At 70.7% G+C, this 57,671-nt stretch carries 41 protein-coding genes (1 of these 41 running past the window's edge); 27 read left to right on the plus strand and 14 right to left on the minus strand.

Annotated elements, in window-relative coordinates; translation table 11 throughout:
* Positions 1–121: 121 nt before the first annotated feature.
* On the minus strand, positions 122–1,174 hold the full coding sequence (locus D7X32_RS09885; RefSeq protein WP_120602274.1) for a tetratricopeptide repeat protein: 1,053 nt from the start codon (positions 1,172–1,174) through the stop codon (positions 122–124).
* A gap of 210 nt (positions 1,175–1,384) precedes the next feature.
* Between D7X32_RS09885 and xth the strand changes: the two genes are divergently transcribed.
* From xth to sitI6, 6 genes are all read left to right on the plus strand, one after another.
* Complete coding sequence (gene xth, locus D7X32_RS09890; protein WP_120602275.1) at positions 1,385–2,155, plus strand: exodeoxyribonuclease III; 771 nt, start codon at positions 1,385–1,387, stop codon at positions 2,153–2,155.
* A 14-nt stretch (positions 2,156–2,169) separates the two neighbouring features.
* On the plus strand, positions 2,170–3,342 hold the full coding sequence (locus tag D7X32_RS09895) for a threonine synthase (RefSeq protein ID WP_120602276.1): 1,173 nt from the start codon (positions 2,170–2,172) through the stop codon (positions 3,340–3,342).
* Between the two features lie 160 nt (positions 3,343–3,502).
* Positions 3,503–3,757 (plus strand): hypothetical protein, encoded by a 255-nt coding sequence (locus tag D7X32_RS09900; RefSeq protein WP_120602277.1) that lies wholly within the window; start codon positions 3,503–3,505, stop codon positions 3,755–3,757.
* 1 nt (position 3,758) lies between these two features.
* Positions 3,759–4,031: a hypothetical protein gene (locus D7X32_RS09905; RefSeq protein WP_147450095.1), complete on the plus strand. Its 273-nt coding sequence runs from the start codon at positions 3,759–3,761 to the stop codon at positions 4,029–4,031.
* A 25-nt stretch (positions 4,032–4,056) separates the two neighbouring features.
* Complete coding sequence (sitA6, locus tag D7X32_RS09910) at positions 4,057–4,704, plus strand: SitA6 family polymorphic toxin lipoprotein (protein ID WP_120602279.1); 648 nt, start codon at positions 4,057–4,059, stop codon at positions 4,702–4,704.
* 30 nt (positions 4,705–4,734) lie between these two features.
* The gene (gene sitI6 / locus D7X32_RS09915; protein ID WP_279635572.1) at positions 4,735–5,430 is read left to right on the plus strand and encodes a SitI6 family double-CXXCG motif immunity protein; all 696 of its coding nucleotides are present in this window, start codon (positions 4,735–4,737) and stop codon (positions 5,428–5,430) included.
* Between the two features lies 1 nt (position 5,431).
* Here the strand turns inward: sitI6 and D7X32_RS09920 are convergent, their stop codons facing one another.
* Positions 5,432–7,822, minus strand: a complete 2,391-nt coding sequence (locus D7X32_RS09920; protein WP_120602306.1) for a glycoside hydrolase family 31 protein — start codon at positions 7,820–7,822, stop codon at positions 5,432–5,434.
* A gap of 74 nt (positions 7,823–7,896) precedes the next feature.
* On the opposite strand from D7X32_RS09920, the gene D7X32_RS09925 reads away from it, so the two are divergent.
* From D7X32_RS09925 to D7X32_RS09945, 5 genes are all read left to right on the plus strand, one after another.
* Positions 7,897–8,088: a hypothetical protein gene (locus tag D7X32_RS09925; RefSeq protein ID WP_120602307.1), complete on the plus strand. Its 192-nt coding sequence runs from the start codon at positions 7,897–7,899 to the stop codon at positions 8,086–8,088.
* Between the two features lie 93 nt (positions 8,089–8,181).
* On the plus strand, positions 8,182–8,685 hold the full coding sequence (locus tag D7X32_RS09930; RefSeq protein ID WP_120602281.1) for a hypothetical protein: 504 nt from the start codon (positions 8,182–8,184) through the stop codon (positions 8,683–8,685).
* A gap of 129 nt (positions 8,686–8,814) precedes the next feature.
* On the plus strand, positions 8,815–10,458 hold the full coding sequence (locus tag D7X32_RS09935; protein WP_120602282.1) for a GMC oxidoreductase: 1,644 nt from the start codon (positions 8,815–8,817) through the stop codon (positions 10,456–10,458).
* A 351-nt stretch (positions 10,459–10,809) separates the two neighbouring features.
* On the plus strand, positions 10,810–12,252 hold the full coding sequence (locus D7X32_RS09940) for a sensor histidine kinase (RefSeq protein ID WP_120602308.1): 1,443 nt from the start codon (positions 10,810–10,812) through the stop codon (positions 12,250–12,252).
* 64 nt (positions 12,253–12,316) lie between these two features.
* Positions 12,317–12,988 carry a DUF2378 family protein gene (locus tag D7X32_RS09945; protein WP_120602283.1) on the plus strand — a complete coding sequence of 224 codons (672 nt, stop codon included), beginning with the start codon at positions 12,317–12,319 and terminating at the stop codon, positions 12,986–12,988.
* A gap of 46 nt (positions 12,989–13,034) precedes the next feature.
* Here the strand turns inward: D7X32_RS09945 and D7X32_RS09950 are convergent, their stop codons facing one another.
* Positions 13,035–13,676: a hypothetical protein gene (locus tag D7X32_RS09950; protein ID WP_147450096.1), complete on the minus strand. Its 642-nt coding sequence runs from the start codon at positions 13,674–13,676 to the stop codon at positions 13,035–13,037.
* 220 nt (positions 13,677–13,896) lie between these two features.
* Between D7X32_RS09950 and dgt the strand changes: the two genes are divergently transcribed.
* A complete protein-coding gene (gene dgt / locus D7X32_RS09955) occupies positions 13,897–15,351 on the plus strand; it encodes a dGTP triphosphohydrolase (protein ID WP_120602309.1) in 1,455 nt (484 codons plus the stop codon).
* 76 nt (positions 15,352–15,427) lie between these two features.
* Positions 15,428–16,102 carry an SOS response-associated peptidase gene (locus D7X32_RS09960; RefSeq protein WP_120602285.1) on the plus strand — a complete coding sequence of 225 codons (675 nt, stop codon included), beginning with the start codon at positions 15,428–15,430 and terminating at the stop codon, positions 16,100–16,102.
* Between the two features lie 10 nt (positions 16,103–16,112).
* On the opposite strand, the gene D7X32_RS09965 is transcribed toward D7X32_RS09960, so the two are convergent.
* Positions 16,113–16,511, minus strand: a complete 399-nt coding sequence (locus D7X32_RS09965; RefSeq protein ID WP_120602286.1) for a response regulator — start codon at positions 16,509–16,511, stop codon at positions 16,113–16,115.
* Between the two features lie 200 nt (positions 16,512–16,711).
* Here D7X32_RS09965 and D7X32_RS09970 point away from each other — a divergent pair, with 200 nt between their 5' ends.
* Positions 16,712–17,911 carry a hypothetical protein gene (locus tag D7X32_RS09970; protein WP_120602287.1) on the plus strand — a complete coding sequence of 400 codons (1,200 nt, stop codon included), beginning with the start codon at positions 16,712–16,714 and terminating at the stop codon, positions 17,909–17,911.
* A gap of 117 nt (positions 17,912–18,028) precedes the next feature.
* Entirely contained in the window at positions 18,029–20,764 is a 2,736-nt protein-coding gene (locus tag D7X32_RS09975; protein ID WP_120602288.1) for a PAS domain-containing hybrid sensor histidine kinase/response regulator, read from the plus strand.
* On the opposite strand, the gene D7X32_RS09980 is transcribed toward D7X32_RS09975, so the two are convergent.
* The 10 genes from D7X32_RS09980 to D7X32_RS10020 form a co-directional block, all read right to left on the minus strand.
* Positions 20,761–22,278, minus strand: a complete 1,518-nt coding sequence (locus D7X32_RS09980) for an Hsp70 family protein (RefSeq protein ID WP_120602289.1) — start codon at positions 22,276–22,278, stop codon at positions 20,761–20,763. The genes D7X32_RS09975 and D7X32_RS09980 overlap by 4 nt on opposite strands.
* A 70-nt stretch (positions 22,279–22,348) precedes the next feature.
* Positions 22,349–22,975 carry a DUF47 domain-containing protein gene (locus D7X32_RS09985; protein ID WP_120602290.1) on the minus strand — a complete coding sequence of 209 codons (627 nt, stop codon included), beginning with the start codon at positions 22,973–22,975 and terminating at the stop codon, positions 22,349–22,351.
* Between the two features lie 31 nt (positions 22,976–23,006).
* On the minus strand, positions 23,007–23,675 hold the full coding sequence (locus D7X32_RS09990; RefSeq protein ID WP_120602291.1) for a DUF4956 domain-containing protein: 669 nt from the start codon (positions 23,673–23,675) through the stop codon (positions 23,007–23,009).
* Positions 23,662–25,344, minus strand: coding sequence for a dTMP kinase (tmk, locus tag D7X32_RS09995; RefSeq protein WP_120602292.1), 1,683 nt, complete (start codon positions 25,342–25,344; stop codon positions 23,662–23,664). The genes D7X32_RS09990 and tmk overlap by 14 nt, the downstream gene beginning before the upstream one ends.
* Entirely contained in the window at positions 25,344–26,525 is a 1,182-nt protein-coding gene (locus D7X32_RS10000) for a porin (protein WP_158625652.1), read from the minus strand. The genes tmk and D7X32_RS10000 overlap by 1 nt, the downstream gene beginning before the upstream one ends.
* A 61-nt stretch (positions 26,526–26,586) precedes the next feature.
* A complete protein-coding gene (locus tag D7X32_RS10005; RefSeq protein ID WP_120602294.1) occupies positions 26,587–27,354 on the minus strand; it encodes a VTC domain-containing protein in 768 nt (255 codons plus the stop codon).
* Entirely contained in the window at positions 27,351–28,955 is a 1,605-nt protein-coding gene (locus tag D7X32_RS10010) for a CotH kinase family protein (protein ID WP_120602295.1), read from the minus strand. Before D7X32_RS10010 ends, D7X32_RS10005 begins: the two co-directional genes overlap by 4 nt.
* 168 nt (positions 28,956–29,123) lie before the next feature.
* Positions 29,124–29,504 (minus strand): GIY-YIG nuclease family protein, encoded by a 381-nt coding sequence (locus D7X32_RS46200; protein WP_208752377.1) that lies wholly within the window; start codon positions 29,502–29,504, stop codon positions 29,124–29,126.
* The gene (locus D7X32_RS46205; protein ID WP_171449418.1) at positions 29,494–30,063 is read right to left on the minus strand and encodes a hypothetical protein; all 570 of its coding nucleotides are present in this window, start codon (positions 30,061–30,063) and stop codon (positions 29,494–29,496) included. Before D7X32_RS46205 ends, D7X32_RS46200 begins: the two co-directional genes overlap by 11 nt.
* Before the next feature lie 197 nt (positions 30,064–30,260).
* Positions 30,261–31,721 carry a sigma-54-dependent transcriptional regulator gene (locus D7X32_RS10020; protein ID WP_120602310.1) on the minus strand — a complete coding sequence of 487 codons (1,461 nt, stop codon included), beginning with the start codon at positions 31,719–31,721 and terminating at the stop codon, positions 30,261–30,263.
* Positions 31,722–31,897: 176 nt separating this feature from the next.
* On the opposite strand from D7X32_RS10020, the gene D7X32_RS10025 reads away from it, so the two are divergent.
* From D7X32_RS10025 to D7X32_RS10075, 12 genes are all read left to right on the plus strand, one after another.
* Positions 31,898–32,647, plus strand: coding sequence for an OmpA family protein (locus D7X32_RS10025; protein ID WP_120602296.1), 750 nt, complete (start codon positions 31,898–31,900; stop codon positions 32,645–32,647).
* 23 nt (positions 32,648–32,670) lie between these two features.
* Positions 32,671–33,105, plus strand: a complete 435-nt coding sequence (locus D7X32_RS10030; RefSeq protein WP_120602297.1) for a chemotaxis protein CheW — start codon at positions 32,671–32,673, stop codon at positions 33,103–33,105.
* A 5-nt stretch (positions 33,106–33,110) separates the two neighbouring features.
* Positions 33,111–33,479 (plus strand): protein CrdC, encoded by a 369-nt coding sequence (locus D7X32_RS10035; RefSeq protein ID WP_120602298.1) that lies wholly within the window; start codon positions 33,111–33,113, stop codon positions 33,477–33,479.
* Positions 33,476–35,317, plus strand: coding sequence for a methyl-accepting chemotaxis protein (locus D7X32_RS10040; protein WP_120602299.1), 1,842 nt, complete (start codon positions 33,476–33,478; stop codon positions 35,315–35,317). Before D7X32_RS10035 ends, D7X32_RS10040 begins: the two co-directional genes overlap by 4 nt.
* 1 nt (position 35,318) lies before the next feature.
* The gene (locus D7X32_RS10045; RefSeq protein WP_120602300.1) at positions 35,319–37,142 is read left to right on the plus strand and encodes a methyl-accepting chemotaxis protein; all 1,824 of its coding nucleotides are present in this window, start codon (positions 35,319–35,321) and stop codon (positions 37,140–37,142) included.
* The gene (locus D7X32_RS10050) at positions 37,139–39,700 is read left to right on the plus strand and encodes a hybrid sensor histidine kinase/response regulator (protein WP_120602301.1); all 2,562 of its coding nucleotides are present in this window, start codon (positions 37,139–37,141) and stop codon (positions 39,698–39,700) included. Before D7X32_RS10045 ends, D7X32_RS10050 begins: the two co-directional genes overlap by 4 nt.
* A 69-nt stretch (positions 39,701–39,769) precedes the next feature.
* Positions 39,770–40,828: a chemotaxis-specific protein-glutamate methyltransferase CheB gene (gene cheB / locus D7X32_RS10055; protein WP_120602302.1), complete on the plus strand. Its 1,059-nt coding sequence runs from the start codon at positions 39,770–39,772 to the stop codon at positions 40,826–40,828.
* A gap of 10 nt (positions 40,829–40,838) precedes the next feature.
* Positions 40,839–42,086 carry a CheR family methyltransferase gene (locus tag D7X32_RS10060; RefSeq protein WP_120602303.1) on the plus strand — a complete coding sequence of 416 codons (1,248 nt, stop codon included), beginning with the start codon at positions 40,839–40,841 and terminating at the stop codon, positions 42,084–42,086.
* 106 nt (positions 42,087–42,192) lie between these two features.
* Positions 42,193–43,062 carry a tetratricopeptide repeat protein gene (locus D7X32_RS10065; RefSeq protein ID WP_120602304.1) on the plus strand — a complete coding sequence of 290 codons (870 nt, stop codon included), beginning with the start codon at positions 42,193–42,195 and terminating at the stop codon, positions 43,060–43,062.
* Positions 43,059–43,193 carry a hypothetical protein gene (locus D7X32_RS47500; protein ID WP_279635571.1) on the plus strand — a complete coding sequence of 45 codons (135 nt, stop codon included), beginning with the start codon at positions 43,059–43,061 and terminating at the stop codon, positions 43,191–43,193. The genes D7X32_RS10065 and D7X32_RS47500 overlap by 4 nt, the downstream gene beginning before the upstream one ends.
* 66 nt (positions 43,194–43,259) lie before the next feature.
* Positions 43,260–44,210 carry a bifunctional UDP-sugar hydrolase/5'-nucleotidase gene (locus tag D7X32_RS10070; RefSeq protein ID WP_208752379.1) on the plus strand — a complete coding sequence of 317 codons (951 nt, stop codon included), beginning with the start codon at positions 43,260–43,262 and terminating at the stop codon, positions 44,208–44,210.
* Between the two features lie 320 nt (positions 44,211–44,530).
* Positions 44,531–57,671, plus strand: the 5' portion of a protein-coding gene (locus tag D7X32_RS10075; protein ID WP_120602305.1) for a non-ribosomal peptide synthetase. The gene runs 13,064 nt beyond the window's last position; only the first 13,141 of its 26,205 coding nucleotides appear in the window; its start codon is at positions 44,531–44,533; its stop codon lies off the right edge, out of view.

The following is a 57,671-nucleotide window of genomic DNA, read 5'->3' on the forward strand; positions in this document are numbered from 1 at the left end:
GGCCGGAGTCATGACGCTCGTCAAGGCGGGGAGAAGGACTGAAGGTTAGACCGGGGGGCGGGCGGGGTGAACCCGCCCGGGCCATCCCCCCGGGAACGGCGGTGGTTCCTGGCCGCCCGCCCTACGGCGCGACGGGCGGGAGCGGCTCTGGCAGGGCAGGACCCGCCAGGTCGGCCCGGGCCACGCGGCCCACCCGCTCCGCGTTGACGCGGGCCTGCACGTAGCGGGGCGACAGCCGGGTGGCGGCGGCGTAGGCGGCGCGGGCCTCCTCCAGCCGGCCCAGGCGCTCGCAGGCGACGCCCAGGTTGTTCTGCACGTAGGCCACGTGGGGCAGCAGGCCCGCGGCCTGGGTGAGGACCTCCACGGCGCGGGCGTTGTCGTTGGCGCGCAGGTAGGCGAAGCCCAGGTTGTTGAGCGCGTGGCCGTGCTCGGGGTCCAGGTGCACCGCCTGCTGGAAGCGCAGGATGGCGGAGGCCAGCTCATTGGCGCCCAGGTGCGCGCGGCCGAGCACCTGGTACACCTCCGGGTCCTCCGGGTCGCGCAGGAGCGCCTCTTCCCCCACGGGGACGGCCTCCGCGAAGCGGCCCTCCGCCACCAGGAGCCGCGCCTGCTGCACCAGCGCCCCGGCCTCACGGGACTCCGCCTGGCCCAGCCGGGCGTACGCGTCGATGGCGAGCTTCGTGTCTCCGGCCAGCCGGGCCGTGCGAGCAAGCTGCGCCAGGGCGTCCGTGGCACCCGGGTCGTCGTGCAGCGCGCGCCGCAGCTCCGTCACGGCACCGGACAGGTCACCCAGGTCGCGCAGCCCCAGCGCGCGGGCCACATGGTCCACCCGGCGGGCGTGCGTGTGCGGCAGCGCCAGGGCGTCACCGGGGACAGGGGCCTCCGCCGGAGCGGCCTCGTCCATGAGGCGCGGGGCGGCCATCAGCGAGAGCTCGTGGCCCGGGGCCTCCAGCGGGAGGGTGGGAGCGGCGGCGACAGGGGCCGGGGCGGCGCGGGCCTCCACGGCGTGGGTGAGCCAGGGCTTGAGCAGGCGGGGCAGGGGGACGTCCTCCCAGGCGGCGAGCCCGAGGGCGGCGAGCGCCGCGGGGACGAGGGCCTTGCGAAGCGCGGGCGGCACGGTGAAGCGCCGGAAGGAGGCGGGGTGGCGGGACCGGGTGCGCGTCTTCGGGTTCATGGCAATCCCCTCGGGGCTGCTCTCAAGGACAGCGGCGGGCGCCGGGAGCGGCGGCCCGGGACCGCGGTGGTGGCGGCCCGGGACCTCCTATTGCGACCGGTGTGCCAAGGGACTTCCCCTGGGGAGGGGCCCGGGGTGTGTCCCTGGGGCCACAGGCGGGAGGGGAAAAGCGTGGCAGGGGCGTGGGCCGCGTGCGACGGTCCGCGCCGCATGCGAATCGCGACCTGGAACGTGAACTCGGTGAGGGCCCGGCAGCAGCGGTTGGTCAACTGGCTGAAGAGCGCCCAACCCGACGTGCTGTGCCTGCAGGAGCTCAAGTGCACCGACGCGGACTTCCCCTTCGACGCGGTGAAGGAGGCGGGCTACTTCGCCGCGGTGCACGGGCAGAAGACGTACAACGGCGTGGCCATCCTGGCGAAGACGGAGCCCACGGACGTGGTGCGCGGCCTGTCGGACGGGGTGGATGACACGCACGCGCGCTTCATCTCCGCGACGGTGAATGGCATCCGCGTGGTGAGCGCATACGCACCCAACGGGCAACAGGTGGACTCGCCCGCGTACGTCTACAAGCTGGAGTGGTACCGGCGCCTGAGGAACTACCTGGACACGCGCCACAAGCCGGACGACCTGGTGGTGATGGGCGGGGACTGGAACATCGCGCCGGATCCCATCGACGTGTACGACGTGGCGCAGTGGGAAGGGCAGACGCTGTTCACCCTGCGCGAGCGGGACGCGCTCCAGCAGGTGTGCGCCTTTGGCCTGACGGACGCGTTCCGCAAGCTGCACCCGGACGTGCAGAAGTTCTCCTGGTGGGACTACCGGATGCTGATGTTCCCCAAGAACAAGGGCGTGCGCATCGACCACCTGTTCCTCACGGCGCCGCTGGTGCCCCGGCTCACGGCGTGTGACGTGGACCGCGAGGAGCGCAAGGGGCAGCAGCCGTCGGACCACGCGCCGGTGTGGCTGGAGTTGAAGGACTGAGTAGAGTCGGAGGCATGTCCGTCCTCCGACTTGAATGCACGAAGTGTGACCAGACGTTCGCGCCGGGCAGGGTGTGGAACCTGTGCACGGCGTGTCAGGCGCCGTTGTTCGCGTGCTACGACCTGGAGCGCGCGGCGCACACGTTGCGCAAGGAAGCGCTGCCCGGCCGTGAGCGTTCCATGTGGCGCTACCACGAGGTGCTGCCGGTGGACGACCCGGCGCACCGCCTGACGTTGGGTGAAGGCTTCACGCCGCTGCTCCCCGCGCCCCGGCTGGGCTCGTGGCTGGGATTGAAGCAGGTCCTGGTGAAGGACGAGAGCGGCAACCCCACGGGCTCCTTCAAGGCGCGAGGCCTGGCCGCCGCGGTGTCCATGGCGAAGGCCTTGGGCGCGAAGGCGGTGTGTCTGCCTTCCGCGGGGAACGCGGGCAGCGCGCTGGCGGCGTACGCGGCGCGGGGCGGGCTGGAGGCGCACGTCTTCGTGCCGAAGGACATCGCGGCGCTGTTCCTGATGGAGACGCGGGCGTACGGCGCGCACGTGGAGACGGTGGAGGGGCTCATCTCCGACGCGGGCCGGGTGTGCGCGGGGCTGGCGAAGGAGCACGGCTGGTACGAGTGCGCCACGCTGAAGGAGCCCTACCGCGTCGAGGGCAAGAAGACGATGGGCTACGAGCTGGCGGAGCAGCTCGGGTGGACGCTGCCGGACGTCATCCTCTACCCGACGGGCGGGGGCACGGGGCTCATCGGGATGTGGAAGGCCTTCGAGGAGATGGAGGCGATGGGGCTCATCGGCGCGAAGCGGCCGCGCATGGTGGCGGTGCAGGCGGAGGGCTGCGCGCCCATCGTGAAGGCGCACGCGGAGGGCAAGCCGGACGCGCCCATGTGGCAGGGCGCGACGACGCACGCGCACGGTCTGCGGGTGCCCAAGGCGCTGGGGGACTTCCTCATCCTGCGCGCGGTGAAGGACAGCCACGGCACGGCGGTGTCGGTGACGGAGGAGGAGATCGTCCAGGGCACGAAGGACATCGCCGCGGCGGAGGGCCTGTTCGTGGCGCCGGAGGGCGGCGCGTGCGTGGCGGCGCTCAAGAAGCTGCACGCCGCCGGGGACGTGAAGCCGGAGGAGACGGTGGTCGTGTTCAACACCGGTACGGGCTTCAAGTACGTGGAGAACATGGCGCCCTTGTGGTGAGCGAAGGGTTCCTGGATGGCTGGGATTCAAGAATGAGAATCCAAGAACCTGGTTGGCGCGATGCAAAAGAGGTCATGTGTCGCAAGGCGTTGGCGCGGTGTGTTGGATGAAATCAAGATGTCTTGCTTGTCTTTGTGAGGGCGATTCGTACGATGAGTGAATGCACTTCGTTCAGATCGAAATGGGCAACGAGCGGTTGGCCGAGAACGTGAAGTACACGGTGTTGGACAACAAGCTGGCCCGGTTTGTGACCATCGTGGGCAGCACCCGGAGCTTCACCGTCGAAAATGGCATCAAGGACACGAAGGCCTTCGTGGTGACCTTCCAGACGGAGCAGTTGGAGGAGATCAAGACGATGATGACGGACCCGACGATGAGGGTCGCGACGATGGTGGCCTGGGAAATGTCGGCCTGAGATGAGCAGACCCCTGGGGCCGCCGCCGCGTCCGCCCGGAATGCCGCCCCCGCCGGAGGTTCCGGAGGTCGAACCGGTGGGGTCGGCGCACATGAAGCCGGACGGCACGCTGGAGCTCCGGATGTCCGCGCGCGGTCCCGGGGCCATCGCGGGAGAGGCGCTGTTCATCCTCAAGCCAGATAATCCCCGCTACGCCGGGGTGCTTGAGCACCTGGGCCCGATGGAGCCCGGTGGCTACGCGCGGGTGATGCCGTTTCCTCCGGGCGTGTTCTGACGGGGCGTTGATATGAAGGCGTGCGATGCGAGCGCGCGCCTTCCTGCTGTTATCGGCACTCCTCGGTGGGTGCGCATCCGCCCCCTTGCCCGCGCTGGAGGACTGGGGCGCGGCGGAGGACGACGCCTGCAAGGGTGACGACCGGTGCGTGGCGCTGGTCTGCGCGGATGACCTCTGCGGGCTCTATCGCTGCGAGGACACCGGTGTGTTGCTGGCCCGGGGAGGCATCCGGCCTCCCGTGTCGTCGGCGGCGCCCGGTTCAGGTCCCCGGCGCAACTGGGGCAGTGCCCAGTCCCTGCCGGGTGACCGCGACGCCATCTTCGTCATCCGCTGGTACAACCATCCCGCGCCAGCTCCGCCACCCGATGGTAGGAAGCCTTCAGGCTCTGGATGGGTTCGTCATCACCTCTACCCGCAGGATCCGAACCTCGCGATCTTCTTCAGGCGGCAAGGAGGTATCAACGTGCATGACTTCACGATGATCATCCCCCGCGCGGAGCACGTGCGGCTGCATGGCGTGGGAGGACGGGGCGGCCGCTGGAATCAGGCGTGGCGCGACTTCGCTCGCAACAACACCAGGGCCACCCCAAAGGAAATCCAGGACCAGCTGGCTCGGATGATCGTTGACTTCAACATCATGGGTCCCATTGTTCCGTACTACCAACTTCGCTAGGCGTCGGGAGGATCCGTGAGGTTCTTTGAAGTGAATCCTGCGGAAGGCCCGCGTTTCACTGGCTACATCAACGGCGTGCACAGATGGGGTCTGCCGGGGGGCCTCTGTCCCGTCTGTCATGCCAGTCCGGGCGGGTTGGGAGAGGCGTATCCCTCCGTGGATCTCTCAGGCTGGGCGCATCGGCAGGAACTTGTGGAGGCCAGACAAGTACCGCTCGAAGAGTATGAGCGATTGCGTGATCAGGTCCGGTCCCAGGTTCCCTTTGACGCCCCCTTATTCCCAGGTGCCGAGTTCGGGCCCCTCACCGGGAAGGCTTCCGGCAAGTGGGGAGCGATGCATCTTCCAGAACCCTGGACCCTGGTGATGCAGCGTGACGCGCTGGAGTGCATGCGTGGAGCGGGCATCGCGCTTCGTGCCAGCAAGATGGACTTGCGGTTCCTGGGCCGGACGGAAGTGGAGTTGCTGGAGATCGAGGTGCATCCCCGGGGCCGCGTCCACGACAGTTGTTTCCCTGGCGGACGGGAACGCCCCTGCGAACGGTGTGGACGTCAGGGAGGCAGCTTTCCGGACGCGCCCATCCTGGACAGCCGTACCTTGCCCAAGGACCAGAACCTGTTCCGGCTGACGGACTACACGACCATCATTATCGCCACGGAGCGCTTCGTGGACGCCGTGAACCGCTTCGAGTTCGAAGGCGTCGTGTTCAAGGAAATCCCCGTCCTCTGACCTACGGCCTCACGTCCAGCCGCGTCCAATCCGCGGCGACCTGGAGCTCCAGCACGCCGTTCTCGAAACGGTGTGCACGGACTCCCGTCACCTGTCGCACCGCTTTCAATCCATACACGCGGATCGTCTCCTCTGTCCGGACCCGAGAGAGCGTTCCCGTCTCGCTCCGCTCCAATCGCAGCACTCCATCTGTCACCCCGCCACGCAGCACCGTGAGCCGTGACTCGCCGTAGCCGTCGCCCGCGTCCTCGTAGAGCCGGCCGTGCACCTCCGTCGCCGCGTGCACGTGCCACTCCAGGTGCTGCCAGTTCGCGTCCGTGGTGTGCATCGCGGGCTGTGTCAGCGCCACCGCGCCTCCCGCGCGCAGCCACACCGGCACCGTGTCCAGCGGCCCTTCCGCGATGACGTGCTGCCCACCCTCGCTCACGGCTCCCGTTCGCTCCAGCCCGGGCCACTCCATCCACGAACCCGCCGGCAGATACGCCAGACGTTTCGTCTGTCCGGGCCGCACCACCGGCGCCACCAGCAAGTCCCTCCCGAACAGGAACTGATCGAACGCACCCACCGCCTCCGAATCCCCAGGCGCCTCCATCACCAGGGGCCTGAGCGGCGCGAGCCCCGTCTCCGACGCCTCGTGCATCAGCGTGTACAACGTGGGCAGGAGCCGGTACCGCCGCTCCAGCGCCGCGCGCGCCAGCGTCAGGTACGGCTCCCCATACCTCCACGGCTCCTGCGGCGCCGTGCCCTTGCCCGCGTGGTTGCGCATCAGCGGGTAGAACGTGCCCGTCTGCATCCAGCGCACCAGCAGCTCCCCATTCGCCCGGCCAATGAAGCCCGGGATGTCCACCCCCGTGAATGCCACCGCCGCCAGGCCCAATCCCATCAACATGGGCAGCGATGTCTCCAATTGCGTCCAGTGGCTGGAGTTGTCCCCCGTCCACACCGCCGAGTACCGCTGGATGCCCGCGAACCCCGCCCGCGTCAGCAGGAACGGCCGGGCCTCCGGGCGCAGCTCGCGCAGGGACTCGAACGCGCCCTTCGCCATGCCCAGCGCGTAGACGTTGTGCACCTCCAGGTGCCGCTTGTCTCCGTGGCGCGCGTCGTAGGGCAGCGTGTTGCCCTCCACCCTGCCCACGCCCTCCGAACGCTCGCTCGACAGCGTGAGGATGCCCACGTCCGGCTGCACCGCGAAGCATGACGGCTCGTTCATGTCATTCCAGAACCCCGCCATGCCCAACGCCACGAAGTCGCGGTGCAGGCCTCCCCACCAGCGCTGCACCTCCGGCCGCGTCAGGTCCGGGAACACCGCGGGCCGGGGCCACACCTCGCCCACCAGCACGCCGCCCCGGTCGTAGCGCACCAGGTAGTCGCGCGCCTTCGCCTCCTCGTACACGCTCCAGCCCGCCTCCAGCTTCAAGGCCGGGTCGATGATGGGCACCAGCCGCACACCCTGCGCCGCCGCCTCGCGCACCAGGCCCGCCGGATCCGGGTAGCGCGCCCCGTCCCAGGTCCAGACCTTGTACCCATCCATGTAATCAATATCCAAATACACGCAGTCCAGAGGCAGGCCCCGCTGCCGGTAACCCTGGATGACGCCCCGGATGTCCTCCGCGTTCTCGTAGCCCCAGCGGCTCTGCTGCGCGCCCAGGCTCCACAGCGGGGGCAGGGGCGGCCGCCCCGTCAACGCCGCGTACCGTCGCACCACGTCCGCCGGTCCCGGCCCCGCGAACAGGTAGCAGTCCAGCTCCGGCCCCCACGACTCCCACGTCACCCGCGACGCGTCCGCGAGCGCCACGTCCACCTCCGAGCGCCAGGACTCGTCCAGGAAGAACCCCCACGCCACGCCCTCGCGCAGGCCCACGAAGAACGGGATGGATTGGTAGAGCGGATCCGTGTCCGGGTGGTGCGGCACCACGTCCGTGTTCCAGAACGTGAAGTGCATGCCGCGCTTGTCCAGCGGCCCCACCTTCTCGCCGAACCCCAGGTAGCGCTCCCCCGGCTGTGCCCGCAGCGCCAGCCGCGCCCGGTGACGGCTCATCGGATACGCGGCCTGCACCTCTCCGGACACGTCCACGCAGCGCGCCAGCTCCCGCCCCTGCGCGTCCCGGAAGCGCCAGGTCCCCGACTCCGCGTCCACCTCCAGGGACACGCCCTCCGCCGTCACGCGCACGAGGTTGCCCTCGCGCTCCACCGTCAATGCGTGGCCTCCTTCCGCGACGACGGACCAGGAACGCTTGCCGGGCAGCTCGGGATGGAGGAAGCCGATCTCCGACGACACCGGCGCGTGCCGCAGCCGAAGCACTCCGGGCAGCGGACACGACACCTCCAGGACGGCATGCCGGCCGGACAGGCGCAGCCGGTAGGGTTCGACGTGGGCGTCAGCGACGTGCATGCCTCGCAATCTAGGGAGCGCGCGCGGCCCGCACCCGCCTTTCCTTCCGGGCCCGTGCGATGCTGTCCACCGCCATGACGCCGCCCCCTGATCCGCTGCCATTCCCGGACAGCCTCTGCCACCGCTGCGCCGCGCCGCCGCGCTACGTCCAGACGCGGACCTCCACCTTCATCATGTGTCCGCTCCTGCCCCAGAAGTACGCGCCCCAGCCCGTGCGCGCGTGCTCCCTGTTCCGTCCCCTTGAGCCCGGCGCCGCGCCCGCGTAGCCCCCACCCGGGTCCAAAGGCGAGCAGGCAGCGGGGCAGGAAAGCCATTCCCCGAAAGGCATCCGTACCTTTGCCTCACGCAAAGGAGCCTTCATGGCCACCCGACGGAAGACCCCCGCTGCTCCCCGGCGCAGGCACGCCGCCGCCACACCCGCGAAGCGCGCGGCCCGCAAGAGCCACGCGTCCGCCAGTGGCAGCGGCCGGTATACGAACCCCACCCTGCGCGAGCGCCTCAAGCAGCGCATCCTCCAGAGCGACAAGGGCGGCCGCGCGGGCCAGTGGAGCGCGCGCAAGGCCCAGCTCCTCGCCACGGAGTACAAGAAGGCCGGTGGCTGCTACCGGGGTTCCCGCGGCACCGCGCAGCGCCACCTGTCCGCCTGGACGAAGGAGGAGTGGGGCACCCAGGAGGGCGGCACCCGCGCCCGGCATGGCCGGACCACCGCGCGCTATCTTCCCAAGGAGGCCTGGGCCCACCTGAGCCCCGCTCAGAAGAGGGCCACCGAGCGCCGCAAGCGGGCAGGCTCCCGGGAGGGACGTCAGTTCGTCGCCAACACGCCCGCCGCACGCCGGGCGAGGAAGCAGGCCTCGAAGCGCTAGCCCGCGCTTCCAGGCCCTCCGTTCCGGAAGCGTGCGACAGCTCCCGCGAGGACGGCCCGCGCTCGTGGCATAGAGTGTGGACCTCCTGAACCCGGGAGCGCACACGCCCCCGGAGACGGGGAGGACTTCATGGACTGCGACTGGCTCATCATCGGCTCGGGGTTTGGCGGCAGCGTCAGCGCGTTGCGGCTCGTCGAGAAGGGCTATCGCGTGGTGATGCTGGAGAAGGGCCGGCGCCTCCAGGGCCAGGACTTCCCCAAGTCCAACTGGAACCTGAAGCGCTGGCTGTGGATGCCGCGGCTGGGGTGGCGCGGCCTCTTCAAGATGACCTTCTTCCGCCACGTCACCGTGCTGTCCGGCGTCGGCGTGGGCGGCGGCTCGCTCGTCTACGCGAACACGCTGCCCATCCCGAAGGACGACTTCTTCGACGCCTCCTCCTGGGGCCACCTGGCGCCGTGGAAGGAGGAGCTCGCGCCGCACTACGTGACCGCGCGCCGCATGCTGGGCGCCACCGTCAACCCGCTCAACACCTTCCCCGACCAGGTGCTCAAGGAAGTGGGACAGGACCTGGGCCGCCCCGACTTCCAGCCCACCACCGTGGCCGTCTACTTCGGCGAGCCCGGCGTCACCGTGAAGGACCCCTACTTCAACGGCGAGGGCCCGGACCGCACCGGATGCAACGCGTGCGGCGGCTGCATGCTGGGCTGCCGCAACAACGCCAAGAACACGCTCGACAAGAACTACCTCTACTTCGCGGAGAAGCGCGGCCTCACGCTCCACGCGGACACGGAGGTGACGTGGGTGCGCCCCCTGCCGGGGGGCGACGGCTACGAGGTGACGGCGAAGCAGGGCACCGGCTTCTTCAAGAAGACGCGCCGCTTCACCGCGAAGCACGTCATCTTCGCGGGTGGCGTGCTGGGCACCCTGGACCTGCTGCTCAAGCTCAAGGACGCCAAGGACGGACTGCCGGACCTCTCCGAGCGCGTGGGCGACGGTGTGCGCACCAACTCCGAGGCCCTCATCGGCATCGTCAGTGGCGGCAAGCAGAAGGACCGCGACCTGTCCCGGGGCATCGCCATCGGGTCCATCCTCCACACCGACGAACACTCGCACCTGGAGCCCGTGCGCTACCCGGAGGGCTCCGGCTTCTTCCGCCTGCTCATGGCCCCCCACGTCCCCGGCGCCACCGCGTGGACGCGCGTGGCCCGGTTGGTGGGGCTGCTCGTTCGCAGGCCCCTGCGCTTCCTCCAGGCGTGGTTCGTCCCGGACTTCGCGCGCCGCACGATGATCCTCCTGTACATGCGCACCATGGAGGGCCACCTGCGCATGCGCCGGGGCCGCGCGCTCACCACCGGCTTCCGCTCCGGCCTCACCACCGGCCTGCAAGAGGGTCCCGCGCCCACCGCGAACATGCCGGAGGCCTTCGACCTGGCGAAGCGCGTGTCCGACAAGCTGGATGGCTACCCCATGACCATGGTCAGCGAAACGCTCATGGGCATCCCCACCACCGCGCACATCCTGGGCGGCGCGTGCATGGGAGACTCTCCAAAGACAGGCGCCATCGACGCGCGCCACCGCTTGTATGGCTATGAGGGGCTGTATGTGGTGGATGGCGCGGCCATTTCCGCCAACCCGGGCGTCAATCCCTCTCTCACCATCACCGCGCTCGCGGAGCGCGCCATGACCTTCATCCCCGCCGCGCGCGAGCTGCCCCGGGGCGACACCGACGCGACGCTGGAAACACCTTCGCGCCCCCACGCCGCCGCGTCCTGAAAGTGCCCCGCGGGGCGTGTACGCGGCCGCCCCCTGTGCCCCCTTGGGACCTGGGGACAGCGCCCATTGGCCAGACGTGAGCGCGCGCCTCGTACTCCGGTCCCGGATGCGGCCGGTTCCGTGGACGCGGGGATAACCAGGATGTCAATGTTGGCTGCGAATGCACGGGATGGCGTCACCCTGGCGCTGTCTCACACCGTCGGCGTGGGTGGGAGCCGGCAGTGTTCAAGCGCAGGCACTCCTTGTGCCCTCGGGCAGCATGGTTGGCTCATGGAGTTCCGTGTAGTTCATATTTTACAGGGTTAATCGCTTCCGCCACCATTCCGGTCGGGTGAAGAGATGACTTCGTTCATGTCAGCCTTTTCCTTTCATGCTCCGGTGAATGTTTCTCAAGGTCTGGAAGGACGGGCGGCGGCGCTTCTGGCATTGCAGTTGCGCGAATCGCGCAAGCGGGTGGATGGCCTTTTCACCTGGCTGATGCTGGGGCAGTGGGCGGCCGCGGTGCTGGTGGCGGTGTTCGTGTCTCCCTATGGCTGGGAAGGCAAGGTGCGCGCGCTGCACCTGCACGTGCAGACGGCGGTGCTCCTGGGGGCGGCGCTGAGCGTGTTCCCGGTGATGCTCACGCGCCTGCATCCGGGGGAGGCGCTGACGCGCCACGTGGTCGCGGTGAGCCAGATGCTCTGGTCCGCGCTGCTCATCCACCTGACGGGCGGCCGCATCGAGACGCACTTCCACATCTTCGGCTCGCTGGCGGTGTTGTCATTCTACCGCGACCCGAAGGTGCTGCTCACCGCCAGCCTGGCCATCGTCGTGGACCACTGCATGCGGGGCGCGCTGTGGCCGGAGTCCGTCTACGGCCAGCTGCATCCGGAGTGGTGGCGCTTCCTGGAGCATGCCTTCTGGGTGGCCGTCATCGACGCGGTGCTGCTCGTCGCCTGCCGGGACGCGCTGCGCGACCTGGGGGAGCGGGCCGGGCGCCAGGCCCTGACGGAGGCCGCCATCGAAGAGGAGCTGGCGCTGCGGGCGGGACAACTCGACGCCGCCGTGCGCGAGGTGCACGCCTTCCGCGACCATGCGGAGCGGATGGAGCGGCTGGCGTCGCTGGGACAGCTCACCGCCAGCGTCAGCCACGAGCTGCGCAACCCGCTGGCCGCCGCGCGCACCGCGCATGCGTTCGTCCTGCGCCGCCTGCGCAAGGCGGAGGCCTATCCCACCGACCCGCGCATCCCGCGCTTCCTGGACATCATCGACCGGGAGCTGCAGGCGTGTTCGGTCATCATCTCCGACCTCCTGGACTACGCGAAGGGCCGGCCTCCGCGCCGCACGCCGTGTCCGCTCAAGCCACTGGTGGAGGAAGCCATCAGCGTGGTTCCCCGCCGCGAGGGCGTGCGCGTGAACAACCAGGTGCCGGATGGGCTGCCGGTGCCGCACCTGGACCGCGAACAGTTCCGCCAGGTGCTGGTCAACCTCATCCAGAACGCGGTGGAGGCCATCCCGCCGGAGCGTTCCGGGACGGTCTGCGTGCACGCCGACGCGAGGGGCGACGGCGGCTGGAGCCTGCGCGTGACGGACGACGGGCCGGGCATCCCCGCGCCGCTCCTGGAGCGCATCTTCGAACCCATGTTCACCACCAAGCTGCGCGGCACCGGGCTGGGGCTCGCCATCGTGAAGAGCCTGGTGCAGGGACACGGCGCGCGCATCCAGGCGGAGAGCGACTTCGGCCACGGCTCGCGCTTCACAGTCCTCTTCCCGGACGCGTCTATTCAGGCGGCCGGGGCCGCGGCGCATCCCTGAAACAGCAATCGCAGGTTGGCGAATCGCAAGTGGGGCGTGGGCCCACGCGAACACGGAGGTAGGCATGCAGGCACAGGCGAAGCCGTATCCGGAGGCGGGCTCGGTGGAGGCGGACTGGGCGGTACGGCGCATGGCGGCGACGGAGCTGGACACCGCCCGGGGCATGTTCTTCCTGGGGGTGCTGGAGACGGTGCGCACCGGCGTGGGCGAGGAGGCGGTGGCCACGTGCCGGTCTGTCACCGACGAGCGCCGCTTCGTGGGCTTCTTCAACTATCCGGTGGCCAGCTTCCTCAAGCTGGCGCAGGTGGCGGCGCGGTTGCTGTCGCCCCGGTGGGGCGGGTTCGACGAGGCGTTGCGGCAGATGGGCATGCAGGCCACGCGCAGCTTCCTGGAGTCCGCGGTGGGCCGCACCTTCCTGCTCCTGGCCGCGGGCGACCCGCGCAAGCTCGTGACGAACCTGCCGTCCGGCTACCAGATGGCGGTGAGCTACGGGGAGCGCACCGTCGACTGGAAGGCAGAGGGGGACGCGCTGTTCGTCATGCGGCGCGACTTCATGCCGGCGGCGTATCACGAGGGGGTGCTGCGCGAGGTGCTCACCATGGTGGGGGCCCGGAACCCACGCGTCCAGGGCCGCAAACTGGGGCTCCTGGACACCGAGTACCACATCACCTGGGAGGTGCCCGTCGTGCTGCCCGCGGGACCTCCCAAGGAGTCCCGCTGGAGGGTGTTCCAGTAGGGCGCGCGGGGACCGGGAGTTGGGGCCCGGTCCCCGTGAGGTCGGGTCAGAACGCCACGCCTGTCTGGATGAGCGGCGTCAAGCTGAAGCCGCCGTTGCCCGGCACGCCGGTGACGAAGAAGGGCAGGTCCAATTCCACGAACCACTTCAGGCCTTCGTTGATCGGGAAGCCCTTGTTGATGATGGGGACGAGGCCCAGGTTGAACGGGATGCCGGAGCCCACCTCCACGGCGGTGCGCAGGCCGCCGGAGAAGGGGCCAAAGTCATACACGACGCCCGGGTCCACGACGATGCTGGTGCTGGCGCTCGCGGGCGTGCCGTCGTTCTCGAAGGTCCAGCGCGTGAAGCCGATGAACTCGAAGTCGATGGACCACTTCTCGTTGAGCTTCACCGTCACGCCCGGCGCGATGCCCACGTTGAGGAAGTCCGCGAAGATGCCGGTGGTGCCCTCGTCGGTGAAGCTCACCAGCGGCACCACGAGCCCCCAGTGGCCACCCACGCGGGGCCAGGACGGCGCCTCGCCGGAGCCGCCCGTGCCGGCCTCCGCCTTCGACTCGTGATGGTGGCCGTGGTTCCGGCCGTGATGGCTGTCGAGCAGCTGGACCCCGGGGTGTTCCTCCGGATCCGTTTCCGCGCCCGTGTCCGCGTTCGCCCCCCGCGGGGCGACGGCCACGAGCAGCGCGGCCATTCCACCCAGCCCGACCTTCCCCCTCCACCCCTTGCGGCCCACCATGGCGCTGGCTCCCTGTGTGTCGTGAGAGGGGAGGGTGGGAAGCCCCGAGGGCCCCGCCAACCCTGATGGGACCCGGGGGCTGGCGCGCGTGTGTTTCCGGATGGCGCGGGAACTTGCGCCCCCGGTGCGCGGGAGCACGATGCCGGGGCCCCCCTCGCACCGTGAGGTCTTCCGCGTGAGCCGCAGTGACAGTCTGGAACGGACGGAGCGCTGGCGGCGGCTGCTGTCGGACACCCGCGTCGGCTCGGGACCGCGCGCCGCGCGCCAAGAAGAGGCCGGGGCGGAGGCCACGCACCGGCAGCTCGACGAGCGCAATGACTACTCGCGCGACTACGACCGCATCGTGTTCTCCAGCGAGTTCCGCTGCCTGCACGACAAGACGCAGGTGTTCCCCCTGTCGACGAGCGACTACACGCGCACGCGCCTCACGCACAGCATCGAGGCGTCGTGCGTGGGCCGTTCGCTGGGGCACCAGGCCGGACTGGGTTTGAAGGCGCAGGGCGTGGAGCTGGACCCTTCGCACCTGGGCACCATCGTGGCGGCGGCGTGCCTGGCGCATGACATTGGCAATCCGCCGTTCGGCCATTCGGGCGAGGCGGCCATCCAGCACTGGGTGAGCCAGCGGCTCGCGCCACCGGGGGAGGGGCGCAAGAGCCCGTTCGCGACGGAGGCCGAGTGGCGCGACCTGCGCGACTTCGAGGGCAACGCGCAGGGCTTCCGCATCCTCAACCGGCTCCAGTCGCGCGAGCGCCGGGGCGGGCTGCGCTACACCGCCGCGACGCTGGGCGCGATGAGCAAGTACCCGCGCCCGTCCGTGCTGCCCGGCTCGCGGGCGAAGACGAAGGGCGTCGTGTCGGAGAAGAAGTTCGGTTACTTCCAGGACGACGTCGACCTGGCGCTGGAGGCCTACCGCGCCACGGACCTGCGGGAGCGCGAACCCGGCGTGTTCAGCCGCCACCCGCTGGCCTTCCTCGTCGAGGCGGCGGACGACATCTGCTACGCGGTCATCGACCTGGAGGACTCCGCGAAGCTGGGGCTCGTGCCCATGGAGCGCGCGTGCGAGCTGCTGGAGTCAGTGCTGCCGGAGCCTTCGGTCCGCAAGCCGCCCCGGCACCTGGAGACGCGGATGGCGCAGGCGCGGGCGAAGGCCATCGGGAAGCTCATCCCCCAGTGCGTGGAGGCCTTCGTGGAGCACGCGCTGGATCTGGAGGCGGGGCGCACGGAGACGTCGCTCACCGCGCTCAAGCCCGACGTGCGCGCCCGGCTGGAGGAGATCACCGACTTCACGCGCGAGCACGGCTACTGGAGCGAGCGCGTGCTCCAGATTGAGAGCGCGGGCTTCAAGACGCTGGGCGGCCTGCTGGACATGTTCGCCCTCTCCGTGGTGGCGGAGGCCCCCAACGCGGAGGAGAAGAAGCTGCGGCAGCTGCTGCCGCTGGAGTGCTTCCAGCGCCCGGAGTTCGCGGCGGCGGATGAAGCGGCGCAGAAGCCGCCCCGGCGGGACGAGGCCATCCAGCGGCTCACGCCGTACCAGCGGCTGCTGTGCGTGACGGACTACATCACCGGACTGTCGGACAGCCGCGCGGTGGAGCTCTACCAGCGCCTGTCCGGCATCCAGCTGCCCACGTAGCCCTCCACGTCCGGCCCCCCACCAGCCGGGCGCCTGGAACGTGCGAGCCCGGCCGCCGGGCGCTACGCTTCCGCCCATGTGTGGCCGAGTCACCGTCCGGACCTCTCCCGCGCAGCTCGTCGCCGAGCTGGAGCTCGCGGGCGCGCGCGCGACGCTGGAGCGCGAGCGTTTCAACCTCTGTCCCACGCAGTTGTTGCCCGTGGTGCCCAACGACGGCGCGCGGCTCCTGGACGTGTTCCGCTGGGGGCTCATCCCGTCCTGGGCGAAGGACGCGTCCATTGGCAACAAGCTCATCAACGCGCGCGGGGAGACGGTGGCGGAGAAGCCCAGCTTCCGTTCGGCGTTGAAGCGCAGGCGGTGCCTGGTGGTGGTGGACGGCTGGTATGAGTGGAAGCAGTCCACGAAGCCCAAGACGCCGTACTTCTTCCACCACCGCGACGGGAAGCCGCTGGCGCTGGCGGGGCTCTGGGAGGAGTGGACGGCGCCGGACACCGGCGAGGTGCTGCGCACCTGCACCATCATCACCACGGGCCCCAACGCGCTGATGGCGCCCATCCACGACCGGATGCCCGTCATCCTGTCGCCGGAAGCCCAGGCCGTGTGGCTGCGCCCGGAGCCGCAGGAGGCTTCCGTCCTCCTTCCGCTGCTCGTCCCCGCGCCGGAAGCGCCGCTGGACGTCTACGAAGTGGCGCGCGGGGTGAATTCGCCCGCCAACGACAGCCCGGAGTGCGTGGCCCGCGTCGCGGCCTGATCCAGGCCTGCTATCCCGCGGTGGAGTTCTCCTCCTCTCCTGGAGGCGGGCAGTAGGGCGCGACCGCCTCCTTGAACAGCTCCAGGTGCAGGGGCTTGTGGAGTGTCCCGACGACGCCGGCCATCTTGTCCGTCTGGAAGCTGGCGGTGAGCACGAAGACGGGCAGCCCGCACAGCGTCGCATCGTCGTTCATCCGGCGAAGGAAGCCGTGGCCGTCCATCACCGGCATCATCAAATCCAGCAGGACGATGCAGGGCTTGCGGCAAGAGGCCAGGGCCACGAGCCCCTCCTCTCCATTCGTCGCCGTCAGGACGGAGTAGCCTTCGAGCTCGAGGTACCGGGCCATCACTTCCAGCTCCGGCTCGTCATCGATGATGAGAATCAGGGGCGGGGTCGTCGCGTCGGGCACGGCTCTCTCTTCCGTGTGTTCAAAGGAAAGCTAGGTCGCCCGAACGCCGCGCTGCCCAGGGTTCCATTGATTCCGGGCAGGCGGTTCCCACTCCGGACAATGGGACAGGGGGTTGGCTGGCCGTCTGCCCTGAAACAGTGGCGCGGCGGCCGTGGACACTTCCTGGGTCCTCCCCAAAAAGCCCCCTAGGATTCGCCGTCATGACGTCCTCCGACAGGGCCGTGCCGGGCAGGGGCAGGCGCATCGCCGCGGCCTCCGTCGCGGGGCTCGTCGTGCTGGCAGGATCCTGCCTGCTCGGAGCGGAGGCGTGGTTCCAGCGGAAGATCGAAGGTCCGCTGCGTCTCCACTCCGAGGCGCTCACCGCGAACGTGGAGGCCTACTGCGCGCAGGAGGCCGCGCTGGGCACCGACCCCTGGTTCCACGAAGGCCGGACGGAAGGGGACGCGGGCCTGCTGCTCAACGCGTGGCTGCCCTGGTCGCGCGACCTGAAGCAGGCGCCTCCCGAGGGCTCGCCGCTCGTCCTTCCCGAAGCGCTGCGCGACGAGGCCCTGGACCTGACGCAGGGCCGTTGGCTCACCGCGAACCTCGACGTGTCCCGCCTGGACTTCGACTGGATGGTCCGGCTGCTGGCGTATGACCGGTGGGACCTGTTCAACGGCAGCCCCCTCAGCCAGGAGGGACGTTTCAACTGGGTCGCCGGTGAAATCCCCGACCTCTTCCTGCTCCAGCGCTGGGCGAAGTTCCGCATGCTCCACGGCATGCGGACGGGCCACCCGGTGGAGGCCGCGCAGCAGGTGCGCCACCTGGCGTGGCTGAGCCTGCGCACGGACTCGCTCGCGGGCGGCTCCCTCGCCGTCAACCTGCTCGACATCGAGCGGCTGGCCCATGACGCCATGGCTTCGCCCCCGGCGGACTGGACGCCCATGCCCGCCGGGCAGACGGCCCGGATGAACACCCTCCTGCTTTCAGGGCGGCTCTTCTCCACCCTCGCCGCGCCCCCGGAAGTCGCCCGCCAGGCCCGCCAGTGCGCCACGGCGGCGTTCCGGTGCATCGCACTGACGGAAGGGGCCTTCCTGGCACGGATGGTGGAACCCTTCGCGAACCCGCCCTTCGAGGATGCCTACGCCGCGCTCGACCAGGACCTGGCGCGGTCTGATTGTCCCACCGTCGCCGCGCATGAAGTCCGGACTCGCGGTGTCACCTTGCTGGACCCGGAGTCAGGAATGCTCACCGCGACCCCTCGGGGGGCATGGCTCACCTGGGTCCCCGGCCGGTGGCTGCGCTCGCGCATCGCCACGATGGTCGTCGCCATCTCCCGAGGAGACCTTCCACCGCTGGCTGAAAACAAAATGAAACATCCCGACCGCCTCCGCGGCCAGGCAGGCACTCCAACCCCCTGAATCGCCGTTCCCGAAGCGCCGGAAAAAGGCCTGCGCCTGCCCACCTCCACGGTTTTCCGTGGATGACATGGAACTGGCGCCTCGACTGACCTACAGTTCTTGAACGGAGGGGGAAGTTTGCCCGAACTGCCACCCAGCGCGTATCCGGCCTTGTTCGAGCACACGCGAGATGGCGTGCTCGTCCTGGACCCGACCCTGCGGGTCGTGGCCGTGAACCGCGCCGCGGAGGCGCTGCTGGGGCCCCGTGGCCTGGTGGTAGGGCAGGGCGTGGATCGCGTGCTGCCGGGCTGGACGCCTCCCCAGGTTTCTTCGCCGGACGGCGCCCCCCATGAGACGGATTGCCATGTGGGCCCGGTGCACCCGGTGCGGGTGCTGGCGGTGCCGCAGGACGGCGGCTGGATGCTGATGCTCCGGGGCATGGACGCGGCGCAGGCGGCCGAGTCCATCCTCCGGCAGCAGAAGGAGTTCTTCGAGGCGGTGGTGAGCCACAGCCCGGTGGCCATCGTCACCATCAGCCGCGACTTCGAGGTGCTGACCTGGAACCCCGCCGCGGAGCGGCTCTTCGGCTACACGCCGCAGGAGGCGCTGGGGCGCAACATCCTCAAGCTCGTGGCCAACGTGGACGACATCCGTCCGGAGGCCGAGGAGACGTCGCGCGAGGTGCTGCGCAAGGACCGCGTGCACGTCGTCACCAAGCGCGTGCGCAAGGACGGCACGGTGGTGGACGTGGAGCTGCGCGCGCTGCCGGTGACGGTGGCCGGCCAGTCCATGGGCTTCATCGCCATCTACCACGACGTCACCGACCTCCAGCGGGCGCGCCAGTCCGCCGAGGACGCCAACCAGGCCAAGAGCCTGTTCCTGGCCACCGTGAGCCATGAAATCCGCACGCCGATGAACGCCATCATCGGCATGGCGGGGCTGCTCATGGACACGGCGCTCACGCCCGAGCAGCGCGACTTCGCGTCCACCATCCGCCAGAGCGGGGACGCGCTGTTGGGGCTGCTCAACGACATGCTGGACTTCTCCAAGATCGAAGCCGGCCGGGTCGAACTGGAGCAGCAGCCCTTCAACCTGCGCCAGTGCGTGGAGTCCGTGCTGGACCTGCTCGCCATGCGCGCGAGCGAGAAGTCCCTGGACCTGGGCTACCACGTCACCGACGAGACGCCCGTCACCGTGGTGGGCGACGGCGCGCGCCTGCGGCAGGTGCTGCTCAACCTGGTGGGCAACGCGGTGAAGTTCACCGAGCGCGGCGGGGTGTCCATCTCCGTGGACACGCCCCGTCAGCCGCTGGCGCCGGGCGGCCTCTTCGAGCTGCACTTCGCGGTGCAGGACACCGGCCTGGGCATCACCGAGGCCGCGCGCGGCGGCCTGTTCCAGCCCTTCAACCAGCTGGATGAATCCGTGTCACGGCGCTACGGCGGCACGGGCCTGGGGCTCGCCATCAGCAAGCGGCTGGTGGAGGCGATGGGCGGGCGGCTGTGGATGGAGAGCGAGGGGGTCCCAGGCAAGGGCGCCACGTTCCACTTCACGTTCCAGGCGCGCGAGGCCCCGCGCAGCGCGGACGCCCTGCGCCCGGACGCGCTCAAGCTGCACGGCCGGCGCGTGCTGGTGGTGGATGACAACGCCATCAACCGCAAGCTGCTGGGCCGCCAGCTGGCCGCGTGGGGGATGGCCATCGTGGAGGTGGGCTCCGGCGCGGAGGCGCTGTCGAAGCTGGAGTCAGGGGCCCGCTTCGACCTGGCCATCCTGGACCACCGCATGCCGCTGATGGACGGCCCCACGCTGGCGGCGCACATCCGCCAGCAGCGCGACGCGCGCGAGCTGCCCCTGCTGTTGCTCACGTCGTATGATCAGCGCGACGCGCAGCCGCCCGGCCTGTTCACCGCGGTGCTGCCGCGGCCGGTGAAGGCGTCGCAGCTGCACGACGCGCTGATGACGTGCCTGGCCCAGGACCTCATCTCCGCGCGGCCCCTGCCCGTCGCGCCCGCGCCCGCCACGCGCGAGCGCTCCGTGTTCAACTCGCGCCCCGGCGAACAGATGCCGCTGCGCATCCTGCTGGTGGAGGACAACCCCACCAACCAGAAGCTGGCGCTGCTGGTGCTGGACCGGCTGGGCTACCCGGCGGACACCGCGAACAACGGCCGCGAGGGTCTCAATCTCCTGGCCCGCAAGCGCTACGACGTCGTGCTGATGGACGTCCAGATGCCGGAGCTGGACGGCCTGGAGACGACGCGCCAGCTGCGCAAGGACCTTCCCCTCAGTGATCAGCCGTGGGTCATCGCCATGACGGCCAACGCGATGACGGCGGACCGGCGTGAATGCCTGGACGCGGGCATGGATGACTTCCTCAGCAAGCCCATCCGCGTGGAGGAGCTCATCTCCGCGCTGCGCCGCTCCTGGGAGCGCCTGCCGCGCGAATCCGGCGCGGCCCCCATCCGCGCGCCGGAGGCTCCCCGCATGGGCGCCCCGCGCATCCGGGGGCTGGAGGCGGGCGCGCTGGACCGGCTGTGGCAGTCATTGGACGGACAGGTGGAGCGGATGCTCCCGGAGCTCGTCGACACCGCGCTGGAGAGCATGCCCCGGCTGATGGACGACGCGCGGGGGGCGCTCGCGCGCGGCGAATTGGAGAACCTGGCCAGGGCCGCGCACACGCTCAAGTCCAACGCGGCCTACTTCGGGGCGGCCACCCTGGAGTCGCTGTGCTGGGACATCGAGCAGCGCGCGGACGCCCGGGTGATGGAGGGGCTGGAGCCGCTCGTCGCCCACTGCCAGGAGGCGCTGGACGAAAGCCGCCGGCTCCTGGAGCAGCTCAAGGGCACCGTGGCGTCCGGACCGCGGCCTGACGCCTTCTAGGCGCGTTGGGGCGCGTTCGGGTCGCTGATGGTGAGCGGCTGACGGCGTCCGTCCTTCGCGACGAGGCTGGCGGTGAGGGCGAAGTCCGGCCCCATGCGCAGCTCCAGCGTGGTGGGGCCCGGGTGGGCCACGCGCCAGTCCGGTTCAATGCGCACGGTGCCCAAGAGCTCGCGCTCCACGGTGGTGCGGTCCAGCGCTTCGAAGAGCGCCACCGGCACGGGGCCGGGCCAGGGCGGCAGTTCCAGGTCCACGCTGCGCGTGCCGGGCACGGGCGTGTTGGCGGGGAGCACCTCGTGCTGGCCGCCGCCGGGCACCATGGCGCCAATGGGCATGGGCACCACGTCCGACAGGCCGCTGATGCCGCGCGCCAGGTTGCGCCCCAGGATGGCCGCGCCCACGGCCACGCCCAACTCCGGGTGCACCTCCTTGTCCGACGACAGCTTCTTGAAGTGGGCCAGGCGCTTGCGGATGGCGGGCATGCGCGTCTGGCCGCCCACCATCACCAGCTCGTCGATGGCGTCCGGCTTCATGCCCGCCTTCTCCAGCACGTCGTCGCACGCGGCGGCGGTGCGCTCGATGAGCTGGAACACCATGGCCTCCATCCGCTCGCGGGTGAGCGTGACGTTGAAGTCCACGAAGGCGCCGTCCTTCTGGGTGATGCAGGGGATGCGCAGCGGGACGGACGTGCCGCTGGAGAGCGCCATCTTCGCGGACTCGGCGGCGAACACCAGGCGCTGCATCACGACCTTGTTGCCGCGCAGGTCGATGCCGTGCTGCTTCTGGAAGTCGTCCACCAGCGCTTCGACGATGGCCTCGTCGAAGTTGGCGCCGCCCAGGAACGCGTCGCCGCCGGTGGCCAGCACCTTCACCACGCGGTTCTGCACGGACATGAGCGTGACGTCGAAGGTGCCGCCGCCCAGGTCGAACACCATCACCGTCTGCTCGGGGTTGCGCAGGTTGGCGTAGTAGAGCGCCGCGGCGGTGGGCTCGTTGACGATGGCGCGCACGCGCAGCCCCGCCTTCTCCGCGGCGTGGCGGATGGCCTCGCGCTGGCGGATGGTGGCGTGCGCGGGCACGGTGAGCACGCACTCCTCGAACCGGGCCCCGGCCGCGTGCGTGGCCAGCGTGTTGAGGTGCTTGAGGATGAAGTGCGCCACGTCGATGAGCGGCGTCACCTTGCCGTACACCTCCACGGCGGTGTAGCCATCCGGGCCCTCCACCAATTCGAAGGCGAAGCGGTTGCGGTGGCGCGCCACGTATTCGGACTGGAAGCGGCGGCCCAGGAAGCGCTTGGCGCCGAAGATGGTGTGGCGCGGGTCGTCGATGATCTGCCGCCGCGCCGCGGGGCCGACGATGGCCTTGTCGCCCGCGTGGAACCACGCGATGGAGGGCAGCGTGAGGCTCTTCTCCGCGATGGGCACCACGCGCAGCTTGTTCGCCTTGTCGAAAAAGGCCGCCGCGGTGTTGGTGGTCCCGAAGTCGATGCCGAGGATGGGGGCGGCGCTCGTGCTCATGAGAGGCCCCATCCTCGCACGACCCGCGCGTCAGGGCACCCGGTGGGGGGTGGACTCCGGGACAGTGCCTCTAGGAGTGCTCCAGGACGACCCCCTCCACCACCTGGACCACGTCCACGCACCGGTCGAGGGCCGTCTCCAGCAGGTCGTAGACCCCCTTCCACTTCATGACCGTGAGTGGGGGCAGGTCGCCGCGGAAGAGGCGGCCCAGGCCCGTGCCCAGCACCGTGTCTGCCTGGCCTCGCAGCCTCCGGAGCGCTTCACACCCCGTGAGGATGCGCTCGGGCTGCTTGATGGCGCGCAGGCACGTCACCACGTCGCGGACCTGTTCGGCGCACAGCATCAGCAGCCGCGCCAGCTCCGTGGCCTCCGGCAGGCACTCCGGCAGCTCGTACGCGTGCAGTCGCGAGCCAGCGGCGTGCGCGAGGTCCAGCACCCCGTCGATGCGGGACACGAGCGCGTGGATGTGGATGCGCTCGAAGGGGGTGATGAACTCGCGGTGGAGCCGGGTGAAGGCGGCCTTCGCCACCGCGTCGCCCCGGTGCTCCACGGCCTGGAGCGCCCGGACCCGGTCGCCCACGTCCCGGTAGTCGCTGAAGAGCGCGTGCAACAGGCGCGTGCCCTCCAGCGTGGTGGTGCACTGCGCGTCGAAGTCGTCGAAGAAGCCGTCCGACCTTGGCATCAGTCGCTGCAACATGGGGGCTCCAGGCGCGGTGGGGGGAGGGGGCCTACTCGGGGTCGATGGAGGCTCCGCGCACGCCGGGCAGCGCGCCGCGCAGCTTCTCCAGGAGGAGGAAGGTGTCGGTGTGCTCCGGCACTGGCAGCTCCACCACGGCGGTGCCGCCCGGGGTGGCGTGGGCCTGCTCCAGGGTGAGCACGCGCGAATCGGGGTGCAGCAGGCGCAAGGGAGGCAGGGCGGCGCCCAGGTCCTCCACGTCCAGGGAGAGCTTCAGCCGCTGCGGGTGGCGCTGGAGGGTGGAGTCCAGCGCGAGCAGCACGGCCCCGAAGAACAGCGTGGCGCACACGGCGATGGGGAATGCGCCCAGGCCGCAGGCCATGCCCACGCCAATCATCACGAACATCACCGCCGCGTCGCGTGAGTCCTTGATGCCGGAGCGGAAGCGGATGAAGCCGCCCAGGCCCACCAGTCCGAAGGCGCGCGACATGCTGTCGCCAATCACCGTGGACATCACCGCCCCCGCGATGGCGATGAGCAGCTGGGTGTGCATGGTCTCCTGCGCCATCACCGGCGCGCGCGGCATCCACCGCCGCCACGGCCGGAAGGCCAGCAGCGAGCCCAGCACCAGCGCGAAACCCAGCCGCTCCAGCACCTCCAGGAGCGGCAGCCCGTGCACGGACGCCTGCGCGCCCGCGTTGAAGACATCATGCGACGCCATGGCGAGGCTCCTCTTCCAGCTGCGAGGCCGTCCGCGCCGCCTGGCGCAGGAGGGCGAAGTCGTGGGGGTGACGTTCCAACAGCTCCAGCGTGAGGGCCTGGCCTCGCGCCGTCGCGGCGAGGAGGCCCAGGCTCTTCACGGTGGCGGAGGGCCAGGTGTCCGCGAGCACCGTGCGCAGCCTCCACGCGGCGGGCACGTCCATGCCGGTGAGCGAGTCCAGCACCTCCTCGCACGCCACGCCGAACGTCTCGCGCAGCTTCCACGCGGCGGGCACGTCCAGCCCGGTGAGCGAGCCGATGACCGCCTTGGGCGCGCGCGCCGCGTGCTGTTCGCGAAGGGCCCAGGCGCGGGGGCTGTCCAGGCCCTCCAACGAGCGCAGCACGGCGTCCGGTGCCACGGCCATCGCGCGCTCGCGCCACTCCCACGCCCGCTCGCTGTCCACGCCCCGCAGCGAGCGGCACAGCGCCCGGGCCACGCCCTCGTCCGCGAAGGCCGCGTCGCCGCCGCGCGAGGACAGCCACCGCCAGCGCTCGTCCCAGGCCCGCGCGCTGTCCAGGCCGGAGAGCGACACCATCACCGGCTCCGGCGCGGTACGTGACAGCCGGTCGCGCATGAGCCAGGCGCGCTCGGAATCCAAACCCGTGAGCGACGCGGCCACGGCCTCCGGGGCCCGTGCCTCCCACCGCTCGCGCAGGTGCCAGGCTTCCGGCGTGTCGCTGGCGTCGTCGGTGAGGGACGCGAGCACGTGCTCGGGCGCGGCGGCCTCCAACCGGTGGCGCCATTCCCACGCCGCGGGGTGGGTGAGGCCAGCGAGCCCATGGGCGATGAGCTCCGGGCATCGCTCCGCCAGCAGCGCGCGGCGCGCCTCGACGTCCTGTCCCTCCATGCCCGCGAGGAACCACGCGGCGAGGCCCGGCTCGTCCACGGTCCAGCCATCCAGCCGGGCCAGGAACCGGCCGCGCGCCTCCGGCAGCGAGCGCACCGGGACGGTGGGGCGCGTCAGGCCCGCGTGGAAGAGGGGCGCTTCACCGCGGCGCGCGCGCAGCACGTCCTCCACCAGCCGCGTCACCTGCTCGTCCAGGGGCACGTCGGTGTTCTCGATGATGCTCCAGCGCTCCGGGCTCGCGACGGCCAGGGAGCGGTAGCCGGCGCGCAGGCGGGCCTGGAGGCCGGTGCCGGTGAGCCCCTTGCGCGACGGCGTGGAGCGGTCCTTCGCCAGCAGCTTGGACGCGCGGCGGCGGGCGCGGGCGATGGCGGGATCCACGTCGATGAGGAAGACGCGGTCCGGGTGCAGTCCGCGCTGGCAGGTATCCAGCACGGGCCGCACCTCCGCTTCCGGCAGGCCCCGGCCGAAGCGGGCCAGCACCTCCGCGGTGTAGAGGAAGCGGTCGGCGATGACGACGTCGTGCTCCGCCAGCGCCGGCCGCGTCACCTCCTCCAGGAGCTGCGCCTCGCGCGCCGCGTACAGCAGCAGCTCCGCCACGGGGGTGAGCGCCAGGTGCAGCGGGTCGCGCGTGAAGCGCCGCAGCCCCTCCGACACGGGCGAGGCCAGCCGGCCGTCCTCGCGCACGTGGCGCACGGTGAGCCCGGCCCGGCGCAGCTCGCGCGCCACCCGGTTGGACAGCGTCGTCTTGCCCGACCCGTCGATTCCCTCGAACACGATGAACATCAGAAGGCGACCTCCATCTGCAGCAGCACGGCCTTGCGTGAAGCCAGGTTGTCCTCCAGGGACGTGACGACGGCGGGCACGGCGTCACCGGCCTTCCGCACCTCCGCCTGGGCCTGGAGGCGCCAGTGGCGGAACTGGCCGACGTTCAGGCCCAGCGCGCCCTCCCACACCAGGTCCTGGTGGAGCGTGCGGTCCGGATCCAACGCGGACAGCATCACGAAGGGCTCCACGAACAGCGCGCCCCGTGTCCCTCCGCCAATGCGCCAGCCGGTCAGCGCCCGCGCGGTGAGGAAGGGGCCCTCCAGGCCGGTGAGCAGCTCGGTGCGGCCCACCAGCACCTCGCCCCAGGTGCGCAGCGCGCCGCGCCCGATGGGCAGCTCGTGCTGGACGTCCAGTCCCGCCGTCCAGCCGGTGTGCGAGCCGCCGTCGATGGCGCCCGCGGGCTGGAGGAGCGCGGAGGCGCCCAGCTCCACGGTGCCCAGCGTGAGCGTGCCCCGGAAGGCAGGCACCACGCCCAGCCCCTTGGACAGGTCCACCTTGCCGGTGTCGTTGCCCGTCTGCCACACGCCCGCGCGCAGCTTCAGGTCCACCGCGCAGTCCTTGCACTTCCACTCCAGCTGGGCGCCGGGCCTGCGGCCGGTGAGCACCAGCGCGTCGCGCAGCACGTCCCGCAGGAGGCCCCGGCGCGCGAGCGGCAGCGACCGGGAGGATTCCAGCTCGATGAGTGACAGGGGGACCTTGAACTGGCCCGCGCGAATGGCGAAGCCACGGGGCAGGTCCAGCCAGACGTAGGCGTCCTTGAGGCCGTCCTGCACGTCGAACTCGACCACCGCCTTGATCTTCTTCTTGAAGCGGTAGGTGGCCTCCAGGCGCGTCGCCGGCAATGACAGCCGTCCGGACCAGACCTTGTCCGGACGCGAGTCCACCGTCTCCCGCACCGACAGCCGGCCTCCCACCTCGATGACGCCTGAGCCCGCGGGGAGCCGCACGGTGGGCGGTGGAAGGTCCGCTCCCGTGTCGTCGTCCGGCGGAGGCGGCTCGGCCACGGGGGTGGAAGGCGGCTCCGGCAGGGACTGCGCGGAGGGCGGAGGCGCGTCCGCGGGAGGGGCGGTGTCCGCTTGCCGCGCGTTCGCGGACGCGCAGAGCAGCAGTAAGGTCAGCAGCAGCCCGCGTGCGGGCATGGCACGGCCAGAAGGGGGGCGGAGTCTGGGTGGCACGGGAGGGGGATTCCTTAGGGGGGATTCACTTCGTGGGACGCGCGCCGTCCAGGAGCGCGTGCATGCCCTGCTCGAACTTCGAGGCGGCCGTCTCATGGGACGACAGCCCCCACAGCGCTTGCTCCAGCCAGGAGGGAGTGTCGCGCTTCCACTTCACCTCCACGACGGTCGCGGGCGGCGCCCGGCCCACGAGCCGCGTGGGGGCCGCGACCGCCGCGGCAGCGGGCGTGTCCGGTGGCTGCGCGAACACCAGCCCTTCATCCAGCGTGATGCGCACGTCGCAAGACACCGTGGCCAGCGTGGTCCGCCGGTACCACGCGGTGAGCCAGGGCCGCACCGGCATGAGGCTCGCCTGTCGCAGGAGCCGCGCGGCGGCGCCCTCCAGCGGCAGGGGCTGGCCCGTGAGGATCGCCCGGGCCTCCGGTTCGGTGAGGGACAGCCGGACCTTGGTGCGCCGCTCGCCGTGGTTGCGCTTCAGCTCCAGGAAGCGCGTCCCCGTCAGCACCGGCGCCTCCGCGAGGTGGGCCGCGCCCGCGTACTCCCGCAGGCGCAGCCGCTCCGCCTGGCCCGAATGACACGTGCCCAGGAAATCCAGGCCCTCGGTGTCCAGGTAGGTCGTGCGCGTGTAGGCCACGGGAAGGCCCGGGTCGTAGAGGTGGCGGGACGTCCAACCCTGGATGGCGCTCAGGAAGGCCGCCAGCGCGTCACGCGACGGTTGGAAGCGCCGCTCCCGGTCCTGCTCCGCGCAAGGCGCGGGCCTGTCCTCGTCCTGCACCCGGGCCGTCGCGCTCATGGGCTCGTACCGAAGGCCGCGTGCACCTCGGCCTGTCGCTTCGTCGCGAAGTCCACCAGGCCGTTGGCGCCGGTGAGCGCCTCCTGGAACGCCTGCGGGCTGCTCAGGAACGTGAAGCCCGCCTGCTCCGCGTTCTCACCCACCACCCACGGGGTGACGAGCGCGTGCTCCTCGCGGAAGCGCGCCTCCAGGGGACCGGGGGCGAGCAGGCCGTCCACGGCCTCCAGCGCGTACTTCTCGTAGACGGGCCGGTAGGTGGGGTCGTCCATCAGGTAGCGGATGAGCGGCCAGGTCGCGTCCACCGACTCCTGCGAGAGCGACGTGGCGCGCATGCCGTCCTGGAACGACCGGTCATGGTCCCACGTCACCCAGTGCAGCCGGCCGTTCTCCCCCGGATGCGAATACAGGAGGTAGTTGTGGGCCATGCCCCCGTACGCATCCCAGTTCTCGATGACGGTGTTGTAGGCCAGCCACTTGAGGAAGCCGTCCACGTCCAGCGTCGCCTCCAGCCGCGAGCGCCACGCGACGGAGTCCGCGCGGTCCGAATTGAGCGCGGTGATGAGCGCCTGCACGCTGCCCCAGCCCGCCGCCTCCGCCGCCTTGTTGTCCGGCTCGAAGGAGGCCTCGTCGAAGGTCTGGAGCCGCGCGCCGGTGCCGTCCGCCTCGTAGATCGGACCGCTGTCGTCGCCGAAGGAGCGCTCGAGCAGCGGATCCCCCGGATCCTCCGCCAGCGTGTAGAGGCCCCAGTACTGGGGGCCGTCGCCGTGGTCCAGGTAGACGGCCGCGAAGGCGGTGTAGCTGGCCGGGACGCCCGCCTCGCGGAACAGGTCCGTGGCCACCTTGTTGCGGACGAGCGACGCGTCCGCCACCGCGTTGGACAGCGACAGCTTGCCGAAGCCGTAGAAGTGCTGGCCCTCGATTTCAGGGTGCGCATCCTCGAACTTGTCGAAGTTGAAGCGCAGCGGCATCTTGCCCACGCCGCTCCGCCACGCCTGGGACAGCGACGAGTTGCCCTTGTAGCGAAGCCCCACGTGGTTCCATGACTTGCCCTCGAACTTCACCGTCGCGGGCACGTACACCGGCGTGTTGGGGAGGAGGTCGCCCGCGCCACCGCCGCCCGGATCCAGCCCGCCGCCGTCGGGACGTCCGCCGGGGCCTCCACCGCCCATCGTCGGCAGGCACGCGAGCGCGCCGCCCATGGGGGACGTGGCGCAGGTGCTGGTGAAGGTGGTTCCGTTGAAGGTGACGGTGCAGGCCTCACCGGCCGCCTTGCCCACGCACGCGGCCTCGAACTCCGCGGGGAATCCCCCGCCACCCCCCAGGCCACCGTCCGGAGGCCCACCGGGTCCGACGCCTCCACCCGCGCCGAACTCGCCGAGCATGGATGTCATGTCGTCCTGCATCGTCGTCCAGTCCTCGGATGTGACGACGATGTCCAGGCGCTGCACCTTTCCCTTGGGAAAGACGACGTCGTAGGCCGGTGGAGCGTTCTTCCCGTGCGAGGCGTCGGTCCAGGTGTCGGGGCGGTCGCTGCCACAGGCGCCAAGGACGAACGCCAACAACGCGAAGGCGCCGGACAGGCGCGGACGAGGCAAGGCCATGGGTATCCCTTTTCGGGTGCGGGGGTTCACGGCCACGGCGGAGCGGGGTCTCCGCCGTGGCACTGCGATTGCGGACCTTGAAGGGCGGACGTGACTTCTTCGTTACACGGACGTGACGGATTGTTTCCGGATTCGTCACTGGACGCTTCGCGCGAGGCGCGAAAGGCCTCAGGGGCCGGGCGGTGGATTGTAGCCGGCGTCGCCGTAGGGCTTCAGGCGCTCCAGCCACATCTCCTCCAGCACCTTCAACTCCTCCAGGGGCGGAGGGCCGCCGGGCTCCTCACGGGGTGGCAGCTTGTCCAGCACCTCGAAGGAGAAGGATGCCTCGCCGTAGCGCTCCCAGTCCGCCTGCAATTCGGGGACGCGGTGCATGCGCTGGGCGAACTCGAACCGGATGCGGTTGAACATCGCGGTCAGGTTGAGGGCGTGGTGCACGAAGAGCTTGCCGTTGGCGTGGCAGCGGATGGCGTAGATGCCCATGGGCACCTCCGCTTCCTTGTACGCGCGCTTGCGTTCGGCGCGGGACGCGCGCGAGTCGTCACCGGACATGGTGGCCTCCGTAGCCCAGCGCGACGAGCTTCGCTTCCAGCCGCTCCTTCGCGGCCACGTCGCGGGGGCGCACCCAGTCGCGGCCCATGCGTTCCCAGTCCGCGTCCCTCGGGTCGGCTCCCAGCGCCTGGACGAAGTCGGCCTCGCAGACGAAGCACTGGTCGCGGAAGGGGAAGAGGAAGCCGCCCTGCGCCTCCAGCGACTGCGCGGCCTCCGCGTAGGTGGAGAACCACCGGTTGAGGAACACGGCCTGGACCTTCTGGAAGAAGGCGCGCGGGTCCAGCTTTCGCGCACCGCCCTCCAGGGCCTGCTTCAGGTCCGCCCAGGTGGCGTGGCCGGCCTCCCGCGCGATGACGGCGAGCCCGTGTTTGTGTTGCACGGTGTCCCGGCGCGCGAGCACCTCGCCCAGGGGCAGGGCCGCGAAGAAGGGCAGGGCGCGCATCCGCTCCGCGGCGCGCGTGGCGCGGGCGGCGTCGGACGAGTCCAGGTCCTTGATGAGCAGGGACGCGCGGACCTTGTATTCATGAAGTGTGACGGGGAGGGTGCTGCCGGTTCCCATGACGAATCCTCCGGTGCTGGCCCTCACCCGTTGGGGGACCGTGGAAGGACTGCATCGGGAGTCTGGCGACAGCGGGTGAAGCGAGGGTGACGTCGTCTTTCCGGGCGGCGGGCACCCCTCGGCACCCGTGGACGCAATAGACCAGACGCCTCGCGCGGGCGTCAACGCGGCCGGAGGCGTGCGGCCAGGAGGGCGCCCTATGACTCGGCCTGTCCGCGGCGCAGGCCCAGGGCCTTCATCTTCTTGTAGAAGTGCCCCCGCTCCAGGTCGAGGATCCGCGCCGCTTCCGTCACGTTGTCATGCGTGTGGGCGAGCACCCGCTGGATGATCTCCCGCTCCGCGTCCTCCACCTGCTCGCGGAAGGTCTGATCCACGCGCGGCTTCCAGCCACCAGGATTCGCGGTGGCGGGCTCGGCGGCGGGCGCGGCCTGCGCGGGCGCCGCGAGGGGCGGAGCATCGCCGCCCACGGTGGGTTCGGGCATGGGGGGCAGGGGACGGCCCCGGGGCAGCAGCTCCAGCGCGTCCGTGCGTGAGACGACCGGGCCCTCGCAGAGGATGGCCAGCCGCTCCACCAGGTTGCGCAGCTCGCGCACGTTGCCCGGGTAGTCATACGCGCTCATCACCGCGAGCGCGTCCGGCGACAGGGCCAGCGGCCGCCGCCCGTTCTTCGCGCACGCCTCGCGCAGGAAGGTGTCGATGAGGTCCGGCAGGTCCTCGCGGCGCTCGCGCAGCGGCGGGGAATGAATCTGCACGACGTTGATCCGGTAGTAGAGGTCCTCGCGGAAGCGCCCCGCGGCGATCTCCTTCTCCAGGTTCTTGTTCGTCGCGGCGATGACGCGCACGTCCACCTTGAGCGTCTCCGCCCCGCCCACGCGCTCCAGCTCTCCCTCCTGGAGCACGCGCAGGAGCTTCGACTGCATCGCGGCCGGCATGTCGCCAATCTCGTCCAGGAAGAGGGTGCCCTCGTGCGCCAGCTCGAACTTGCCGCGCCGCACGCTCACCGCGCCGGTGAAGGCGCCCTTCTCATGGCCGAACAGCTCGCTCTCGATGAGGTCGTGCGGCACCGCGGCGCAGTTGAGCTTCACGAACGGCCCGCCCTTGCGCTTGGAGTTCTGGTGCAGCGCCCGCGCGATGAGCTCCTTGCCGGTGCCGTTCTCACCCGTGATGAGAACGCGCCCCTCGCTGGGCGCCGCGCGCTGGATGAGGCTGAAGATGCGCTGCATGGCGGGCCCGCCGCCCACCATGTCGAAGCGGCCCAGCTGCGCGCGCAGCTCCTCCAGCTCCTCCATCGCAGCCTGGTGCTTGAGCGCGTTCCGCAGCGCCACCAGCAGCCGGTCCCGCGCGAGGGGCTTCTCCAGGAAGTCGCGCGCCCCCAGCTGCGTCGCCTTCACCGCCGTGTCGATGGTGCCGTGGCCCGACATCATGATGACGGGCAGGTCCGGCTTGAGGGCCGTGAGCTTGGCCAGCACCGTGAGGCCGTCCATGTCCGGCATCTTCACGTCCATCAACACCGCGTCCACCGGCCGCGCGCTCACCACGTCCAGCGCCACCTGCCCGCTGCTGGCCAGCTCCGTGCGGTAGCCCGCCAGCTGCAGCGACTGGCTCAGGGTGAGGAGGATGTTCTTCTCGTCATCGACGATGAGGACGGCGGCGGGCATGGGCAAACCGCTCACACTCTCACGGAAATAATCGGGGCTTCAAGGGTCTCGTGTTGCCCGGAAGGCTGGGGAAAAGACAAATCTTTTGACTCTCCCCTGTGGGTCCGACTACACGCGACAGCCTTGGCCCGCCCCCTGTGGGCCTCTCTTTTCCCGTGGTTGCTGTCGGAGGAATGATGCGTCGGATTTCGCTTTGGGCCGGGTTGGCCCTCGCCGTGGCCGTGATGACCGGGTGCCCGCCCACCTACCCCAAGTGCAACAACGACGAGCAGTGCCAGGAGAAGGGCGAGGTCTGCGTCCAGGGCCAGTGCCAGGAGTGCGCGACGGACGCGAACTGCCGTGAAGGCTTCACCTGCCAGGCCAACAAGTGCGCGCCCAAGCCGCCCGAGTGCACCACGGACGCGGCCTGTGGCACCGGCCGCATCTGCGAGGCCGGCAAGTGCGCCGAGGCCCAGTGCAAGGACGACTCCGCGTGCAACGGTGGCAAGTGCCAGGCCGGCCGCTGCCAGGCCCCCAAGGACACCTGCACCGCCAGCACCGACTGCGGTGAGGGCCAGGAGTGCCAGTCCGGCAAGTGCGTGACGTCGGACGCCTCCTCGCGCTGCGACTACTCGCCGGTGCGCTTCGGCTTCAACGAGTCCACCCTGGACTCCAGCGCGCAGTCGCGCCTGGGTGACCTGGCCGCCTGCATCAAGGCCAGCCAGGGCAAGATCACCCTGGGCGGCCACGCGGACGAGCGCGGCACGGAGGAGTACAACCTCCAGCTGTCCAACCGCCGCGCCGCGGCCGTGAAGCGCTACCTGGTCGACCTGGGCGTGCCGGGCAACCGGCTGTCCACGGTGGGCTATGGTGAGACCCGCCCGGTGTCCAGCGCGGCCACCGAGGAAGGCTGGTCGGAGAACCGCCGCGTGGAGTTCCAGCGCTAGTTCTGGGGTAGGCTCTGGGGCGCATGGCCGCCCTAGAGTCGGAAACACGCCAGTCCTATCTCGTCTTCGCGTGTGGAAGCAGTTGGTACGCGGTGCCCGCGGAAGCCGCGGCGGAGGTCGTCACCTTCCCCGAGCTGACGCGGGTACCGGGTTCCCCGCCCCACCTGTTGGGTGTGTTCGCGCACCGGGGTGAAGTCATCCCCGTCGTGGACATGAGCCTGCTGGTGGGCGGGGTTACCGCCGGGTCCCGCCGCGCCGTCCTGGTGCGGCTGTCCCGCGGCACCCTGGCCCTCACCGCCAGCAGCGTCGCCGGCGTGTCCGCCCTCATGGGCGCGCTGGAGCCGCTGGGCCCCTCTGGAGTGCACGTCCACCTGCGCGGCCCCGTGAAGAGCGGCTCGCGCGACGTGGCCGTCATCGACCCGGAAGGCCTCTTCGACCACCTCAGCCAGGGCGGCTAGCCCGCATGCTTCCCGCAGGCCGGGTCGAGGGGACGCTCCTGTGCCACGTGGGGCCGCACCGCATCGCCTTCGAGGCGGGCGAGGTGGCCTCCATCGCCGCGCCGGACGCGGGCGCCGTGTCCGCCCACCGGGCCTTCCAGGACTCCGGGGGCTTCCAGCGCGTGCTCGTGACGGCCGCCGGGGAGACGGTGGGCGTGGACGGGCTGGAGATCGACTCGGAGGTGCTGTCGGTGCTGCCGCCCTCGCCGGTGGTGGCGGGCGCTTCCGGGGGCAGCCTGCGCGGCTTCGTCATCACCCGCGGGGTGCTCTGGCCGCTGCTGCGCCTGGACGGCTTCCAGCGCTACCTGCGCGGGCTGGACGGGGAGGGCGCATGACGCCGCCGCCGGAGCTTCGCTCCCTGGGCCGCTGGACGACGCGGCCGCGCATCACGGGCAGCTGCCTGGGCGTGGGGCTCGCGTTCCTCCACATCCACCTGTCGCACACGCTGCCGGAGGCGGGGCGCACGCCGCTGTCGGGGCTGATGTTCTGCGCGCTCGCGCTGTTCATCAGCGTGGGGTACGCGCGCGACACGCGGGCCCTGCGCACGCTGTTCGCGCTGGGCGAAGGCCGGCTGCCCGTCACGTCGGAGCACCTGCTGGTGGCGGTCCAGGAGGTGGCGGCCATCCCCGGCCGGAGCTTCTGGTTCGTGATGCAGGGCTGGCTGGGCGGCACGCTGACGGTGGCGCTGACCTTCCCCCTGCTGGCGCACGTGCCGTGGACGGAGTCCCTGCGCGTGACGGTGCTGGGGCTGTCCATCGGCCCCTTGAGCGCGATGCTCGTCTACCTGATGGTGGTGCGCCGCGCCCGGGCCACGCTGGAGCAGCTGGTGTCGCGGGGCCCGTCGCCGCTGGAGGTGCTGGCCGCGCTGCCGCCCCGGCGCATGCACATCCGCCGCCGGCTGGTGGTGTTCACCGCCATCGCGGTCCTGAGCCCGTCGCTCTTCATCCTGGACGTGGCCTTCACGCGCACGGTGACGGTGGTGGACGCGTGGGGCCAGGCCAAGACGCCCGCCGAACGCACGGAGGTGATGGCGCGGGCGCGCAACGGCGGGGGCCCGCCGCTGGGGCTCGTCGCGGGGCTCGTCACGCTGCTCATCCTGGGCACCGCGGCGCTCGCGGGCACGGCGCTGTCGGAGCCCCTGCGCGCCATCACCGAGGACGCGACGCGCATCGCGCGCGGGGAGGTGCGGCCCCCACGCGTCATCCACGCCGAGGACGAGGTGTGGGCCACCTCCGCGGCCTTCACCCAGATGCAGGTGCAGCTGGTGCAGGCCCTGTCGCAGCTCAAGCGGGCGGGCATTCAAATCTCCTCCACCACGGAGCAGCTGGTGGCCACCAGCACGGAGCAGGAGGTGGGCGCGGACGAGCAGGCCGGGGCGCTCAACGCCACCAGCGCCACCACGGAGGAGCTGGCCCGGTCCGCGCAGCAGATCGCCGACAACGCGGAGTCCGTGTCCACCATCGCGGAGACGACCTTCGGCGCGGCGCAGTCCGGCCAGCGCGGCGCCACCGCCTTCCTGGGCGCCATGCAGCGCATGAAGGAGGACAACGAGGCCATCGCGGACGCGGTGGTGCGCCTCAACAAGCGCGTGCAGCAGATTGGCAAGGTGGTGGAGTTCATCAACGAGATCGCCGACAAGTCCGACCTGCTGGCGCTCAACGCGGAGCTGGAGGGCACCAAGGCGGGCGAGGTGGGGCGGGGCTTCTCGCTGGTGGCGGCGGAGATGCGAAGGCTGGCGGAGAACGTCATCCGCTCCACGAAGGAGATTGAAGGCCTCATCGGGGAGATCCGCGACGCGACCAACGGCGCGGTGATGGCCACGGAAGCGGGCCTGAAGACGACGGAGCTGGGCACGCTGCTGGCGGCGCAGGTGGACGACAGCCTGGGGCTCATCCTGGAGCTGGCGCGGCAGACGTCGCACGCGGTGCGCAGCATCTCGCTGGCGACGCTGCAGCAGCAGACGGGCACGGATCAGCTCGCGGCGGCCATGGGGGACATCCTGCGCGTCACCGAGCAGAACGCCGCGGCCACCAAGCAGATGGTGGCGGCCAACGCGGACCTGTCCGCCCTGGCGGCGGACCTGCAGCACGTGGTGCAGCGCTTCCACGTCGAGCCCCCCGGCGGCGAACCCACCGGTACCCCCGGTTCGCCCCCTGCGTCGGGAGGTGGGTGACATGGCCCTCCCTTCGCGCGAGGCCCCCCGGCGGGCCGCCTTCAGCCGGCAGTTGATGGCGCCCATCCCGCTGGCGAACCTGGTGGGCTCCACGCTGGGGCTGCACTTCGCGTCGCTCGTGGTGGGCGACAAGCTGGTGCAGCGGCTGGGCATGCTCGTGGTGCTGGTGGTGGGCGTGAGCGCGCTGCACATGCTCCTGGGCGTGGGCGTGTCCCTGCGCCGCTTCCCCCGGCTGCGGGCCCTGGAGCGCGGGGAGCTGTCTCCCACGCCCGAGCACCTGGCGCTGGTGGTGGGCGAGGTGGCGCGCGCGCCGGGCGAGGCGTTCTTCGGCTCACTGGCGTTGTGGGGGCTGACCACGGGCGTGGTGGCGACGGCGCTCTGGTCGTGGATGGGGCTGGAGGGAAACATCACCCTGCGGGTCGCGTGGCTGGGGGCGCTGTTCGGCCCGCTCACGTCGCTGCTCGTGTATGGGCTCGTCACGCTGAGGGCGCGGCGCGGCGTGCTGTGGGTGGCTGAGCAGGGGCTGACGCATGCGCAGGTCATCGCCGCGCTGCCCCGGCGCTCGCGCATCCGCGCGCGGCTGGTGGCCTTCACCGCCATCTGCGTGCTGACGCCCGCGGTGATGTGCGCGCAGGTCGTGACGGCGCTGACGGACCGGGTCTTCTCCCAGCTGGAGAGAAACAGCCTGGACGCGCAGGGCGCGCTGGTGGACGCGCTTCGGCTGGACGCGTTCACGGCCAGCGTGCTCCTGGGCGCGGTGGTGTTCGGCCTGGCGCTCGCCACGGCGTATCTGGGCGGGACGTTGCTGGGGCGGCCCATGCGGGAGTTGTCCGGCGAGGCGCGCCGCATCGCCGCGGGCGACCTGGCCAGCCCCCGGCTGGTGCCCGCGGAGGACGAGGTGTGGGCGGTGTCCGCGGCCTTCACCACGATGCGCACGCACCTGGCGGACGTGCTCTCGGAGTTGCAGCGCGCGGGCTCGCAGATTTCGGCCACCACGGAGGAGATCCTCAGCACCTCCGGGCGCTACGAGGCGGGCGCCGCGGAGCAGGCCAGCAGCCTGGATGAGACGAGCGCCACCACGGAGGAGCTGGCGCGCTCGGCGAAGCAGATCGCGGACAACGCGAGCTCGGTGGCGGAGATCGCCCAGCGCACGCTGGCGGCGGCCCAGGGCGGGCAGCGCAGCGCGGAGTCCTTCCTGGGGGCCATGTCGCGCATGCGGCAGGACAACCAGGCCATTGGTTCGGCGGTGGCGCGGCTCAACAAGCGCGTGCAGCAGATTGGGAAGATCGTCGAGTTCATCAACGGCGTCGCGGACAAGTCCGACCTGCTGGCGCTCAACGCGGAGCTGGAGGGCACCAAGGCGGGCGAGGTGGGGCGGGGCTTCTCGCTGGTGGCGGCGGAGATGCGCCGGCTGGCGGAGAACGTGCTGGAGTCCACGAAGGAGATTGAAGGGCTCATCGAAGAGGTGCGCGAGGCCTCCGCCGCGGCGGTGACGGTGACGGGCGGCGGGGTGCGCGCGGTGGAGACGGGGACGGGGCTCGCGGAGCAGGTGTCCGAATCGCTCCGGCAGATCGTCAGCCTGGCGGGGCAGACGTCGGACGCGGTGCGGATCATCTCCCGGTCCACGCAGCAGCAGCAGGCGGGCACGGATCAGCTCGCGGACACGATGGCGGACATCCTGCGCATCACCCAGCAGAGCCTCAACGCGACGAAGCAGGTGGGCGCGGCGAACGGGGACCTGTTGGGACTGGCGCAGGACCTGCGCGGCGTGGTGGAGCGCTTCCAGATCCACCAGGCGACCTTGCGCAAGGGGGGCGGCGGGTGAACCCCAGCGAACGGCTCCTCAAGCAGTTCCGCGACCTGGTCACGGTCCGTCTGGAGCGCATCAACCGCTCCCTGATGGAGCTGGAGTCCGGGGGCAACCTGGAGGCCGGGCAGCGGGTGCTGCGCGAGCTGCACGGGCTCAAGGGCGAGGCCCGGATGATGGGCTTCAGCGAGATCAACACGCTCGCGCACGAAATGGAGGAGCTGGTCCGGTGCGCGGAGCCGCAGCGCTACCGCCTGTCGCCGGAGTCGACCGACGCGCTGCTCGCCACGGCGGACACGGTGCTCGCGCTGTCGGGCGCGCTCCAGGCGGGAGAGCCGCTGCTGGCGGTGGAGACGCTGGTGGCGACGCTGCAGCAGCGGGGCGTCGTGGAGTCCGCGCGTCCGGGTGGAGCCTCCCGCCCGGAGGAGGGCGGCCGGGCCGCGAAGGGGGAGGGGGCGTCGCATCTCATCGTGACGGACCGCCGTGAGCCGTCGGGGGCCGTGGTCGTCCCCGCGCGCTGGGGCACGCCCGTATCGCGCCAGGACGCGCCTGCTGGCGCCGCATCCCCGGGAACCGCCGCATCGCAGTTCCTCGCCACGGCCCTCCGCTCGGAGCCGGCCGGGAGTTCGGCGGGAACTCACGGAGACGGCGCCGCACCGGGCTCGCACGGTTCGCACCTGGGAGGTCCGGCCACCGGAGGCTCGGGCCATTCACACCTCGTCGCGCCGGTGCCGGGAAGCCCGGCGGGTTCGCCCCTCGCCCATTCCACGGCGTCCCCGGGTCCGCTGCCCGGCACGCGGATGGTCGACACCTCGCGCGCGCGCCCTTCCTCCAGCCCCGCGCAGAAGCCCGGCACCGGTGCGGTGCGCACCGGCGATGTCCGCATGGACACGGCCGTGCGCATCGGCGTGGCCAGCCTGGACATGCTCACCAGCGCGGTCACCAACCTGGGGCAGGTGGCCCGCCGCCGCGAGCTGGCCACCGCGCGCCGCCTGGAGCTCGTGCGCGAATTGAGCGAACTGGCCCGCGCCGCGGAGGACCTGGGCCCCGCGGGCGTGGCGCTCGCCGAACGGCTGGGCCGCGCCAAGGAGGTGGCCGCCACCCTGCACCGCGAGGCCAAGCTGCTCGCCAACGCGGAGCTGCGCGACCTGGATCAGGTGTCGGAGGAGATCCAGGGCCTGCGCATGCTGCCCCTCTCCGTCCTCTTCGAGCCCTACCCCCGCATGGTCCGCGACCTCGCGCGGGAGCTGGGCAAGGAGGTGGAGCTGGTCGTGGACGGTGAGGACACCCGCGCGGACCGCTCCGTCGTGGAGGCCCTGCGCGAACCCCTCATGCACCTGGTCCGCAACGCGCTGGACCACGGCCTGGAGACGCGCGTGGACCGCGTCGCCTCCGGCAAGCACCCCCGGGGCTGTCTCACCCTGCGCGCCGCCCGCGAGGGCAGCCGGATCATCCTGCGCGTGGAGGACGACGGCGCCGGCATGGACCCCGCGCTCCTGCGGCGCGTGGCCGTGCGCCGGGGCATGCTGGACGAACCCGCCGCCAACGCCCTGTCCGACGCCGCCGCGCGCGACCTCGTCTTCCTGCCCGGCTTCACCTCGCGCGAAGTGGTCACCGACCTGTCAGGTCGGGGCGTGGGGCTGGATGCCGTGCGTACGTCCCTCCAGGCCCTGGGCGGCGACGTGGGCGTGGAGTCCGCGCCCGGCTGGGGCACCATCTTCACCCTGCGCGTCCCGGTGTCCCTCACCGTGGCGCCCCTGCTCTTCGTCCAGGTGTTCGACGAGACGCTCGCCTTGAGCGCCGTCCACGTCTCCCGCGCCCTCAAGGTGGACGCCTCGGAGGTGGGAGAGGTCGCCGGCCGTCCCACCCTGCGGATGGAGGGCCGCGTGCTGCCCTTCGCCTCGCTGGCGTCGCTGCTGGGACATGCCCCCGAGCGCCCGGCCCGGGAGGGCGAGCTGGTCCTGGTGGTGAAGGGCCAGGGCATGGAGGCCGCACTGGCGGTGGATCGGGTGCTGGAGGAGCGCGTCCAGGCCATCCTCCCGTTGAAGGGCATCCTCGCGCGCTTCACGCACCTCACCGGGGCGACGTCGCTCGCGGACGGGCGGCTGGCCATGGTGCTGTCCGCGGCCGCGCTGGCGGCGGGCGTGCACGGCACCGTGCCCCTGAAGCTCGCCCGTCCCCCGGTGCGAGCGCCCGCGCCGCGCCGCCGCCGCATCCTCGTGGTGGACGACTCGCCCCTCACCCGCGAGCTGGTGGCCAACCTGCTGGAGGCGGTGGGGTACGACACCCTCCGGGCGGCGGATGGCCCCTCGGCGCTGGAGCAGCTGGGGGAGGAGGGCCCCCCGGTGGAGCTGGTGGTCACCGACCTGGAGATGCCGGAGATGGACGGCGTGGAGCTCACCCGGCGTCTGAAGGCCGACCCGGGCCGGGGCCGCCTGCCCGTCGTCATCCTCACCACCCGGGGAGGGGAGGCGGACCGGGCGCGTGGGCTGGCGGCCGGAGCGGACGGCTACATCACCAAGGGCGACCTCGTCCGGCAGGACCTGGTGGACGTCGTAGGGCGTCTGCTGGGCTGAAGTCGCTTGAGGCCCGGGGGCCCCTCGCATTGCTATACTCCCGCGGCGCGTACGGGGTATTGAACGGTCATGGGCAAGAAAGTGTCGGTGCTGGTGGTGGATGACTCGGTCATCTGCCGCCAGCTCATCAGCGCCGCGTTGAGCGACGACCCGGACATCCAGGTCGTTGGCACCGCCGCGAACGGCCAGGAGGCCGTTGCCCTCACGAAGGAGCTGCGTCCCCACGTCATCACCATGGACGTGGACATGCCCGTCATGGACGGGCTCACGGCCGTGGAGCACATCATGGCCGAGGTCCCCACGCCCATCCTGGTGCTGACGGGAGATCCGCGCTCGCAGGCCCCCGCGCTGACGTACCGCGCGCTGGAGCTGGGCGCGCTGGCGCTGCAGATCAAGCCCTCCATCGACGCGGGGCCGGAGGCGTGGAACCTCACCAAGGAGGTGAAGCTCATCTCCTCCGTGCGCGTCATCCGTCACGTGCGAGGCCAGAAGCGCGGCCCGCCGGGGACGCCCCACGTTCCGGTCGCGGTGCTGCCCGCGGCCTCCATGGGCATCGTCGCGGTGGCCGCCAGCACGGGCGGCCCGCAGGTGCTCTACCGGATGCTGTCGGAGCTGCCGGCGGACTTCCCGGCGCCCATCGTCATCGTCCAGCACATCAACGCCGCCTTCTCCGAGTCGCTGGCCAGCTGGCTCGCCAACGCGAGCAAGCTGAAGGTCCGGCTCGCGGTGGACGGCGACACGCTGGCGCCGGGGCTGGTGCTGGTGGCGCCGCCGGATCAGCACATGGTCGTGCCCGTGAGAGGCCGCGTGACGCTCAAGGCCGGCGTGGAACGCGACGGGCACATGCCCAGCGGCACCGTGCTGCTGGAGAGCGTGTCGAAGGCCTATGGCCGGCGCGCGGTGGGCGTGGTGCTCACCGGCATGGGCGCGGACGGGGCGGACGGGCTCCTGGCCATCAAGCAGGGCGGTGGCCTGGCGCTGGCGCAGAACGAGGAGTCCTGCGTGGTGTTCGGCATGCCGGGCGCGGCGGTGGAGCGCAAGGCGGTGGATCACCTCATCCACGGCGATGACGTCGCCGCCACCCTGGCGCGGCTGGCGCGCGGAGAGTCGTTGGCCCTCAGCCGCTGACCGTCGAGCGATGACGTCCTCCTCCGAGCGCTGGGCTCCCGTCCACGCCTGGCTCCAGGCGCACACGGGCATGGCGCTCAGCGGAGCCCAGCGGCGGCGGCTGGACGCACGGCTGGAGGCGTTGGGACACGGTGGAAGCCCGGCGCAGCTGGCGGTGCACCTGCGCACCCCGGCGGGCGCGGCGGACCTGGCCCGGCTGGTGGACGCGGTGGCGGTGCACACGTCGGAGGTGTTCCGGGACGAGGTGCAGCTCACCGCCTTCCGCGAGCACGTGCTGTCGCCGCGGATCCAGCGCTCGAAGACGCCGCTGCGAGTGTGGAGCGCGGGCTGCGCGGCGGGCGAGGAGGTCGCCACGCTGCTCCTGCTCATGGCGCAGGAGGGAGCCGACCCCGCCAGCCGCGTGCTGGGCACGGACATCTCCGAACAGGTGCTCACCCGGGCGCGCGAGCTGAGCTTCCCGGCGGATGCGCTCCGGCGCGTGCCGGAGGGGCCGCGCGCGCGCTACTTCGCGCCGAAGGGCCGGCGGCACGCGTTGGTGGAGTCGCTGCGCGCGCAGGCGGAGTTCCGGCGCCACAACCTGATGGATGCGCCCTACCCGGAGGCCTTCGGGGGCGGCGGGTTCGACGTCATCTTCTGCCGCAACGTCCTCATCTACTTCACCCCGGACGCCTTCCAGCGCACGGTGCGCAGCCTGGGTGAAAGGCTCGCGCCCGGTGGGGTGCTGGTGCTGTCCGCCGCGGAGCCCCTGCTCCAGGTGCCTCCGGAGCTGCGGCTCCTGCCCAGCGAGCACGCGTTCTTCTACGTGCGCGAGGACGCCGCGCCCGTGGAGACGCCCCGGCCGAAGCGGGACTCCGGCCGGTTCCCGAGCATCGCCGGGCCCGCCGCGCCGAAGCCGGACGCGCCGGCCTCGAAGCCGGATGCGCCCGCACCCCCGGACGAGGCCTCGATGGCGGAGGCGGACTGGCTCTTCTCGTGCGTGCTCGACGGGGCCTCCACGGGGGTTCCGGACGAGAAGTCGGAGCACGACCTGCGCCGGTGCCTGGACCTGGATCCGGACCATGTCGCCGCCCGCTACCTGCTGGGGCTGCTGCTGGAGCAGTGCGGCCAGCCCGGCGCGGCCCTGGAGGCGTACCGCCGGGCCCTGCGGGCGGTGGATTCGGGGCGGGCGCGGCCAGTGCCCTTCTTCCTCAACCTGGCCCGGCTCCGGGTGGCCTGCGCCCGGGCCGTGGAGCGGCTGGCGCCAGAGGGGCCGCGCTGAGGGCAGGGGGTGGGCCGCCCGCCCGGCCTGCGTGCGGTCCGGAGGGGGGCGGGCAGTGGAAACAGAAGCGGCGCGCGGGGCGCTTTGGACCTAGGATGCGCGGCCCATGCGCAGGCTCGTGCTCTTCGCCCTGTTGACCGCCGCCGTTCCCGGCTGTTTCTACCCCGCCGACCGCGGCCGTGCCCTTGAAGCCAAGGTGGACCGGCTGGGCGCGGACAACGCCCGGATGGCCACGGAGCTGAAGGAGGCGCGCGACCAGCTCGCCGCCACCCAGCCGAAGATCGACGAGAAGGTCGCCCAGGTGACCCAGGCCCTGCAGAGCCTGGACACCGCCGCGCGCCGCAAGGACGCGGACATCGGCGTGCAGTTCCAGAAGACGGTGGAGGACCTGGCGCAGCTGCGCGGCCAGGTGGAGACGTACCTCTACAAGATTGGCGAGCTGGAGGCCGCGCTCGGCAAGAGCACGGAAGAAACGAACCAGCGGCTCCTGGCGCTCCAGGGCACGGAGGCGGTGAAGGAGGCCGAGGCCAAGAAGAAGGCCGAGGAGCTCCAGCGCCCCACGGACAAGAAGGAGTTCCTGGCGCTCGCGCAGGAGAAGGCGAAGGCCGGCGACACGCTGGTCGCGCGCCAGCTCTACAACGAGTTCGTGAAGAAGTGGGCCAAGGACGCGCTCGTGGGCGAGGCGCACTTCGGCCTGGGCGAGACCTACTTCACCGAGTCCAAGTGCCGCGAGGCCCTCTTCGAGTACGGCAAGGTGGTGCAGGACTTCGCGAAGACGGCGTCCGCGCCGGACGCGTACCTGCGCTCCTCCGAGTGCTTCCAGAAGCTGAAGATGAAGGAGGAGTCGAAGCTGGCGCTGGAGGAGCTGGTGAAGAGCTACCCCAAGTCTGACGCGGCCAAGACGGCGAAGACGAAGCTGGTGGAGCTGGACAAGAAGCCCGCGCCCGCCCCGGCCCCGAAGAAGGCGAAGAAGTGAGCCCCCGCGCGCCCCGGCTCGCCGCGCTGGCGCTGCTGCTGCTCCTGCCGATGGTGGCGGGGGCCGCGCCGAAGAAGCTCGTGCTGCTCTTCACCGGAGACAATGGGGGCGAAATCGCCCCCTGTGGTTGACGACACAACCCGTCTGGCGGTCTGGCCAGACGAAAGACGGTCCTGACGCAGGAGCGCGCCAAGGGCGTGCCGGTGCTCGCACTGGACGCTGGCAACGCGCTCTTCAAGACCCTGGCGGACGGCCAGGATCCGGCGGCGAAGCCTCGCGCGGAGCTGCTCCTGGAGCAGCTGGACGCGCAGGGCTACGCGGCGATGGCCGTGGGCCAGCGCGACCTCGTGCTGGGCGTGGACTTCCTGAAGAAGAAGACCAAGGGCACGAAGCTGAAGCTCGTGTCCGCGAACCTCGTGGACGCGAAGGGGCAGCCGCTCTTTCCCGCCTCGGTGGTGACGACAGTGGGCGGGCTGAAGGTGGGCATCGTCGGCGTGTCCCCGGCGTCGGCGGACCCCAAGGCCCCGGCTGGGAGCTCGGACGGCACGGCCTTCCTGCCCGAGGGCGTCCGGGGCCTGCCGGTGGCGCCCGCGGTGACCGCGGAGGTGAAGCGCCTGCGCCAGAAGGAGCAGGTGCAGCTGGTGGTGTTGCTCGCGGCGGTGCCCTACGTGGAGGCCGTGAAGCTGGCCCAGGGCGCCGAGGGTGTGGACTTCGTGGTGCAGTCGCACGACGGCCGGGGCGTGGGCATGGCGCAGCGCCAGGGCGTGTCCACGCTGGTGCCCCCCGGGGAGCGGGGCCGCCAGGTCGCGAAGCTGGAGGTGTCCGTGGACGGCACGGGCCCCTTCGCCGACCTGTCCGAGGCGAACCGCGCCCGGGAGAGCCAGCGCATGGTGGAGGCGAACATCGCGCGCGTGCAGGAGCGCCTGAAGGCGGAGAAGAACGAGGACACGCGCCGCTCGCTCCAGGAGACGCTCGCCTCCTTCGAATCCCGGCGTGATGCCCTGGCCCGCACGGCGGAGGCGCAGGGCCCGGCGACAGGGCGCACCTACCTGCTGACGTACCTGCAGCTGGGCACGGACGTGGCGTCGGATGCCGCCGTGCAGAAGCAGGTGGAGCGCGTCGAGCCGCCCGGCTCCGCGGGTCACTGAGCGACCGTGCGCGGAGCCAACCCCATCCATCCTGGGATGGGGGCTGAAACGCCTGTTTCATTCGCCCTGTCGCGGGATGTGCCACGCCTGTTCCAGCCCTGCTGGAGAGCAGGCAGGCCCGGCGGCATGGAACGCATGGCAGGTCGCTGTTCGACCGAATAATGTGATCCGCAGGTTTCTGGCCTCCCCCACGCCGCTCGGATGACGAGTGGCAGGCCGCGCGTGATCGACAACTGCTGACACTGACCCGAGGGCCGTGCGTCCGGAGTTCCGGGCGTCCTTCCAGGGCCGTGTCGCGTCCAGAGTGCGGAGTCAATCCGATGAGCAGCAGCAGTGATCTGTCGAAGCGAATCGCGAGCCTCTCCCCGGAGAAGCGCGCGGAGCTGCTGAAGAAGATGGCCGCGCAGAAGCAGGCGGCGGGGACTCCGGCGCGGGGGGCGTTCCCGCTGAGGGACCGGTCGCGGCCGGCGGAGCTGTCGTTCGCGCAGCAGCGGCTGTGGATTCTCGATCAGCTTGAGTCCGGTAGCGCGCTCTACAACGTGCCTGTCGCGGTCCGGTTGGAGGGCGTGCTGGACGTGGGGGTGCTGGAGCGCGCGCTGCGCGAAGTGGTGCGCCGTCACGAGTCACTGCGCACGACGTTCCACGCGGACGAAGCGGGGCCGGTGCAGCGCATCTCCGACGTGCCGGTGCTGGAGCTGGAGCACGCCGACGTCACGGCGGTGTCCGCCGGCGCGCGCGAGGCGGAGGCCTGGCGTCAGGTGGAATCCGGGGCGCAGCGGCCGTTCGACCTGGCCCGTGGTCCGCTGATGCGGGCGCTGCTGGTGAAGCTGGGGGAGACGGATCACCTGTTGATGGTGGTGCTGCACCACATCGTGTCGGACGGGTGGTCGCTGGGCGTGCTGGTGCGCGAAGTGGCGGTGCTCTACGGGGTGTTCGCGCAGGGGCAGCCGTCGCCGCTGCCGGAGCTGGCCATCCAGTACGCGGACTACGCGGTATGGCAGCGCGACGTCCTGCGGGGATCGATGCTGGACAAGCAGCTGGGGTACTGGCGCGAACAGCTGCGCGGCGCGCCGCCCGCGTTGGAGCTGATGACGGACAAGCCCCGGCCGGCGGTGAGTGCCTTCCGGGGAGCACGCAAGCCAGTCCAGTGGCCCCGGGCGCTGACGGAGTCGCTGAAGACGCTGGGGCAGCAGGAGGGCGCCACGCTCTTCACGGTGCTGCTCGCGGGCTGGCAGGCGGTGCTCGCGCGCTACGCGGGGCAGGACGACGTGAGCGTGGGCACGCCGATGGCGGGCCGGACGCGCTCGGAGCTGGAGGGGCTCATCGGCGTGTTCGTGAACACGCTGGTGATGCGCGCCCGGTTCGCGCCGGGGATGACGTTCCGGGCGTTGCTGCGCCAGGTGCGTGAAGCGCAGGTGGGCGCGACGGATCACCAGGACCTGCCCTTCGAGCAGCTCGTGGAGGCCGTGCAGCCCGTGCGTGACCTGGGGCGCAGTCCGTTGTTCCAGGTGATGTTCGTGCTGCAGAACGCGCCGCGCGGCCCGATGGCGCTCCAGGCGTTGAAGCTCCAGCCGCTGGAGCTGGAGACGCGCACGGCGAAGTTCGACCTGCTGATGCAGCTGGCGGAGACGGACGAAGGCCTGCGCGGCTACCTGGAATACGACGTGGATCTCTTCCTTCCGCGCACGGTGGAGCGGATGGTGGACCACCTGCGCGTTCTCCTGGAGGGAGTGATCGCCCGGCCCGACGAGCAGGTGGATCGGCTGCCACTGCTGGTGGAGGCGGAGCGCAAGCAGCTGCTGGTGGAGTGGAACGAGACGAAGCCCGAGGCGCTGGTGGGCTTCGGGATGCACTCGGCGTTCGAAGCGCAGGTGAAGAAGACGCCGGAGTCCGTGGCGGTCGTCTTCGGGGCGCGCACGCTGACGTTCGGACAGCTCGACCGCCAGGCGAACCAGCTGGCGCGGCACCTGGTGAGGCAGGGAGTAAAGCCGGAGGCCCGGGTGGGCCTGTACGTGGAGCGCTCGGAAGCGATGGTGGTGGCGCTGCTGGCCATCCTGAAGACGGGAGCCAGCTACGTGCCGCTGGACCCGTCGTTCCCTCCGGAGCGGCTGGCGTACATGCGGGACGACAGCGGGATGGCGGTGCTGGTGACACAGCAGTCACTGCGCGCAGGCCTGGAGTCGTCGACGACGAAGGTGGTGTCGCTGGACGGGGACGCGGACGTCTACGGGCGCGAGGATTCGTCCCCGTTGGGCGTGGAAGTGGCGTCGGAGTCGGTGGCGTACGTCATCTACACGTCGGGAACGACGGGACGCCCGAAGGGCGTGCAGGTGCCGCACGGGGCGGTGGCGCGTTTCCTCTCCGCGATGGCGCAAGCACCGGGCCTGAAGGCGCAGGACGTGCTGGTGGCGGTGACGACGCTGTCGTTCGACATCGCGGTGCTGGAGCTGCTTCTGCCGCTGTCGGTGGGAGCGAAGGTGGTGGTGGCGCCGCGCGAGACGGCGGTGGACGGCAAGAAGCTGAGCGCGCTGCTGGAGGCGAGTGCAGCGACGGTGCTCCAGGCAACGCCGAGCACGTGGAGGCTGCTGCTGGAGGCAGGGTGGAAGGGCGCGGGAGTGAAGGCGCTGACGGGCGGCGAAGCCCTGCCCAGAGAGTTGGCGAAGGCGCTGCGGGAGCGCTGCGCTTCGGTGTGGAACGTGTACGGCCCGACGGAGACGACGGTCTGGTCGACGGCGTACGAGGTGGAGGAAGGCGTGGGCCCGGTGCCCATCGGTCGCCCCATCGCGGGCACGCGCGTCTACGTGCTGGACGTGTCGCTGCAACCTGTCCCCGTAGGAGTGCCTGGCGAGCTGTACATCGCGGGTGAGGGCGTGACGCGAGGCTACCTGGGGCGACCGGAGCTGACGGCGGAGAGGTTCCTGCCGGAAGTGAATGGCGCCACGGGCAGCCGGATGTACCGCACGGGAGACCGTGTGCGGTGGCACGCGGACGGGACGCTGGAATACGTCAACCGGGCGGACAACCAGGTGAAGGTGCGTGGCTACCGCATCGAGCTGGGCGAAATCGAAGCGGTGCTACGGCAGCAGGAAGAAGTGCGCGACGCGGCGGTGGTGGTGAGGGGAGAGGGCGCGGAAGCACGGCTGGTGGGCTACGTGGTGGGGAAGCCCGGGCAGAAGGTGGAAGCGGGCCCGCTGCGAGAGCGGCTGCGGGTGAAGCTGCCAGAGTACATGGTGCCGCCGGTCCTCCAGGTGCTGGAGGCGATGCCGCTGACGCCGAACGGGAAGGTGGACCGCAAGGCGCTGCCCGCGGTGGAAGCCGTGGCGGCCACCTCGCGCGAGTACGAAGCGCCGAGGAACGAAGTCGAGAAGACGCTGGCGGGCATCTGGGCCGAAGTGCTGCGGGTGCCGCGAGTCGGAGTGAAGGACAGCTTCTTCGAGCTGGGTGGGCACTCGCTGATGGCGATGCGCGTGGTCTCCCGGATCCGCGAGGAGCTGGGTGTGGAGCTGCCGCTGCGCGCGCTCTTCGAAGCCACCACGGTGGAGGCCCTCGCCGGCCGACTGGCGAAGGGAGGCCGGACGGCGGCTCCCGCGCTGGTCCGCATCCCGCGCGAAGCGCCGCTGGAGTTGTCTTTCGCGCAGCAGCGGCTGTGGTTCCTCGACCAGCTGGAGCCGGGCAGCCCGCTCTACAACATTCCGGTCGCGATGCGGCTGGAGGGCGCGCTGAACCTGGGCGTCTTGAAGCTCGCGCTGCGCGAAGTGGTGCGCCGGCACGAAGCGCTGCGCACGACCTTCGCGGAAGGGGCCACGGGGCCGGTGCAGCTCATCCACTCGCGGTTGGAGTTGCCGCTGGTGGAGCAGGACGTCACCGATGAGCCTGTTGGGGCGCGTGAGGCTTCAGCGTTGCGTCTGCTGGAGGAAGAGGCGCAGCGTCCCTTTGAACTCGCCAAGGGTCCCCTGATCCGCGGGACGGTGGTGAAGCTGGGGGAGACGGACCACCTGCTGATGGTGGTGCTGCACCACATCGTTTCGGACGGCTGGTCGTTGGACGTTTTGGTGCGGGAAGTAGCGCTCCTCTACGGTGCCTATGTCGAAGACCGTTCGTCGCCGCTGCCGGAGTTGCCCATCCAGTACGCGGACTACGCGGCGTGGCAGCGCGACTGGTTCCAGGGAGGCTTGCAGGCCCGGCAGCTGGCGTACTGGCGCGAACAGCTTCGCGGCGCGCCGCCCGCGCTGGAGTTGATGACGGACAAGCCCCGTCCGGCCGTGCGCGGCTTCCGTGGCGCGCGCCAGGCAATCCACTGGCCGCGTGAGCTGACGGAGTCGCTGAAGGCGCTGGGGAAGCAGGAGGGCACCACGCTCTTCGCGGTGTTGCTCGCGGGTTGGCAGACGGTGCTCGCGCGCTACTCCGGGCAGGATGATGTGAGCGTGGGCTCGCCGATGGCGGGGCGTCCGCGCTCGGAGTTGGAGGGGCTCATTGGCGTGTTCGTGAACACGCTGGTGCTGCGCGCCCGGTTCGTACCGGGGATGACGTTCCGCGCACTGCTGCGGCAGATGGGTGAGACGGTCCTGGGCGCGATGGAGCACCAGGAGCTGCCCTTCGAGCGGCTGGTGGAAGCGCTCCAGCCCGTGCGCGACATGGCACGCAGCCCGCTGTTCCAGGCGATGTTCGTCCTGCAGAACGCGGCGCAGGGCACGTTGTCGGTGCCGGGCTTGAAGTTGCGCGCATTGGATCCGGACACGCGCACGGCCAAGTTCGACCTGTTGATGCAGGTGTCCGAAGGCGAGCAGGGCCTGCGTGGCTACCTGGAGTACGACGCGGACCTGTTCGCCGCGCCGACGATGGAGCGGATGGTGGCGCACCTGCGCGTGCTCCTGGAGGACGCGGTCGCACGCACGGACACCGCCGTGGATGCGCTGCCGATGCTGACGCAGCAGGAGCGCAAGCAGTTGCTGGTGGAGTGGAACGAGACGAAGCCCGAGGCGCTGGTGGGCTTCGGGATGCACTCGGCGTTCGAAGCGCAGGCGAGGAAGACGCCGGAGTCGGTGGCGGTCGTCTTCGAGGGCCGCGAGCTGGGGTACGCGGCGCTGGAAGCGAAGGCGAACCAGCTGGCGCGGCACCTGGTGAAGCAGGGAGTGAAGCCGGAGGCCCGGGTGGGCCTGTACGTGGAGCGCTCGGAAGCGATGGTGGTAGCGCTCTTGGCCATCCTGAAGACAGGGGCCAGCTACGTGCCGCTGGACCCGTCGTTCCCACCGGAGCGGCTGGCGTACATGCGGGACGACAGCGGGATGGCGGTGCTGGTGACACAGCAGTCACTGCGAGCCGGGCTGGAGTCGCCGACGACGAAGGTGGTGTCGCTGGACGGGGACGCGGACGTCTACGGGCATGAGGATTCGTCCCCGTTGGGCGTGGAAGTGGCGTCGGAGTCGGTGGCGTACGTCATCTACACGTCGGGAACGACAGGACGCCCGAAGGGCGTGCAGGTGCCGCATGGGGCCGTGGCGCGCTTCCTGTCCGCGATGGCGCAAGCACCGGGCCTGAAGGCGCAGGACGTGTTGGTAGCGGTGACGACGCTGTCCTTCGACATCGCGGTGTTGGAGTTGCTGCTGCCGCTGTCGGTGGGGGCGAAGGTGGTGGTGGCACCGCGCGAGACGGCGGTGGACGGCAAGAGGCTGAGCGCGCTGCTGGAGGCGAGCGGCGCGACGGTGCTCCAGGCAACGCCGAGCACGTGGCGGCTGCTGCTGGAGGCAGGGTGGAAGGGCGCGGGAGTGAAGGCGCTGACGGGCGGCGAAGCCCTGCCCAGAGAGTTGGCGAAGGCGCTGCGGGAGCGCTGCGCTTCGGTGTGGAACGTGTACGGCCCGACGGAGACGACAGTCTGGTCGACGGCGCACGAAGTGGAAGAGGGCGTGGGCCCGGTGCCGATTGGTCGCCCCATCGCGGGCACGCGCGTCTACGTGCTGGACGCGTCGCTGCAACCCGTCCCGGTAGGTGTCCCCGGCGAGCTGTACATCGCGGGTGAGGGCGTGACGCGGGGCTACCTGGGGCGCCCTGAGTTGACGGCGGAGCGCTTCGTGCCGGAGGCGCACGGTGAGGTGGCGGGAGCGCGGATGTACCGGACGGGAGACCGCGTGCGGTGGCACGCGGACGGGACGCTGGAATACGTCAACCGGGCGGACAACCAGGTGAAGGTGCGTGGCTACCGCATCGAGCTGGGCGAAATCGAAGCGGTGCTGCGGCAGCAGGAAGAAGTGCGCGACGCGGCGGTGGTGGTGAGGGGAGAGGGCGCGGAAGCACGGCTGGTGGGCTACGTGGTGGGGAAGCCCGGGCAGAAGGTGGAAGCGGGCCCGCTGCGAGAGCGGCTGCGGGTGAAGCTGCCAGAGTACATGGTGCCGCCGGTCCTCCAGGTGCTGGAGGCGATGCCGCTGACGCCGAACGGGAAGGTGGACCGCAAGGCGCTGCCCGCGGTGGAAGCCGTGGCGGCCACCTCGCGCGAGTACGAAGCGCCGAGGAACGAAGTCGAGAAGACGCTGGCGGGCATCTGGGCCGAAGTGCTGCGGGTGCCGCGAGTCGGAGTGAAGGACAGCTTCTTCGAGCTGGGTGGGCACTCGCTGATGGCGATGCGCGTGGTCTCCCGGATCCGCGAGGAGCTGGGTGTGGAGCTGCCGCTGCGCATGCTCTTCGAAGCCACCACGGTGGAGGCCCTGGCCACCCGTCTGGACAAGGCGAAGCACACGACGACTCGAGCCCTCCGGCGGGCGTCGGGTGATACATCACGTCCGCTGTCGTTCGCGCAGCAGCGGTTGTGGTTCATCGATCAGCTGGAGCCGGGCAGCCCGCTCTACAACATCCCGGTCGCGGTGCGGCTGGATGGCATGCTGAACGTTGGCGTGATGGAGCGCGCGCTGCGAGAGGTGGTGCGCCGGCACGAAGTGCTGCGCACGACCTTCGTGGATGGCGATTCCGGCCCGGTACAGCAGGTCTGGCCGGAGGTCGGTTTGTCGCTCGGCGTGCGCGACCTGTCCGAGTGCACCGAGGAGGAACAGGCGTCCCTGGCCCGGGCGAGGATCGAGCAGGAGGTTCTTCGTCCCTTCGACCTGGCGAACGGGCCACTGCTGCGCGCACTGCTGCTGAACCTGGGGGAGCGCAGGCACGTTCTCGTGGTGACGGTGCACCACATCGTCTCGGACGGCTGGTCGACGGGGGTGTTCGTCAATGAGGTGAGCGCGCTCTACGCGGCCTTCACCCAGGGGCTCCCGTCTCCGTTGCCGGAACTGCCGGTGCAGTACGCCGACTACGCGGTGTGGCAGCGCGACTGGTTGCAGGGCGAGGTCCTGCAACAGGAAGTGGACTACTGGAAGCAGAAGCTCACGGGGGCGCCTCCGGTGCTGGAGCTCCCCACGGATCATCCGCGGCCCGCGGTGCGAGGCAACGCCGGTGCCCTCCACCGGTTCAGCCTCCAGGAACCCCTGGTCCAGAGCCTGCGCGCGCTGGCCCAACAGGAAGGGGCCTCGCTGTACATGGTGTTGCTGGCGGGTTGGCAGGCGCTGTTGTCGCGCTACTCCGGGCAGCAGGACGTCAGCGTGGGCTCGCCTGTCGCGGGTCGCACGCAGGCGGAGACGGAAAGCCTCATCGGCTTCTTCGTCAACACGCTGGTGATGCGCACGGACCTGTCGGACGCGCCGGACTTCCTCCACCTGTTGCGCCGGGTGAAGCAGGGCGCCCTGGAGGCCTTCGAGCACCAGCACATCCCCTTCGAGAAGCTGGTGGAGGTGCTCCATCCCGAGCGAAGCCGCAGCCACACGCCGATCATCCAATCCATGTTCGCCCTGCAGAACGTGCCTGCCGGTGAGGCCAACCTGCCGGGCGTGAAGCTCTCGTTGCTGGAGCTGGAGAGCAGGACGTCCAAGTTCGACCTGAGCCTCTTCTTCCTGGAGAAGGCCCAGGGCCTGACCGGTGTGATCGAGTACAGCACCGAGCTGTTCGAAGAACCTTCCGTGCGACGCATGAGCGAACACCTGCGCGTGATGCTCGAGGGCGCGGTCGCGCGGCCTGCGGACCCGGTGATGCGGCTGCCGCTGACGGATGATGCGGAGCGCCGTCAGCTGCTGGTCGAATGGAACCGGACCGGAACACTGCTTGCGCGCACCACCTCCGTACATGGCCTCTTCGAGGCACAGGCGCGGAAGACGCCGGACGCAGTGGCGCTGAAGTCCGCGACACACGGAGACACCCTGACGTACGGGGCGCTGGAGGCGAAGGCGAACCAGCTGGCGCACCACCTGAGCGGGCTGGGAGTGAAGCGAGGCACGCGAGTGGGCGTGTACGTGGAGCGCTCGTTGGAGATGGTGGTGGGGGTGCTGGCCATCCTGAAGGCCGGCGGTGCGTACGTGCCGGTGGACCGCAACTACCCGGCGGAGCGCATCGCGCTGATGCTGGAGGACGCGGGTGTCGAAGTGACGCTGACGCAGCAGTCGTTGGTGGAGAAGCTGCCTGCGAGCGCGGGCCGTCCGCTGGCGTTGGACACGGCGTGGAGCGAAGTCGCCCGTCAGCCTCAGTCGTCGCCGCGGGTGGAAGTGAGCGCGGAGGACCTGGCGTACGTGATGTTCACGTCGGGAAGCACGGGCCGTCCGAAGGGCGTGTGCATCCCGCACCGGGGCATCACGCGGCTGGTGGTGGGCAACGGCTTCCTGCGCTTCGGGCCAGAGGAAGTCTGGCTGCAACTGGCGCCAGTGGCCTTCGACGCGTCGACGCTGGAGCTGTGGGGCGCGCTGCTGCACGGGGCGAAGCTGGTGCTGGCGCCGCCGCACGCGTTGACGCTGGAGGAGCTGGGCACGCTGCTGAAGCAGGAGCGCATCAGCGCGCTGTGGCTGACGGCGGCGCTGTACGAGCAGATGGCGCTGCACCAGGTGGAAGCGCTGGCAGGAGTGTCGCAGGTGCTGGCGGGCGGTGACGTGCTGCCGGCCCAGCGCGTGCGGGAGCACCTGAAGCACCTGCCGCAAGGCGCGGTGCTGGTGAACGGCTACGGCCCGACGGAGAACACCACGTTCTCCGCCACGCACACGCTGACGCGTGACACGTCGCTCACGGCCTCGGTGCCCATCGGCAAGCCGATTGGAAACTCGACGGCGTACGTGCTGGACGCGCACGGAGACGTGGCAGGCGTGGGTGTACCGGGAGAGCTGTACGTGGGAGGCGAAGGCCTGGCGTGGGGTTACCTCAACCGTGCGGACCTCACGGCGGAGCGCTTCGTGCCGGATGGCTTCAGCACGCAGCCCGGAGCGCGGCTGTACCGCACGGGAGACAAGGCGCGGTGGAAGGAGGACGGCACGCTGGAGTTCCTGGGCCGCACCGACTTCCAGGTGAAGGTGCGCGGTTTCCGTATCGAGCTGGCCGAGGTGGAGGGCGCTCTTGCCCAGCATCCCCATGTGGCGGAAGCCGCGGTGGTGGTGCGCGAGGTGGGCGGGGACAAGCGGCTCGTCGCATACATCGTCGCGAAGCCAGGCCAGAACATCGACCCGAAGGCCGTGGAGTTGGAGCTGCGCAAGGGCCTGCCGGAGTACATGGTGCCGTCGGCCATTGGCGTGCTCGCCGCGCTGCCGCTCAGCGCCAACGGCAAGGTGGACCGCAAGGCGCTGATCGCGCTGGACGTGCCGCGGTCAGAGACGCGTTACGAGGCGCCTCGCACGACGACGGAGGTCCGTCTGGCGGCCATCTGGGCCGAGCTGCTGCGCATCTCCCAGGTGGGTCGGCAGGACGATTTCTTCTCGCTGGGAGGCCACTCGCTGCTGGCGACGCAGGTGGCGTCACGCCTTCGCTCGGAGCTGGGCGTGGAGCTGCCGCTGAGCGCGTTGTTCGCGGCTTCGACGTTGGAGTCGTTCGCCCGGCGGGTGGAGGAAGCCACCCGTTCGGACGCGAAGGCCCTGGTGCGTGTGCCGGGCGCCGGACCGCGTCCGCTGTCGTTCGCGCAGCAGCGGTTGTGGTTCATCGATCAACTGGAGCCGGGCACGGCGCTCTACAACGTGCCCGTGGTGGTGCGGTTGGAAGGCAGCCTGCGTCCAGCGGTGCTGGAGCAGGTCCTGCGGGAAATCTCGCGCCGCCATGAGGCCTTGCGGACGACGTTCGTCGAGGACGCGGGCCAGACGATCCAGCGCATCCACTCGGAGCCGGACCTGCCGTTGGAAGTGGTGGACCTCCAGGGCTTCGACTCGTCCCAGAGGGAGGCGGAGGCCCTCCGTCGGGTCGAGCAGGAGATGGTGAAGCCGTTCGACCTGCGCAAGGGTCCCCTGTCCCGAGCCATGCTGGTGAAGCTGGGCGCGCAGGAGCACGTGCTGTCGCTCACGATGCACCACATCGTGTCGGACGGCTGGTCGTTGGGCGTGTTGGTGCGCGAGGTGAGCGCGCTGTACTCGGCGTTCGCGGAAGGGCGCTCGTCGCCGCTGCCAGAGCTGTCCGTGCAGTACGCGGACTACGCGGTATGGCAGCAGCAGACCCTGCGGGGCGAGGTGTTGCAGCGCGAAGTGGAGCACTGGAAGCGCGCGCTGGCGGGGGCGCCGCCGGTGCTGGAGTTGCCTACGGACCGGCCGCGTCCGGCGGTGCGAGGCAACACGGGAGCCGTGCAACGGTTCCTCTGGCCGCGAGAGTTCGAGCAGTCCCTGCGAGCCCTGGGGCAGCGCGAAGGTGCATCGCTCTACATGGTGTTGCTGGCGGGGTGGCAGGTGTTGATGGCCCGCTACTCGGGGCAGACGGACATCAGCGTGGGCTCGCCCATCGCGGGCCGCACACGCGCGGAGGTGGAAGGGCTCATCGGATTCTTCGTCAACACGCTGGTGCTGCGCGCCCAGGTGGAGGGCGATCAGTCCTTCCAGGCCCTGCTCAAGCAGGTGCGGGGGACGGTGCTCGACGCGTACGAGCACCAGGAAGTGCCGTTCGAGAAGCTGGTGGAAGCGTTGCAGCCGGAGCGCAGCCTCAGCCACACGCCGTTGTTCCAGACCCTCCTGGCCCTCCAGAACGTCCCCATGGGTGAAGTGGCCCTGTCGGGCCTGACCCTGAAGCCGGTGGACTTCGAGGGCCGCACATCGAAGTTCGACGTGAGCGTCTTCTTCACGGAGACCCCGCAGGGGTTGAGCGGAGCGGTGGAGTACAGCACCGACCTGTTCAACGCCGGAACCGTACGCCGCATGGTGGAGCATCTGCGCGTGCTGTTGGAGGGCGTGCTGGCCCACCCCGAGACACGCGTCGAACGGCTGCCCTTGCTGGACGAGGGCGAGCGAAGCCAGCTGCTGGAGCAGTGGGCTCGTGCACAAGGCGAACACCCGGGCACTGACGCGGTGCACGCGCGCTTCGAAGCCCAGGCGCGAAAGACGCCGGACGCAGTGGCGCTGACGCTCGGGGGAGGGGAGGGGACCCTGACGTACGGGGCGCTGGACGCGAAGGCGAACCAGCTGGCGCACCACCTGCGCGAGTTGGGAGTGAAGCGAGGCACGCGAGTGGGCGTGTACGTGGAGCGCTCGTTGGAGATGGTGGTGGGGCTGCTGGCCATCCTGAAGGCCGGCGGTGCGTACGTGCCGGTGGACCGCAACTACCCGGCGGAGCGCATCGCGCTGATGCTGGAGGACGCGGGCGTCGAAGTGACGCTGACGCAGCAGTCGCTGGTGGAGAAGCTGCCTGCGAGCGCGGGCCGGCCGCTGGCGCTGGACACGGTGTGGAGCGAAGTCGCTCGTCAGCCAGTGACAGCGCCACGGGTGGAAGTGAGCGCGGAAGACCTGGCGTACGTGATGTTCACGTCGGGAAGCACGGGCCGTCCGAAGGGCGTGTGCATCCCGCACCGGGGCATTACGCGGCTGGTGATGGGCAATGGCTTCCTGCGCTTCGGGCCTGAAGAGGTGTGGCTGCAACTGGCGCCAGTGGCCTTCGACGCCTCGACGCTGGAGCTGTGGGGCGCGCTGCTGCACGGGGCGAAGCTGGTGCTGGCGCCGCCGCACGCGCTGACGCTGGAGGAACTGGGCACGCTGCTGACGCAGGAGCGCATCAGCGCGCTATGGCTGACGGCGGCGCTGTACGAGCAGATGGCGCTGCACCAGGTGGAAGCACTGGCAGGAGTGTCGCAGGTGCTGGCGGGAGGCGACGTGCTGCCGGCCCAGCGCGTGCGGGAGCACCTGAAGCACCTGCCGCAAGGCGCGGTGCTGGTGAACGGCTACGGCCCGACGGAGAACACCACGTTCTCCGCCACGCACACGCTGACGCGTGACACGTCGCTCACGGCCTCGGTGCCCATCGGCAAGCCGATTGGAAACTCGACGGCGTACGTGCTGGACGCGCGCGGAGACGTCGCGGGCGTGGGTGTACCGGGAGAGCTGTACGTGGGAGGCGAAGGCCTGGCGTGGGGTTACCTCAACCGTGCGGACCTCACGGCGGAGCGCTTCGTTCCCAACGCCTTCAGCACGCAGCCCGGAGCGCGTCTGTACCGCACGGGAGACAAGGCGCGGTGGAAGGAGGACGGCACGCTGGAGTTCCTGGGCCGCACCGACTTCCAGGTGAAGGTGCGTGGCTTCCGCATCGAACTGGGAGAAATCGAAACCGCGCTCCTGCGCCAGCAGGGCATCGCGGAAGCCACGGTGGTGGTGCGCGAGGTGGGCGGGGACAAGCGGCTCGTCGCGTATCTCGTCGCGAAGCCGGGCCAGAACATCGACCCGAAGGCGGTGGAGACGGAGCTGCGCAAGGGCCTGCCGGAGTACATGGTGCCGTCGGCCATCGGCGTGCTCGCCGCGCTGCCGCTCAGCGCCAACGGCAAGGTGGACCGCAAGGCCTTGCCGGAGCTTGAAGCGGTCCGCTCGGAGCGCGAGTACGAAGCGCCGCGCACGGAGACGGAAGCGAAGCTGGCGGCCATCTGGGCGGAGGTGCTGCGGGTTCCCCAGGTGGGCGTGAAGGACGACTTCTTCGCGTTGGGCGGCCACTCGCTGCTGGCGACACAGGTGGCGTCGCGGATCCGCACGGGGTTGGGCGTGGAGTTGCCGCTGCGCGCGTTGTTCGAAGCGCCCACTGTGGAGGCGCTCGCTCGCCGGTTGGAGAAGACCGCGCGCGCGAACGTGACGGCGATGGGACTGGTGCGGGGCACCGCAGCCCCGTTGCTTTCCTTCGCGCAGCAGCGGTTGTGGTTCATCGATCAGCTGGAGCCGGGCACTGCGCTCTACAACGTGCCCGTGGCGGTGCGGCTGGAAGGCACGCTGCGCCAGGACATCCTGGAGCGGGCATTGCGCGAAGTGACGCGGCGCCATGAGGCGTTGCGGACGACCTTCGCGGAAGAGAACGGCCAACCCATCCAGGTCATCCACCCGGAAATCAGCCTGAACCTGGAACAGGTGGAGGTCTCCGGCGCGGACACGCAGGAGCGGGAGGCCCAGGCGCGGCAGCGGATCACGCAGGAAATCCTGAAGCCCTTCGACCTGCTGCGCGGCCCGTTGTTCC

It is taken from the genome of Corallococcus carmarthensis, assembly GCF_003611695.1.
Taxonomy (GTDB): Bacteria; Myxococcota; Myxococcia; order Myxococcales; family Myxococcaceae; genus Corallococcus; species Corallococcus carmarthensis.

Bases quoted from the DNA above. Each gene is read 5' to 3' on its own strand.
- tmk (WP_120602292.1), bottom strand. From the start codon at position 25,344: ATGTTCATCGTGTTCGAGGGAATCGACGGGTCGGGCAAGACGACGCTG.
- D7X32_RS46200 (WP_208752377.1), bottom strand. From the start codon at position 29,504: ATGTCCGGTGACGACTCGCGCGCGTCCCGCGCCGAACGCAAGCGCGCG.
- D7X32_RS10065 (WP_120602304.1), top strand. From the start codon at position 42,193: ATGCGCAGGCTCGTGCTCTTCGCCCTGTTGACCGCCGCCGTTCCCGGC.
- D7X32_RS10035 (WP_120602298.1), top strand. From the start codon at position 33,111: ATGCTTCCCGCAGGCCGGGTCGAGGGGACGCTCCTGTGCCACGTGGGG.
- D7X32_RS09990 (WP_120602291.1), bottom strand. From the start codon at position 23,675: ATGGCGTCGCATGATGTCTTCAACGCGGGCGCGCAGGCGTCCGTGCAC.
- D7X32_RS10020 (WP_120602310.1), bottom strand. From the start codon at position 31,721: ATGCCCGCCGCCGTCCTCATCGTCGATGACGAGAAGAACATCCTCCTC.
- xth (WP_120602275.1), top strand. From the start codon at position 1,385: ATGCGAATCGCGACCTGGAACGTGAACTCGGTGAGGGCCCGGCAGCAG.
- D7X32_RS10060 (WP_120602303.1), top strand. From the start codon at position 40,839: ATGACGTCCTCCTCCGAGCGCTGGGCTCCCGTCCACGCCTGGCTCCAG.
- D7X32_RS10040 (WP_120602299.1), top strand. From the start codon at position 33,476: ATGACGCCGCCGCCGGAGCTTCGCTCCCTGGGCCGCTGGACGACGCGG.
- D7X32_RS10045 (WP_120602300.1), top strand. From the start codon at position 35,319: ATGGCCCTCCCTTCGCGCGAGGCCCCCCGGCGGGCCGCCTTCAGCCGG.
- D7X32_RS09930 (WP_120602281.1), top strand. From the start codon at position 8,182: ATGGCCACCCGACGGAAGACCCCCGCTGCTCCCCGGCGCAGGCACGCC.
- D7X32_RS09940 (WP_120602308.1), top strand. From the start codon at position 10,810: ATGTCAGCCTTTTCCTTTCATGCTCCGGTGAATGTTTCTCAAGGTCTG.
- D7X32_RS10000 (WP_158625652.1), bottom strand. From the start codon at position 26,525: ATGCCCGCACGCGGGCTGCTGCTGACCTTACTGCTGCTCTGCGCGTCC.
- D7X32_RS09895 (WP_120602276.1), top strand. From the start codon at position 2,170: ATGTCCGTCCTCCGACTTGAATGCACGAAGTGTGACCAGACGTTCGCG.
- D7X32_RS09960 (WP_120602285.1), top strand. From the start codon at position 15,428: ATGTGTGGCCGAGTCACCGTCCGGACCTCTCCCGCGCAGCTCGTCGCC.
- D7X32_RS09925 (WP_120602307.1), top strand. From the start codon at position 7,897: ATGACGCCGCCCCCTGATCCGCTGCCATTCCCGGACAGCCTCTGCCAC.
- D7X32_RS09935 (WP_120602282.1), top strand. From the start codon at position 8,815: ATGGACTGCGACTGGCTCATCATCGGCTCGGGGTTTGGCGGCAGCGTC.
- D7X32_RS09945 (WP_120602283.1), top strand. From the start codon at position 12,317: ATGCAGGCACAGGCGAAGCCGTATCCGGAGGCGGGCTCGGTGGAGGCG.
- D7X32_RS10010 (WP_120602295.1), bottom strand. From the start codon at position 28,955: ATGGCCTTGCCTCGTCCGCGCCTGTCCGGCGCCTTCGCGTTGTTGGCG.
- D7X32_RS10005 (WP_120602294.1), bottom strand. From the start codon at position 27,354: ATGAGCGCGACGGCCCGGGTGCAGGACGAGGACAGGCCCGCGCCTTGC.
- D7X32_RS09950 (WP_147450096.1), bottom strand. From the start codon at position 13,676: ATGGCCGCGCTGCTCGTGGCCGTCGCCCCGCGGGGGGCGAACGCGGAC.
- D7X32_RS09900 (WP_120602277.1), top strand. From the start codon at position 3,503: ATGCACTTCGTTCAGATCGAAATGGGCAACGAGCGGTTGGCCGAGAAC.
- D7X32_RS09905 (WP_147450095.1), top strand. From the start codon at position 3,759: ATGAGCAGACCCCTGGGGCCGCCGCCGCGTCCGCCCGGAATGCCGCCC.
- D7X32_RS10030 (WP_120602297.1), top strand. From the start codon at position 32,671: ATGGCCGCCCTAGAGTCGGAAACACGCCAGTCCTATCTCGTCTTCGCG.
- D7X32_RS09980 (WP_120602289.1), bottom strand. From the start codon at position 22,278: ATGAGCACGAGCGCCGCCCCCATCCTCGGCATCGACTTCGGGACCACC.
- D7X32_RS09985 (WP_120602290.1), bottom strand. From the start codon at position 22,975: ATGTTGCAGCGACTGATGCCAAGGTCGGACGGCTTCTTCGACGACTTC.
- D7X32_RS09885 (WP_120602274.1), bottom strand. From the start codon at position 1,174: ATGAACCCGAAGACGCGCACCCGGTCCCGCCACCCCGCCTCCTTCCGG.
- D7X32_RS10025 (WP_120602296.1), top strand. From the start codon at position 31,898: ATGCGTCGGATTTCGCTTTGGGCCGGGTTGGCCCTCGCCGTGGCCGTG.
- sitA6 (WP_120602279.1), top strand. From the start codon at position 4,057: ATGCGAGCGCGCGCCTTCCTGCTGTTATCGGCACTCCTCGGTGGGTGC.
- D7X32_RS09920 (WP_120602306.1), bottom strand. From the start codon at position 7,822: ATGCACGTCGCTGACGCCCACGTCGAACCCTACCGGCTGCGCCTGTCC.
- cheB (WP_120602302.1), top strand. From the start codon at position 39,770: ATGGGCAAGAAAGTGTCGGTGCTGGTGGTGGATGACTCGGTCATCTGC.
- D7X32_RS46205 (WP_171449418.1), bottom strand. From the start codon at position 30,063: ATGGGAACCGGCAGCACCCTCCCCGTCACACTTCATGAATACAAGGTC.
- D7X32_RS09970 (WP_120602287.1), top strand. From the start codon at position 16,712: ATGACGTCCTCCGACAGGGCCGTGCCGGGCAGGGGCAGGCGCATCGCC.